The following is a 52,672-nucleotide window of genomic DNA, read 5'->3' as shown; positions in this document are numbered from 1 at the left end:
CCCCCCCCCCCCCCCCCCCCCCCCCCCCCAGGACCGGGTGTCTTGCGTAAAGACTTAGCCGTGGAGCGGCTTTCCTGCCAGCGCGAGGTGGACTTCGCCCAGGGTCTCGTTCTGCGTCGGGTGTGCGTGGATGAACTGTGCCACGTCCTCCGGGTGTGCTTCCCAGTTGACGATCAGCTGTGCTTCGCCGATCTGCTCGCCCATGCGGGAACCGATCATGTGGATACCGACGACGGGGCCGTCCTTCTGGCGGACAACCTTCACGATGCCGCCGGTGCCCAGGATGGAGCTCTTGCCGTTGCCGGCCAGGTTGTATTCCTGGGTCTGGACCTGGTCCTCGCCGAACTTCTCCTTGGCGCCCTTTTCGGTGTAGCCGACGGTGGCGATTTCAGGTTCGCAGAAGGTGACCTTCGGGATGTTCACGTCTTCCACGACTACCGGGTTCAGGCCGGCGATCTCTTCGGCGACGAAGATGCCCTGCTGGTAACCGCGGTGGGCCAGCTGGACGCCCGGGACGATGTCGCCGACGGCGTAGACGTTGCCGACGCCGGTGTGCAGGCGCTCGTTGGTGATGACGAAGCCGCGGTCGATGGTGACGCCTGCCTCTTCGTAGCCGAGGTTGGCGGTGACGGGGCCACGGCCAACGGCAACCAGGAGGAGATCGGCTTCGAAGGTCTGGCCGTCAACCAGGGTGACCTTCACTCCGTTGTCGTCCTGCTCGACGCCCTGGAAGAAGACGCCGGTGCTGAACTTGATGCCGCGCTTCTTGAAAGCGCGCTCAAGGTTCTTCACGATGGCGGTGTCTTCGTTGGGAACGAGGGAGGGGAGGCCTTCGACGATCGTGACGTCGACGCCGAAGGACTTCCACACGGAAGCGAATTCGACGCCGATGACGCCGCCGCCGAGGACGATGACGCTCTTGGGGATGTAGTCCATGGTCAGCGCTTCATCGGACGTGATGACGCGGCCGCCGATTTCCAGGCCGGGCAGGGAACGGGAGTAGGAACCCGTGGCCAGGACGATGTTCTTGCCCTTGTAGGCTGTGCCGTTCACGACGACGGTGTCGGTGCCCTGCAGCTTGCCTTCGCCTTCGATGACCGTGATGCCCTTGGACTTGATGAGTCCCTGCAGGCCCTTGTACTTACCGGCGACGATTCCGTCCTTGTAGGCGTTCACGGCCGTGATGTCGATGCTGTCCAACGTGACGTTGACGCCGTACTTGGCGGAATCGCGTGCGTGGTCGGCCAGTTCGGCCGAGTGCAGCAGGGCCTTGGTGGGGATACAGCCGTTGTGCAGGCAGGTGCCGCCGAGCTTTCCCTTCTCGACGAGGCCAACGGTGAAACCAAGCTGAACGGCACGCAGAGCCGTGGCGTAGCCGCCGCTGCCGCCACCGAGTACCAGGATGTCGAATTCTTGCGCAGTTGCCTGATCGGCCACTAGGACGCTCCCTCGCGTGAGCGATGACACGCGACTACGCGTCATCTGGTCTTGGAACTTGTACTGCCGCGATTATGCCAGCACCGAAGTTCTCTTGCATTTGTGACTACCGTGGTTCACCTTAGCGAACCACTTATCCATGCTCCACCCTGCCGGGGCATTTGTGGAGCGCTTGTGGCCAGACTCACGTCGGGCCGTGGGGCCGGTCATGAACCGGCCCCACTTGGGACTTGCTTAGGCTGTCGCCAGCACGTCTTCGACGTAAGCGAGCAGCGTCCGGACAGTGCAGCCGGTGCCTTGCTTGGGCGTGTAGCCGTAGGGGCTGCCGTTGTTGAAGGAGGGGCCGGCGATGTCGACGTGCGCCCAGGGGATCTGCTTGCCCTCGGCGTCCTTCCCGACGAACTCACGCAGGAACACGGCCGCCGTCATCATTCCACCGTGGCGTTCGCCGATGTTGGCGATGTCCGCCACCTGCGAATCGAGGCTGGCCCGAAGCTCCTCCGGCAGCGGCATCGGCCACACGAGTTCGCCCGCGCGGTCTGCCGCGGACTTGAGCGCGCCCGTGACGGAGTCGGAACCCATGACTCCGGCAGTGCGGTTGCCGAGGGCGATCAGCTGGGCGCCCGTCAGCGTCGCGACGTCGATGATGGCGTCCGGCTGCTCGAGGCTGGCCGCGACGATTCCGTCCGCCATGACCAGGCGTCCCTCGGCGTCGGTGTTGAGGACTTCGACCGTCTTGCCGCCGTACACGGTAAGGACGTCTGCCGGGCGCTGTGCAGCGCCCGAGGGCATGTTCTCGGCGATGCAGAGCCACGCGGTCACCTTGACGGGCAACCCGAGCCCCGCGACGGCCAGGACAGTATTAAGTACGACGGCGGCGCCCGCCATGTCGCTCTTCATGTCGCCCATGCCGAGGGCCGGCTTGATGGAAATGCCGCCGGTGTCAAAGGTGATGCCCTTACCGACCAGGGCGATCTTCTTGGTGGCCTTGGCCGGGGCGTACTCCACCTTGACGAGGCGCGGCTGGCGGGTCGAACCTTTTCCAACGCCCAGGATTCCGCCGAACCCGTCCTTTTCGAGGCGTTTTTCGTCCCACACGGTGACCTTGACCGGCAGCCCCTTGGAGAGTTCCTTGGCAGCTTCGGCAAAGGACTCCGGGTAGAGGTGGCTCGGAGGCTCGTTGACCAGCGTGCGGGTGGCGTTGACCGCGCGTCCCACGAGCAAGGCCCGATCGAGCGCGGGCTGGACGTCCTTGCCGTCAAACGCCGTGTGGATCAGGACCTTGCCGACCGGGTCCTTGAGGCCGTCCTTGCTGGAGCGGTGCTCTGTATAGGAATAGGAACCCAGCACAGCGCCTTCGGCGACGGCTGCGACGTCGGCGAGGGACGCCGTAGGGAGGGCCAGTGTCACGGAGGACAAACCGGCAAGTTGGCGGACGGCGGATCCCGCAGTCCGGCGCAGGGTTTCCTCGGCCAGGAGGGCGTCGTCGGCGACTTTGCCGACACCCGCCAGGACGAGGACGCCCGAACCGGTCTCCGGAAGACCCGGCAGACGGTGTACCTGATCGGCTGCTCCCGTGATGCCGAGGAGGCCCAATGAAGCCGCGAGGGTTTCCGCGGCCTTCGCGCCCAAGGGGTTCCCGAGCAGTACCGGCCCGTCTTCCCCCTGACCGACGGCTATCACGAGTGCGTCGCTGGGCGCCTTCTTCAGGTCCTTGGCGATAGTGCCAAGGGTGATGTCTGTAGTCTTCACCACGAGGATTTGTCCTCATCTCTCTCTGCATGGCTTGGCCGGGCTGCATGTTAGGCGCCCGGCCCTGGTACCCCTCCGTTGTCCGCCTGGGACAACGTCGGTGGTTGCTTGGGTCCGCACACGGCGGCACGTCTCGATCGTAGTCTGTCTGCCGCGCCGGAAAGCAATTAAATGAGAGTTGCGGCACATTGGCCGACAGGAATGCGCGGCCCGTCCGGGGCGTTGTACCAATACATGGAGCGCGGCCGGCCGCCAAGGCATCCGCTGCGGCGTGCAGCCGCCTGCTCCTCCAATGAACTTGAAACTGCGAAAGGAACATGCCGTGTTTGAACGGATTTCCGGCTCACTCCTTGACCCTGAGTCGCTCTACGCGAGCAACATCGAGCTCTTCCACAGCCCGGACACCAGGGGCCTCAACATGCTGATGGGCTTCACGGGATTCGCTGACGCCGGGCACGTGGTCCAGCAGATCAACCGGGAACTGCTGGATACGCTCGAAGTCGAAACGGTGGCTGTGTTCGACGCCGACCAGCTCATCGACTACCGCACGCGCCGTCCCCACATCAGCTTTGTCGAAGACCATCTGGAAGACTACAAAGCCCCTCAATTGGCGCTTTACAAGCTGAATGACGGCTTGGGCGAGCCGTTCCTGTTGCTTGCCGGTTTTGAACCGGACCTCCAGTGGGAGCGTTTCGCGCGCGCCGTCGTCGGGATCGTGGAAAAACTGGACGTCAACCTGGTGACCTGGATTCACTCCATCCCTATGCCGGTTCCGCACACCCGGCCGGTTGGTGTCACGGTGCACGGCAACCGTCCGGAACTCATCGAGGGCATTTCCACGTGGAAGCCGACGGTCGAGGTTCCTGCGGCCATTGGCCACATCCTCGAGTTGCGGCTGGCCGAAGCCGGGCGGAAAGTGGCCGGGTATGTCATCCACGTCCCGCACTACCTTGCGGATGCCGAGTACCCGCCGGCAGCGGTGGCGGGACTCGAATACCTCGGTGCAGCCACGTCCCTGATGCTGCCGACGGACCGCCTTCGCGAGGCCGGCAGGGAAGTGGGCAGGCAGATCGCCGAACAAGTGGAAGCATCCGAGGACGTCCAGCAGGTCGTTTCCAAGCTGGAGTCCCGCTATGACGACAAGGCCGAGGGAACGGTCCGCCGTTCCCTGCTGGCCGACGAGAACGACGAATTGCCCAACGCCGAGGATCTGGGCGCGGCGGTTGAGGCGTATCTCGCACGTAAAGATGCGCGCCCATAAAGCAGCTTTAATGCGGCCCCGGGCATAATGGAAGGGTGAACGCACCCCGCGCCTGGCTCATTTGGACGATCGGGGTGCTTGCCTACCTTGTGGCAGTGGCCCAGCGCACATCCTTTGGTGTGTCCGGGCTGGAGGCTACCGAACGGTTCCATGCCAGCGCGGCGGCCATCTCCTTCTTCACCGTGCTTCAGCTGCTGGTCTACGCAGGCCTCCAAATACCGGTTGGGCTCCTGGTTGACCGCTTCGGCTCGCGCGCCATGATCGCCAGCGGTGCCGTACTCATGGGCCTCGGTCAACTCCAGCTGGCATATGCCGACGCTGTTCCGGCTGGAGTGCTCGGCAGGGTCCTGGTCGGCGCCGGGGACGCCATGACCTTCGTCTCCGTGATCCGCCTCGTGCCGATCTGGTTCGCGCCGGCGAGGGTTCCGCTCGTCACTCAGCTGACGGGAATGTCGGGCCAGCTCGGCCAGCTCATCAGTGTGGTGCCCTTCGCCCTCGTCCTTCATTCGGCAGGCTGGAACACGGCTTTCCTGGCGTTGAGCTCGTTGTCCGCGCTCGCCGTCGTCCTTGTCCTTGCCTTGCTCAGGGACGTTCCGCCGGGCCACCCGCCCAGGGAGAACGCGCAGGGGCTGCGCGCCACGGGCGTGACCCTCGCGCGTGCCTGGAAGCAGCCCGGCACGCGCCTGGGACTCTGGTGCCACTTCACTGTCCAGTTCAGCGGCAACGTCTTCGCCATGTCCTGGGGCTACCCGTTCCTGGTCTCGGCGCAGGGCCTGAACCCGGCCACTGTGTCCGCCCTGATGGGACTGTTCGTCGTCACCAGCATTCTCGTGGGCCCTCTGTTTGGAACCTTCGTGGCCAGGCACCCGATGCGGCGCTCGGCCATGGTGCTCCTGATCACGGCGGCTACGGCACTTGCCTGGGCTGCTGTCCTGCTGTTGCCCAGCAGGGCGCCCCTGTGGTTGCTTGCATTGCTCGTGATTGCCCTGGCGATCGGCGGACCCGGGTCCATGATCGGCTTTGATTTTGCCCGGACATTCAATCCTTCCCACAGGATTGGTACCGCCACGGGCATCGTCAATGTGGGCGGCTTCGTTGCCGCGCTCCTGACGATCTACCTGGTTGGGCTCATCCTCGACATTCTCCACACGAGTGGTTTCTCGGGCGGGGAGCTGTACGGCCTGGCGTCCTTCCGCATCGCATTGAGCGTGCAGTTCCTGTTCCTTCTCGTGGGCACGGTGTTGATCCTCATGACCCGTCGCAAGGTGCGCCGTCAGATGGCCGCCCAAGGCGTCCACGTCCCGCCGCTCCTCGTGTCGTTGGCGAACCAGCGCCGGCGCCGCGTGGAATTGCGCCGCGAACGTCTCGCGAAGCAGCGGAGTTCCACGCCGTAGCCTGTTTTCGCGGTGTTCCTCCACAGGGGTCGACGGACACCTTTGTCCACATAGGGCAATTGAGGCCTGCCGTGGCCCGCCATTGATGCCGATGCTGGATTCATGACAGCAGACAACCGCGTGACCGTCTTCCGGCCCGAGGACATCCTCGGCTTCATTCCCCACGCCTTGGGGCTCTGGCCAAAGGAGAGCCTCGTTGCCATCACGCTGCGGGGGCAGACACTTGGCGCCACACTCCGCGTGGACCTTCCGGGCGAGAGATCCGACCGCGGGCTTGCCGCGTACTCACGGAGGATCGGTGAGTATCTGGAAGCGGACCATGACGCCGACGGCGTGCTCTTGGCATTCTTCAGCGACGACGGTTGGGACGCCGGCGGCGCCGTGCCGCACGGCCTGCCGCTGCTGGAAGCCCTGGTACGCGTCCTGGATCATCGGGGCTTGGTGTTGCGGGATGCATGGTTCATTGGTTCCGACTACTGGCGAAGCGCATTCTGCACCGATGTGGAGTGCTGTCCCCTTCCCGGCCGTCCCGTAGACCAGATCCTGGATAGCCGGCTCAACGCGGAAATGGTGTTCAGGGGGAGCAACGTCTTGGAATCGCCACTGTTGTTGGGGCCTGAGGACGAGCCCGTCCGTGATCCGGAATTCATGTGCACGGAAGACGCCACGCTTGGGGAATTGCTCCGGCTATGGCGGAGCAGGAAGGCATTCGAAGAAATGCTGGATGTGTGGAGCGGGGTCCTCGATTCCAGCCGCCCAGGGGAGTTCGACGGCGAGGCTGCGGCGTTCCTCCGGGCAAGCCTGCGGGTCCCCGCCTGGCGCGACGCCGTGGTGGTCCTGGCGGCTGCCGGGAAAACCGTCGCTTGTGGCGGTGCGGAGGCCTTCGGCTTCTTTGACCAAGACGACGATGAACAGGGTTCCTTGGTCGTTCCGCCCGGTCTCTGTCCCCCTCCACCAGCAGCGGGCAAGCGGACTCCGGCCACGGATGTCAGCGTCTTGCGCTATGGAGACGTGCTCCTGGGCCTCTACCCGGAGAACCCCGACTGGAGACGGTTGACGAGCCTGGACCGGGTTCTGGCGATGCTCTCCCGGCGCAGTGGTGGGGAGGCGCGCGCTGCAACGCTTACGATCCGGGGGTGGATTCAGTGGTGCCGGGGGAGCGGTTCGTTCGCCCGCGAGCTCCTGTCCCAGGCTGACGCTGAACAACGGGGCTATCGACTCGCGGAGTTGCTCGCCGAGGTGGTGAGGCGCGGAACAGTCTGCGGCTGGGCCAAAAGCAAGTCGTCCGCGTGGCGGAAGTTCGGTGGTGCGGTGGCATGACTCCAAGCCCCGGGGTGACTCCAGGAGCGTCACATTGAGTGAAATCCGTGCGGCACGTAATTGTCTGCCCGGTAGCGGATATCGACCCCCGGAACTCAAAACCGTGAGACAATGGTTGCCGAGACCCGGTTGGGTCCGTGTTTCAAGTGCCGTTAACGTCCCCTGAACTCTAGGGAACATTAAGGCGCCGTCGGGAGTTTTACCTAAAGACTCTGCAGTCGGCGATGGCACTTGATGTTGATCACGGACTTGACAGGGTCATAGTGGTGTTGCCCCCATGGTGATTCCACAGACCGCCGCTAGAAAGGTTTTCTGTGACCCCGTCTTCCGCCGAGAAGGAACCCGCCGCCCTGGCCGAACTGTCCGCCGAAGAAAAGAAGGCGGCTACAGCTGCGAAGCGTGCGGCAACGCGTGCTGCCAATGCTTCGACTGCAGGTGCCGACAAGCCGGCACCCAAGAAGCGCGGGCCCAAGCCCGGCGCCAAGGCCGCTGCCGAAGCAGCCAACAAGTCCGCCGGCGCCGACGAGGACTCCGAAGAAGAAGCCGAGGATTTTGACGCCGTCGTTCCCGACGAAGCAGAGCTCACGGAGGAAGTCGAAGAAGGCGAAGAGGGCAAGAAGCCCGCGACCACCGGCTCCGGCTTTGTTTACTCGGATGCCGATGACGATGACGCGCCTGTCCAGCAGGTCATGTCAGCCGGTGCCACGGCCGACCCCGTCAAGGACTACCTGAAGCAGATCGGCAAGGTTGCCCTGTTGAACGCTGAGCAGGAAGTCGACCTTGCGCTCCGCATTGAAGCGGGTCTCTTCGCAGAAGAGAAGATCAACGCCGACGACGGCTCCATGGACCCGAAGCTGAAGCGTGAACTCGAGTTCATCATCCACGACGGCAAGAGGGCCAAGAACCACCTCCTCGAAGCCAACCTGCGCCTCGTGGTCTCGCTGGCCAAGCGCTACACAGGCCGCGGCATGCTCTTCCTGGACCTCATCCAGGAAGGCAACCTGGGCCTGATCCGTGCAGTGGAGAAGTTCGACTACACCAAGGGCTTCAAGTTCTCCACCTACGCCACTTGGTGGATCCGTCAGGCCATCACCCGCGCCATGGCGGACCAGGCCCGTACCATCCGCATCCCGGTGCACATGGTGGAAGTCATCAACAAGCTGGCACGCGTCCAGCGCCAGATGCTGCAGGACCTTGGGCGCGAACCTACGCCTGAGGAACTTGCCCTCGAGCTGGACATGACTCCCGAGAAGGTCGTTGAAGTCCAGAAGTACGGCCGCGAGCCCATCTCGCTGCACACTCCGCTGGGCGAGGACGGCGATTCCGAATTCGGCGACCTCATCGAGGACTCCGAAGCGGTTGTGCCCGCGGACGCCGTAAGCTTCACCCTCCTCCAGGAACAGTTGCACTCAGTGCTCGATACCCTGTCCGAGCGGGAAGCAGGCGTCGTCGCGATGCGCTTCGGCCTTACCGACGGCCAGCCGAAGACTTTAGACGAAATCGGCAAGGTCTATGGAGTCACCCGCGAACGCATCCGTCAGATCGAATCGAAGACGATGTCAAAGCTGCGCCACCCCTCGCGGTCGCAGGTTCTGCGCGACTACCTTGACTAAAGCAACGGACGCCATGCCTTAGCCGGCACCGCCCGTCAAAAGTGGACCCCCGGATTCCCCGGGGGTCCACTTTTGCATCAGCGGCTGTATCTAAGGGCTGTTCCGTTCGAGCGCGTGGCCAAGGATGCGGGCACCTTCCGGGAACGCCGATGGGTTGGGTCCCGCATAGTTGAGCCGGATGAACGGTCCCGCCGGTTCGGCGGGGAACCACTCAGTACCGACCGCGATCATCACCCCGGCACTCTCGCAGTCACGGGTCAGCCCCTCGAGGTCCGTGCCGTCCGGCAGGCGTGCCCAGAGATTCAGCCCTCCCTTGGGGATGAGGCTGAGGTGGGCCTGGGGGGCGTGCTCACGAAGGCTCGTGACAAGGAGGTCGCGGCGCGACTGAAGCTGATGGCGGAGGCTGCGCAGATGCGTCTGCCAGGCCGGCTGCGTGACCACATCGAGTGCCGCAGCCTGGAGGAGCCCGCTGACGTACATCGACTCGGCTGCCCGGTCCGCAAGGATGCGTTCGCGGGCCGGGCCGCGAGCAATGACCGCGGCAACGCGGATGGCGGGTGAAACGCTTTTCGTGAGGGAGCGCAAGTAGACCACATGGCCCGAATCGTCACGTGCGGCGATGGGTACCGGCGTCGACGTGATGCCGAAGTCGTGGGCCCAGTCGTCCTCGACGAGGAAGGCGCCGTACTCCCGGACAACATCCAGGACTTCTTCCCCACGGCGGGCGGACCACTGCGCACCGGTGGGGTTGGCATAGTTCGGTTGGGCGTAGAACAACCGGGCGCCCGTCTCCTCAAAGGCCCTGGCCAATTCTTCGGGCTCGGGCCCCTCGGCTCCGCTGGGCACCGGCACGATGCGGACTCCGGCCTGGGTCGCGGCCAGGATGGCTCCCCAGTAGCTCGGGGATTCCATGAGCAGTGGCTGCCCGTGGCCCACCAATGCCGTGAAGATGGAGCTGAGGCCGCCTTGGCTTCCCGGCAGGACGATGACGTCGCTCGGTGTCGGCGGGGTGAGTCCTGCCGGCGTCGCGGTGCCGAGTTCGTGCGCGAACCAGGACTGCAATTCGGGAAGTCCCGGCGCCGGAGGTCGGGACAGGGCAGCGTCGCCGCGGGCCGCGCGGGCGAGAGCGGCCCGGACAAGCCGTTCCGGCAGGAGTTCCCGGTCCGGGTATCCGGAGTGGAAGGCAATAGTGGCGTTCGAGGTGTCGCGCATCGTGGTGGAGGCTGAGCGGGAAGGCGCCTGCGGCGCACGCAACGCTGCGGTTTGCCAGCCGTAGTCCGAGGGGCGCGCTGTCCGGACGGCCCGGACGAAGGTCCCGACGCCGGGCCGGCTCTCGATCAAGCCCTGCGAAGTGAGCGTCTGCAAGGCCTTCTGCACCGTCACAGGGCTGGCCTGGTACTCGGCAACCAGTGACCGCGTGGACGGCAGCCGGGATCCCGGAGCGGCCCCGGTGATCCATTCCCGCAGTCGCATCGCAATCCTGGAACTGCTATCGTTGTTCATGAAAGATAATAGTAGCGCTACTACAATTATTCGAGAAGTGATACCGTCCCGCTCGATAACGGGCCTCTGGTGGGGCCTCCTCGGAGTAGCGGCGTTTTCCTTCACTGTTCCCTTCACCCGAGTGGCGGTGGGTGGACTATCGCCGCTGTTCATCGGCTCCGGCCGTGCCGTCGTCGCAGCGATACTCGCGGCATCCGCCCTCGCGCTCACCAGGCAGCGCCTTCCGCGAGGCAAACAATGGGCACGGCTCGCGGTGGTCGCCGCCGGGATAGTTGTCGGCTTTCCGCTACTCACCTCATTCGCGCTTACGACGGCGCCGGCCAGCCACGGCGCTGTCGTCATCGCCCTGCTGCCTGCTGCGACGGCAACCGCCGCGGTGCTCCGCGGGCGTGAGCATCCTCCGGCAGCCTTCTGGCTGGTCACGGCCGTAGGGGCCGTTGCGGCCATCGGATTTGCCCTATCGCAGGCCGGTAACCCAGCGCAGTCCGGTGGGTTCGGGCAACTCAACTGGGCAGACGTGCTCCTCCTCGGCGCCGTCGTTTCCGCGGCCATCGGTTACGCGGAAGGTGGCCTGCTCGCCCGCGAACTCGGCGCATGGCAGACCGTATCCTGGGCGCTCGTCCTGGCCCTGCCGTTGATGGCCGGCCTGACAGCACTCTCCGTGTCCCAGCAGCCGCCGTCAGCCTCACCGGTCCAATGGGCCGCTTTTGCATACCTCGGAGTCGTCAGCATGTTCTTCGGCTTCGTCGCCTGGTACCGGGGCCTCGCCGTCGGGCCCATGGCCAAGGTGAGCCAGGTACAACTCATCCAGCCCGTGCTGAGCATTTGCTGGGCAGGGCTGTTGCTGGGCGAATCCCTGGGCTGGACCACGATCGTCGGCGGGCTGGCCGTCATTGCTTGCGCCGGCATGGCGGTCCGGGTCCGTCTCAATCCGCAGCCCGCCGACCAAGGCCGCTGAAGGCCAATAGAACACCGAGACCACCCGCCACAGAAAAGGAAGAATAGAACCCATGTACATCCCAGCGCACTTCGAGGCCGGTCCTGACGTGATCCACGACCTCCTGACGCGGCCAGGTGCAGCCAATCTGGTCACCATGACATCACAGGGCATGCTCGCGACTTTCCTGCCGCTCATCTACGAGCCCTCGATCGGCGAACACGGCGCGCTCCACGGACACCTCGCCCGAACCAACCCGCAATGGTCCGAGCCCTCGATCGGGGAATCACTCGTCATCATCCAGGGCGCGGACGCCTACATCTCGCCTACCTGGTATGCATCGAAGGAAGAGCACGGACGCGTCGTCCCGACGTGGAACTACTCCACGACCCACGTTTACGGCAGGCTTGCCGTCCATGACGACGCCGAGTGGCTCGGGAACCATGTCAGGGGGCTGACCGGGCTCAATGAAGCCCGTTCCGAGCGGCCGTGGTCCGTGGATGACGCCCCGGAGCGCTACGTCTCCGGCCAGTTGCGTGCGATCGTCGGCATCGAGCTGGTGATCAGCCGTATCGAGGCGAAGGCCAAACTGAGCCAGAACCGGCCCGATAAAGACATCATTGGGGTCGTGGCCGGCCTTGGCGCCCAAGGGCACCAGGAGATCGCTGCCGACGTGGCCAGGGCCAGGCAGGATAGGACGCACCGGGACGCGGGCCGCGCCTAGGCAACGTTGCCGCCTGGGCCGGGAGACCCCGGTTAACGAAGCGGCCCCCTCCGTCCGGAGGGGGCCGCTGTCTCTATGAAGTTTTGTCAGCCAGGTGGCCGCGGGGGCCAGCCATTGGGGCTAGTCGGCGAGGACGGGTTCCTTCTCCTGAAGGCGCGCCGTCTCGTCATGCCAGTCCGAAGTCATCGGCCGCAGCGTGGCCTCTACTGCACGTGCGTGGTGGCCGCAGAAGAGCAGCTCACCGCCGGAGGACTCGAGTACAACGCGGACATATGCCTGGGCCCCGCAACGGTCGCACCGGTCGAGTGCATTGAGTGTGCGGTCTGCAACTGCTGTTGTCATGTTCGGCCTCCTTAGTAGTTCTGTGTATCCATATAACCAGCATTCGAAGCAAAACCATGGCAAGGATGGGTCACGTTCGCTGTCCGCGTATCACATGTGCGTAACACCGGGAAGTGGCGTCCAGCACGATTGGGAGTGGCAGCTCTCGTCCGGGCTCCGGGGCAGCTAGCCTAGGAGGAGTGTTTTTTGCCTCTGTTACACCCCCGAAGGAGCGCCCCGCCCGTGGCACCGAGTTCTGAATACAACGCCCGGCACCTTTCAGTTTTGGAAGGACTGGAGGCGGTCCGCAAACGTCCGGGCATGTACATCGGCTCCACCGACTCCCGCGGCCTCATGCACTGCCTGTGGGAGATCATCGACAACTCCGTGGACGAGGCGCTGGCAGGCTTCGGACACGACATCCAGATCATCCTCCATGCGGACAATTCGGTGGAAATCCACGACGACGGCCGCGGCATCCCCGTTGACCTGGAACCCAAGACCGGGCTCACCGGCGTCGAAGTTGTCTTCACCAAACTTCACGCAGGCGGAAAGTTCGGCGGTGGCTCCTACACGGCGTCCGGCGGTCTGCACGGCGTTGGCGCGTCGGTAGTGAACGCGCTCTCCGCCCGTCTGGACGTGCAGGTGGACCGCGGCGGCAAGACCTACCAGATGTCCTTCCGCCGGGGCGAGCCCGGACGATTCAAGGACACCGGCTCGAAGCTCAGCCCGACGTCGGTCTTCGAACCGTTCGTCGAGAACTCGGTGCTCGACGTCGTCGGCAAGGCCAAGCGCGGCGTCACCGGTACCCGCATCCGCTACTGGGCAGACCGGCAGATCTTCACCCCGGACGCGAAGTTCGCCTACGAGGACTTGGCCGCGCGCGCCCGTCAAACGTCTTTCCTTGTTCCGGGCCTCAAGCTCACTGTCCGGGACGAGCGCCGGCTCCCCGGCACCCCCGGCGAGAGCGGGCCGCACCAGGAGGTCTTCCACCACGACGGCGGCATTTCCGAATTCGTCGACTTCCTCGCCGCGGATTCGGGCGTCACGGATATTTGGCGGCTCCATGGTGCGGGCAAGTTCAAGGAAACCGTTCCGGTCCTTGACGAAAACGGGCACAGCAAGATCGCTGAAGTGGAACGCGACTGTGAAGTGGACATCGCGCTGCGCTGGGGGATCGGCTACGAAACCACTATGCGGAGCTTCGTCAACATCATCGCCACGCCCAAGGGCGGCACGCACCAGGCCGGCTTTGAGCAGGCACTCCTGAAGACGTTCCGCAAGGCCGTCGAAACGAACGCACGCAAGCTCAAAGCTGGCAACGACAAGATTGAAAAAGACGACGTCCTGGCTGGCCTCACGGCAGTGCTGACGGTCCGCTTGGCCGAGCCGCAATTCGAGGGCCAGACCAAGGAAATCCTGGGGACATCGGCTGTCAGGGCGATTGTTGCCAAGGTGGTCGAGGATGAGATCACCGCGCGCCTGAACTCGGCGAACCGCAACGACAAGGCCCAGTCCGCCCTGCTGCTCGAGAAAATCGTCAGCGAAATGAAGTCCCGTATCTCGGCCCGCGTCCACAAGGAAACCCAGCGCCGGAAGAATGCGCTGGAAACGTCGTCGATGCCCACCAAGCTGGCAGATTGCCGCACGGACGACGTCGGACGCTCTGAGCTGTTCATCGTGGAAGGTGACTCCGCACTGGGCACCGCAAAGCTGGCGCGGTCCTCGGACTTCCAAGCGCTGTTGCCGATCCGTGGCAAGATCCTGAACGTGCAGAAAGCCTCGGTGGGTGACATGCTCTCCAACGCGGAGTGCGCAGCCCTCATCCAGGTGGTGGGTGCCGGCTCGGGCCGCAGCTTCGACATCGACGCCGCCCGCTACGGCAAGGTGATCCTGATGACCGATGCAGACGTCGACGGCGCGCACATCCGTACGCTGCTGCTCACCTTGTTCTTCCGGTACATGCGTCCGATGATCGACGAGGGCCGGGTATATGCGGCCGTCCCGCCGCTGCACCGTGTGGAAGTCATCAACGCCGGCCAGAAGGCCAACGAGATGATCTATACGTACTCGGAGGCCGAACTGCACGTCCTGCTGGCCAGGCTCGCCAAGGAGGGCAAGCGCTACAAGGAGCCGATCCAGCGCTACAAGGGCCTCGGCGAAATGGACGCCGAACAGCTCGCCGAGACCACGATGGATCCGCGCCACCGCACCCTCCGCAAAGTGGGGATCGAGAACGCGAAGATGGCGGAGGACACCTTCGACCTACTCATGGGATCGGATGTCGCCCCGCGCAAGGACTTCATTATTGCCGGCGCAGCGGACCTGGACCGGGAACGCATCGACGCCTGATCCGGTAGGCCTGCGTAGCCCGGCAGTCTTCTCAGTCCAATCCGGTTCAGCCCAGCAAACCCGGGACAATCAGCAAGCCTGTCGGTACAGCGAGCAACATGGCCGACGCCGCGAGGACCAGGGCGCGCTGGGCTGCCGGAAGCGGTGGCTTGGGTGAGAGCAGCCGGCTGACGCGCGACGCCGTCGTACGCGGTGAATCGGCACCGCCGGTGCCGCTCAAGGTGCTGCCTTCGGGGGAAGCGTCGTCGCTGCTTGTTCCGGGCGGGGCGAATTGCTCCACGGGACGGGCGGAACCGCTGGCCACGATCGCGATCGCTTTGATGAGTGTTCCTTTGCTTTCGGTGCGCAGGGCCACGTCATCGGCGAGCATTTCGATCAGGGAGTTGACCGCAACCTGGGCGAGCCGCGTGGTGGGGAACCAGGGGAGTGCCTGGCGCCACGCCGCGAAGGCCCACAAGAGAAGGTCATGGCGTTGCGAGAGGTGGGCATTCTCGTGGATGAGGACGGCCCGGAGCTCGGCGGGCTCGAGGGCAGCCATCAGGCCGTCGGACAGGACGGTCACCGACCGTGCGCCGCCGGGCAGGCAGTACGCAACGGGGGAGTCGTGGTTGATGACCACGGTGCCGGGGCCGTCGTCGGACGGTGAGGCCAGGAGTGCGAGGAGTTCGCGGTGCCTCCGCCGCTGCCGCTCGATCTTGACGTAGGTGAGCAGCAAGGTGAATACGAGATGGGCGCTCAACAGTGCCGCGGCGGACAAAGCGAACAAGTGCCAGAAGCCCAGTGCCGTGGTGGGCTCGTTGTGGAGCACCATGCCGGCCAGGGAACGCAGGCCCGCAATGAGGTTGTCGCCGATGGGCTCGAGCCCATAGACGAGCATGGCGCCGATCATGGAGAGGCCACCGGCGAGTGCGATGGCCTGCCAGAGGACCATTGCCATGAAGGGTGCGCGTGACGGCCATTCGGCGCGCGACAAAAGGACAGGAACCGGCCAGGCCAGCACCAAAGCAAGGACCGCCAGAAAATATGAGGTCCAGAACATGGGGGTTTAGTTTTTGCCGAGCAGCTTGCGCAGCGTGGCGGCTTCACTTTCGCTTACGGAACCGATGAACCGGGCCAGCACGGCTTCGCGGTCCGGGGCGGAGCCGAGGGCCTCGTGCATGAGGTCCGCCGTGTGGTCCGCGCGGCTCGAAACAGCCTGGTAGCGGTGCGGGCGGGTGCCGCGTTCGCGCTCCACGAGGCCTTTCTTCTCGAGGCGGGACAAGACCGTCAGCACCGTGGTGACTGCGAGGTCCTTGCCCTGGTGTCCTGCAATACCATCCGTGGCGGCGGAATCCTGCGCCAGCAGATCACGGAGTTTGTTGGCTGTCGCAGCCTCCTGGCCCGCCCAAAGGAGATCCATGACCGCCCGTTCCAGTTCGCCAAGACTTGCCATCAACGCATCCCTACTTTCCGCACTTGCCTTGCCCGTTTTCGCGGGCTGTATGGAAGTGCGACGATCCAACATTCCTCCCTCAATCTACCGCTTTTCGGGCGGCGATTCTACGTGAGGTAGAACATGCGGCGCGGCGTGTCCTTGCGGCACTGTGACACCGCTGGAAGAGTGGTGAGCACATCGCAGGGGTTTGTTCTACACTGTGTAGAAGAAGTCGGTTCTACGCAACGTAGAAAATGGACGCCGCCAGCGGGCGGCGGAACAATAAGGACAGCCATGGACGCCTTGGAAATCGCACGCTGGCAATTTGGAATCACCACGGTCTACCACTTCATGATGGTGCCGTTGACCATCGGGCTGGGCCTCGTGGTGGCCGTCATCCAGACCCTCTGGTATCGCACCGGCAAGGTGGAATACCTGCGGATGACCAAGTTCTGGGGCAAGCTCTTCCTCATCAACTTCATCATGGGCGTGGCCACGGGCATCGTGCAGGAATTCCAATTCGGCATGGCGTGGAGCGAATACAGCCGGTTCGTCGGCGACGTGTTCGGTGCGCCCCTGGCCTTGGAAGCGCTTCTGGCGTTCTTCGTGGAATCGACCTTCCTGGGACTCTGGATCTTCGGCTGGAAGCAACTCAAGCGCGGCATCCACCTCGCGTGCCTCTGGATCGCCGTGATCGGCTCGGTCTTCTCGGCCTATTTCATCATCGTGGCCAACTCCTGGATGCAGCACCCCGTCGGCGTCACGATGGTCAACGGGCGTCCCGTCATGACCGACGCCTGGGCGGTCTTCACCAACAACACCGCCATGGTGGCCGTACCCCACACGCTCTTCGGCGCGCTGGCCGTCGCCGGTGCGTTCCTCCTGGGCATTGCCTGGTACCACCTCTGGCGCCGCCGCCACGATGGCATTGACACCGTAGGAGCCGATGGCCGGGCCGTAGCAGGCGAAGCCGTCATTCCCGGACGGGACAAGGCCGACTACAAGGTGTGGATCACCTCCCTGCGGATCGGCGCCGTCGTCGCCATGATCTCGTTCGCCGGCACCGCATTCACGGGCGACTTGCAAGGCAAGCTGATGTTCGAACAACAGCCCATGAAGATGGCCGCGGCCGAGGCCGCCTGCCACGACGGCACCGGATTCTCCGTGCTGAGCGTCGGCAACCTCGGGTCCAAGAGCTGCAACGACATTGTGGCCGTGATCGAGGTCCCCGGCATCCTTTCCTTCCTGGCCAAGGGTGATTTCAACACCGAAGTGAAGGGCGTCAACAGCCTCCTTGACGAATACAAGGCCAAGTACGGCACCCACCTGCCGGACAATCCCCTGTACGGCGATCGGGCAGGCCAAGACATCCAGTACGTACCCGTCATGGAAGTGACCTACTGGGGCTTCCGCATGATGATCGGCTTCGGCGGGATCGCTGCCTTTGCCGCGTTGCTCGCCCTGTGGGTGACCCGCAAGGGCATGGTCCCGCAATCCCGCTGGATCATGCGCCTGGCGGTCTTCGGCATCCTCGCTCCCTTCGGTGCAAACGCCGCCGGTTGGATCTTCACCGAAATGGGCCGGCAGCCGTTCGTCGTCGCGCCCAATCCGGACGCCAGCGGCGTCGACCAAGTGTTCATGTTCACGGCCGCGGCCGTCTCACCCGGCGTCTCCGCCGCCGAGCTCATCACCTCGCTGGTCGTGTTGGCCTCCATCTACGCGGTCCTGCTGGTGGTCGAGGTCCGGCTGCTGGTCAAATACGCCCGGGGCGGAGTGGTGTCCGCCATGCCGGAGCTTGCCGAAGCCCGCCAGGGCGAAAAGAAGGAAAAGAAGGACGACGACGGCGGGACGCCGGGTGCCCCGGGCCAGCCCGGTGACAGCGACGACGTCCTGGCATTCGCCTACTAGGAAGCAAAGGGATCTTTCGAATGGAACTGTTGCCTACCGTCTGGTTCGTGGCCATCGCCGTGCTGTGGACGGGTTACCTCTTCCTGGAGGGCTTCGACCTCGGCGTCGGAATGCTCATGAAGCTCTTCGCCCGGAACAACACCGACCGCCGGGTGCTGCTGAACACGATCGGCCCGGTGTGGGACGGGAACGAAGTGTGGCTGCTGACCGCGGCCGGTGCCACCTTCGCGGCTTTCCCGCTGTGGTACGCCTCGTTGTTTTCGGCGCTCTACTTGCCGCTGCTCATTGTCCTGGTGGCCCTGATCTTCCGGGCTGTGGCCTTCGAGTACCGGGGCAAAGTGGACACCGCGCGTTGGCGGACCGTCTGGGACTGGGCGATCGCCTTGGGCTCGTTCACGGCCGCGTTCGGCATCGGCGCTGCCCTCGCGCTGACCACCACCGGGCTGCCGATCGACTCGAACGGCGACCGCCAGGGCGGCCCCTTTGCCTGGTTCAGCGGATACGCGGTGCTGGGTGGATTCGCCGTGGTCGCGTTCGCCCTGGTGCATGCGCTCGCGTTCCTGGCACTGAAGACCGACGGCGCAGTGCGCCACCGGGCGCGCCGCTGGTTTGTGCGGCTCGCCCCGCTCGCATTGCTGCCGCTGCTGGCATGGATGGTCGCCGTGCAGCTGCTCAGCGGCAAGCCGTTGACGTGGATCCTGGTGGCCCTCGGAGTCCTCGCAGCGGCAGGCGCCTGGGTCCTTGCCCGCCGCGGCGCTGAGGGCAAGGCTTTCGGAGCCCTGGGTGCGTTCCTGGTGTGCGCCACTGCGTCCATCTTCGGCGCGGCGTTCCCCGTGGTCATCCCGTCCACCTTGAACCCTGCCTTCAACCTCACCATTTCCAACGCCTCGTCCTCCGCCTACACCCTGGGGCTGATGAGCATCGTGGCTGCCGTCGGCTTGCCCCTCGTCATCGCCTACCAGGCCTGGACCTATTGGGTGTTCCGCCGCCGCGTGAGCGCTGCACATATTCCCCCCGCGCATGGTTTCCTCCCCGCCATCGCGGCAAAGGTGCTGGTGGGCCATGTGGCGCCGGGCGGACCAGCCGCCAAACACTCACCCCACGACGCCGGCGAGTAGCGGATGAAGCCCCAGCTGCCTGCCGGACCCGCCACCCGATCGGCTTTGTATTTCCTTGGCCTGCTGTCCTCACTCAAGGCCTTGTCCCTGGTACTGATTGCGCAGGCCATCGCGGGGATGCTGTCCGGACTTGCGGCAGGCGGCTTGGGGTGGCGCGAAGGACTCCTTTGGGGCGCCGCGGGCGCTGTCCTGCGCTCGCTGACAGTCTGGGGCCAGGGAGTCGCGGCGCGCCCCGCGGCCCTCGGGGTCAAGGAAGAGCTGCGGTCCCGGCTGCTCGGGCGGGCACTCGGCCCCGGGGCAGCGGGACGGGTCGGCGACGTGAACGACGGCGGCCTTGCCGTGCTTGCGACCCGGAGCCTTGATGCACTGGACAACTACTACACCCAGTTCCTTCCCGCGTTGGTCAATTGTGCCGCTTTGCCCTTGCTCCTCGGCGTACGGATCCTCTTCGCGGACTGGGTCAGCGCCGTGGTGGTGGTGCTGACCCTGCCGCTGGTCCCGCTCTTCATGGTCCTGATCGGCCGCCATACCGAGGACCGGGTGCGCGAAGCCCAATCCACGCTGCGGAGGCTCTCGGGGCACATTCTGGAGTTGGCCAAGGGACTTCCGGTGCTGGTTGGACTGGGTCGCGCGGGAGAACAACGCGCAGCCCTTGAGGACCTCTCCGAGGAATACCGCTCGCGCACCATGGGAACCCTGCGGACTGCCTTCCTGTCGGCCCTCGCCCTGGAACTCATAGCCACCATCTCCGTCGCCGTCGTGGCCGTCTTCATCGGGGTTCGACTCGTGGCCGGCGACATGGGTCTGGAAGCAGGCTTGCTGGCCCTCATCCTGGCCCCCGATTGCTATCTTCCCCTGCGCGAGCTGGGCACGGCCCACCACGCCAGCGACGACGGGCGTGAGGCTTTGGCTGCAGCCACCGCCGTGCTGGAGTCGCCGGCGGGACGCCCGCTGAATGACGGGCACGACGACGGCGCGCACGCCAGCAGCGGGGCGCCAGCCGGCGTCGTGGTCACCGGACTGACGGTGACGTACGCGGGAAGGACGGCTGCCGCCGTCGGGCCCATCGGCTTCAAGGCTCCGGCCGGGCAGATCACCGCCCTTGACGGCCGCAGCGGTTCCGGCAAGAGCACCATCGTAGGTGTCCTCGCCGGCACGATCGGCGACGGTCCGCTGGCAACCATCGAAGGGTCCGTCACCGGACTGGAAGCCGGAGCGGTCGCTTGGGTTCCGCAGCATCCCGTCATGGTCGCCGGCACGGTGCTCGACGAGATCATCCTTTACCTGAACGGCGGCAACCAGGACTTCGCGCCGTCCGGCCCTGGATCCACGCCGGACGCTGATATCGCAAGGGCCATGCGTTGCCTGGAGCAGGCCGCCGCGGAGCACCTCGCGTTCAAACATCCTGCCGAGTTGAGCCCTGGCGAAGTGCGGCGGGTGGCCGTGGCCCGCGGCTTGGCGCGCCTCGACGCCGGTGCCACGGTCCTGCTGCTCGACGAACCCACCGCCCACCTCGACGCCGCGTCCGCGGACGCCATCCGTTCGGCGATCGCGGGGCTGCGGGGGGCCGCGACCGTCATCCTCGTGGCCCACGACGCCGCGACCCGGAAGCTGGCGGACAACGTAGTGAGCGTCGACGGCGGGACGAGCGACCGCGTGGCCGCGCAGGAACACTCCGGTCCCGTGTGCCTGGAATCCGCCGTGTCCGTGCCTCCTCCGCTCCGGGGCGACGCGACTCCGGGAACCACACCGGACGGGGAAATTGAACCCCGCACCGCCATCTCCACGCTCAAGGCCCTCGCGCGGATCCTGGCGCCCGTCCGCTACAAGTTCGCCGGTGCCGTGCTGCTCGCGGCGCTCGCCGCCTTGTTTGCCGTGGCACTGTCCGGGCTGTCCGGCTGGCTCATCATCCGGGCCAGCGAGCAACCGCCCATCCTGTACTTGCTTGGAGCGATCGTGGGCGTCCGGTTCTTCGGGATAGGCCGGGCGGTGCTGAGGTACGCCGAACGGCTGGTCGTCCACGACACGGTCTTCGCCGCCATGACGAGGCTCCGGGGCGCGCTCTGGGCAACTCTCAGCGCCCGGGCGCTGTCCTTGCGGCGGCTCCTGCAGGGCGGCAATGTCCTTGGAGCTGTGGTGGACGACGTCGATACGCTGCGCGACGTTCTGCCGCGCGTCGTGCTTCCCCCGCTGTCAGCGCTCGCCGTCGCGGTGTCGGCGGTGGTCGCCTCGGCGCTGCTGGTTCCCGCCACCGTGCCGGCGGTTGCAGCGACCGCCGTGGTCGGGCTGGTCCTGGCTCCGGTTCTTGCCCTGACAGCGGACCGCAACGCGGCACGCGCCGAGCAGGAACTGCGCTCGCTCGTGCTGCGCGATGTTGCCGCGGCCCTCGACGCCCGCGCGGAGCTCAGCGCCAACGGCGTCGCCGGAGCAGTCCTGTCGTCCTTGACCCGGAAGGACAACGCAGCCACGGTGGCAGCACAGCGTTCCGCGTGGGCTGATGGAATCGGCCAGGGGTTGACCGTGCTTGCCTGCACCCTGGGAGCCCTGGGGGCTGGGATTTTGGCAGCACCTTCAGTGCAGGCCGGAACGGTCGCGCCGGCGGTGCTCGCCGTCGTCGTCCTTGTCCAGCTGGCCCTCGCGGAACCCTACGCGGCGGCAGTGTCCGCCGTGCGGCAGGGTCCGGCATTGGCCGCGGTACTGCGGCGGATTGCCCAGTCAGGTGCCTTCGATACTCCGGAGGTCGACGGCGGTGTGCTGACGCTGCCGGAACGACCCGACGGCTCTTCGGGGCTGCTGCTGGATGGCCTTGAAGCGTCCTGGCCCGGCAGCGCGCCTGTATTCGGAGGGCTCAGCGCCGAAGCGGTGCCCGGACGCTGGCTCGCGGTCACCGGACCTTCAGGCTCGGGGAAATCCACGCTGCTCTCCGTGCTGCTTGGCTTCCTGCCCGCATCATCCGGGAGGGCCTACATCGGCGGGAAGGCCGCGTGGTGTCCCCAGGAGGCCCATCTCTTCGACTCCACGATTCGAGGCAATTTGCTGCTCGCCCGCCCGGCCGGCCGCAAGCCTTCCGAAGTGGATATGGACAAGGCCTTGGGCGCCGTCGGGCTTTCCGGAGTGGTTTCCGGGCTTCCTGGTGGTCTCGATAGCCGCATTGGCCCCTCGGGTTCGTTCTTGAGCGGCGGCGAACGCCAACGGCTGGCCATGGCCCGCACGCTCCTCACTGGAGCAGCTGTGCTGCTCCTGGACGAGCCGACCGCCCGTCTCGACGCCGAGGCCGGGCGGCTCATGATGGCGGAGCTGCGTGCCGGGCTGAAGGACGTCACAGTGGTCCTGGTGACCCACAACCCGGCCGACATCGACGGGGGAGATTCCCGGCTTGATCTCGGCTCGCCGTCGGCGCTCCCGGAGCTGGTGCGCGGGAACTAGCCCGAAGTTACGTTTGTCCGAGCCGCCCGAGGGTAGCGTCCACAGACTCGACGATATTGTCCACGAGTTTCCGGGCGTCGTCCTCCCTGATGAGCGGCGTCGATTGGCCTGCCCACAGCGACATCAGGCCCGGGATTCCCTGTGCCGCCGCGGCGGGCCGGAACTTGCCGGTCAGCCAGTTCTGGATCGGGAACGGGGCATGCACGGAAGGATCGGCGAGCTCCGCGATGATCCTGTTGGGGATGCCGCGAGCCAAACGGCCGCTGAGGGCACGGGTCAGGACCGTGTGGCCGGCGCCGGGTCCGCGCATCGCGGCCAGGTGTGCGGGACTGATGGCTGACTGCCGCGTGGCCAGGAAGGCCGAACCGATCTGGACGGCGTCCGCGCCCAGCGCCAACGCGGCAGCGACTCCACGGCCATCCGAGATACCGCCGGCCGCGATGACCGGAACCGAGACGGCATCCACCACCTGGGGCACCAGTGCCATGGTCCCCACGAGCGAGTCCTCCGGGGCGCGCAGGAAGGAAACCCGGTGTCCGCCGGCCTCCATCCCCGTGGCGACGATGGCGTCCACGCCGCCGGCATCCAAGGCCACCGCTTCGTCAACAGTGGTCGCGGTACCGACCACCACAATGCCGTTCCGCCGGGCCTGTTCAATGACGGCCCCCGATGGAACACCGAATACGAAGCTCAGCACAGCCGGCCGGGCCTCGATGGCCGCTTGGATCTGTTCCTGCAGATCGGGCAGGTAGGCGTCCGGTTGCGCGGGTGGTTCCACGCCCACCAGCTCGAAGTACGGCCGGAGGATGTCCACGTAGGCGGCGAACTGACCGGGGTCCGCGGTTGGCGGCTCCTCGCCCTCGATGGGGAGCCAAAGATTCAGTGCGAACGGTTTCCCGGTGGCCTCCCTGAGGTCGCGGGCCGTGGCCGCAATCCGTTCCGCATCGTAGCCGTAGAGGCCGTACGAACCCAGCCCGCCGGCTTCGCTGACTGTCGCCGCCAGCTCCACCGATGACAGGCCGCCGAATGGTCCGAGGACAATGGGCAGATCAATGGTGAACAGGCGGGTTGCCCTCGTGTCTTTCCACGACATCGCGGCGCCTAGCCGTCCACGTCGTGCAGGTGATGGACGACGTCGTGCAGGAAGTACTGGGCGAACGTCAACACGGTGAATGTCGAGCCGTTGCTGCGCACCCCCGTGCGGGGCCATTCGTCCTCGTGCACGGCAGCGAAGGAGTTGGCAATCTGGGTGCCCTCGGCGGCCAGCTGCCCAGCGACTTCGGCCGGATCCGCATTCGCGTAGTCGCCGTCGATCGCGGCCTTGTCCTGGTCCCAATTGGCGAAGCGGGCGTCGTCCTCCCGCAGCATCAAGTTCAGGCGCTGGTCGAAGAGGCTGAAGACATCCCGCACGTGGCAGGCATACTCCAGCGGTGACCACGTGTGTTCGTCCGGGCGGGTGGAGGCGTCCTCCCGGCGCAAAACGGCCCGCCAACGCGGCAGCATGTTCAGGACTGTCCCCGGGACGGTGGACGGCGTCACAGTGGCGGCGTCGAAGCCGCACTCGGGACAGGGCGTGGACAGGACCCAGGTCCAGTCCTTGTCATCGGGAATGATCGGCATGGCAGTAGTCTAGGGCCCGGATTCCTGATCCGGTCACACCGCACGTGGAGCCCCCTGTTCCAGCCCTGATCAGCCCGATCAGGAGTAAAGTTAGGTGCTGGGGAAGCCTGGAAAGTGAAACTGCCATGCTAAAGGATCTAAACGTCGCCGGCGTGCTCCCTGCCAGCGATATCGCCCGCGCACGCGACTTCTACCGCGACAAGCTAGGCCTCGAACCGGATAACCCGGAAGCCACAGACAACCTGATGTACAAGTGCGCCAACGGCACAGCCTTCCTGCTCTACGAGACGCCCAATGCCGGGACCGCGAAGAACACCCAGTTGGGATTCCAGAGCACGGACCTGGACCAGGACATGGCCGATCTCAGGGAACGCGGAGTGGTCTTCGAAGAGTACGACTTCCCGGGCCTGAAGACCGAAAACGGCGTAGCCACCATGCCGAGCGGAGAACGGGGAGCCTGGTTCCTCGATTCGGAAGGAAACATCCTCAGTATCGCCACGATGTAGCCCAGCGCGGCCGGGACGTAGCCTTCAACGGCTACGTCCCGTCATTTCTCGCCGGCGTTTCCTTCTTCCCAGGCCATGCTCGCACCGATGGCATCCACGGGCTGGGAGAGGGGAACGCCGGAGCCGTCGCGGCGGCCGTGTTCTTGTGGGAGGGCACGTGCAACGCCGGCGCTGGATGACGCCTTCGCCGGACCATGGCCCGCCCACCCGAGCAGGAGTGTGTCTTCACCCTTGAGGAAACGGTGCGCCCGCACGCCTCCGGTCGCCCGGCCCTTGGCCGGGTACTCCTCGAACGGGGTGATCTTCGCCGTGCCCGGAGCGGTTCCCGGCAGCGCGCCGTTGCTGCCCGCAATCGTCACCACGACGGCGGCTGGATCATTGGCGCGCACCGTGCCGAAGTGGATGACGTCGTCGCCGACCCCCAGCTTGATTCCTGCCATGCCGCCGGCGGTACGGCCCTGCGGCCGAACGGCGGAGGCGCTGAAACGCAGGAGCTGCGCAAGCCGGGTCACGAAGACGAGGTCGACGTCGTCGTCCTGGGCGGGCTCCACGCCCACCACAGTGTCCTTGTCCTTGAGGGCAATGATTTCCCAGTCTTCGCGGTTTAGCGGGTAGTCAGGCTGGACGCGCTTGACCACGCCTTGCGCCGTTCCGATGGCCAGCACGGCATCCAGCGGCACGAACGCCACGAGCGATTCGCCCTTGAGCAGGGTGATGAAGTCTTTTGCCGCGACGCCCCCGGCAAGGTTGGGCAGGCCGGACATTGCCGGCAGTGCCGGCATGTCCATGATCTGTACCCGCAGCATGCGGCCCTGCGAGGTGACCGCGCCGATCTCGCCGCGTGCGGTTGTCTTGACCACGGAGCGGTAGACATCATGCTTGCTCCGCGGGCCGGATTCGGCCAACGGCTCCTGATTGGAGGTCCGTGCGATCTGGCCGGAGGCGCTCAGGAGTGCCCAGCAAGGGTCATCGGGGATTTCGAGCGGGAGCGCGGCGGCCTTGCCCTTGCCGGCCGGGATGGCTGCTGCGAGGGCGGCGGCGACGGTGGGGGAGACAGCCTCGGATTCGAGGAGGACCGTGCGTCTCGGGGTACCGTACTTCTCGGCCACTTCGGCCAACTCTCCGGACACCAGCTCGCGCAGGAGCACGTCGGATGCCAGGATCGCCTCGAGCTCGGCGATCTCGTGCCGCAGTTCTTCCTGCTCCTTCTCGAGTTCGATGCGCGAGTACTTGGTTAGTTGGCGCAGGCGGAGTTCCAGGATGTAGTTGGCCTGGATCTCTGACAGGTCGTAGATGGACATCAGCCGTTCGCGGGCAGCCGATGCCTCGTCCGAGGAGCGGATGATCTGGATGACTTCGTCGATGTCGACGATCGCGATCAACAGGCCCTCCACCAGGTGGAGGCGGTCCTTTTTCTTGCCCAAGCGGAAGGCTGTGCGACGGCGGACCACGGACAGGCGGTGGCCGACGTACACCTGGAGGAGCTGGAGCAAGCCCAAGGTCTGCGGCTGGCCATCCACCAAGGTCACGTTGTTGATGCCGAAGGAGTCTTCCATCGGCGTGAACCGGTAGAGCTGCTGCAGCACGGCGTTGGGGTTGAAGCCGTTCTTGATCTCGATCACGAGCCGCAGTCCGTGCTTGCGGTCAGTGAGGTCCATGACGTCGCTGATGCCGCTCAGCTTCTTGGCGTTGACGGCATCCTTGATCTTTTCGATGACCTTCTCCGGACCCACCATGTAGGGGAGCTCGGTCACCACGAGGCCGGTGCGGCGCGCCGTGAGCTGCTCGACCTCCACCTTGGCGCGGGTCTTGAATGAACCGCGTCCCGTGGCGTAGGCGTCGCGGATTCCGTCCAGGCCCACGATCCGGCCGCCGGTGGGCAAATCCGGGCCGGGCACGAACCGCATGACATCTTCCAGCGTGGCATCCGGGTTGGCGATGAGGTGCCGGGCGGCCGCGATGACTTCCACGAGGTTGTGGGGTGCCATGTTGGTGGCCATGCCGACGGCGATGCCCGTAGTGCCGTTGACCAGCAGATTGGGGAAGGCGGCCGGGAGCACGTCCGGCTGGGTGAGCTGGTTGTCGTAGTTGGGGACGAAGTCCACCACGTCTTCGTCGAGGTTCTCGGTCATCGTCATCGCAGCCGCGGCGAGCCGGGCTTCCGTGTAGCGCGGTGCTGCCGGGCCGTCGTCGAGCGAACCGAAGTTTCCGTGCCCGTCGATCAGGGGCAAGCGCAGCGAGAAGTCCTGTGCCATGCGGACCATGGCGTCATAGATGGCCGCATCACCGTGGGGGTGCAGCTTTCCCATGACTTCGCCCACCACGCGGGCACTCTTCACATGGCCGCGGTCCGGGCGCAGGCCCATGTCGCTCATCATGTACAAGATGCGCCGCTGAACGGGTTTGAGGCCGTCGCGCGCATCGGGGAGCGCACGGGAATAGATCACCGAATACGCGTACTCCAGGAAGGAGCCTTCCATTTCGGAAGTGACGTCGATATCGATGATGTTCTCGGTGAAGTCCCCGTCGACAGCGGCCGAGGCCGCGTTTGAGCGGGAGGGACTTTGGCTTCGTGCCATGGAGTCGGTGGATCCTTAAACGTGTACTGCGGAAGACTTGGCTAGGCTAAGCCTATGGTGGATCAGCCCGGCGCCGGCGTATATCCGGAATATTGGGAGGCCGATGTCGTGCTTCGCGACGGCGGAACGGCCCACTTGAGACCAATCTCACCCGAAGATGCCGGCGCCCTCCAAGCCTTCCATACGGCGCAGTCCGAGACGTCCATCTATATGCGGTTCTTCTCGTTCAAGCCGAGGCTCTCCAGCAAGGAACTGCACCGCTTCACGGAGGTGGACCACAAGGACCGGGTGGCGTTTGTCATCACCATCGGCGGAGAGATCGTCGGCGTGGGCCGCTACGATCGGCTCGATGACCCCACGGAGGCCGAAGTGGCCTTCAATATTTCCGATGTCCAGCAGGGCCGGGGCATCGGCTCCATCCTGCTCGAACACTTGGCCGCGGCCGCGCGGGAGAACGGCATCCGCCGCTTCACGGCCGAGGTCCTGCCGGAGAACCGCAAAATGCTGCGGGTCTTCGCCGATGCCGGCTATGAGCTTGCGCGCAAATTCGACGACGGCGTGGTCAGCGTTGAATTCAACATCGACCCCACCGCAAAATCCCTCGCCGTCATGGAATCGCGGGAACACCGCGCCGAGGCCCGCAGCGTGCGGGACTTGCTTGCGCCGTCGTCGATCGCGGTGGTGGGCGCCAGCCGCCGGTGGGGGACCGTCGGGCACCAGTTGCTTGAGCACATCCTGGATGGTGGATTCACCGGTGCGGTCTATGCGGTCAACCCTGAAGCCTTCGAGGTGGGCGGCATGAAGTCGTTCGCCCGGATCGGCGAAGTCCCCGGGCCGGTGCAGCTCGCCATCGTCGCTGTGCCTAACGAGGAAGTGCCGAAGGTCGTGGACGAGTGCGGGGCGGCCGGGGTCAAAGGCCTCGTGGTCGCCACAGCAGGGTACGCGGACGACGGCGAGCGGGGGCTGCGGAGGCAACGTGAGCTCGTGCGCCAGGCGAGGTCCTATGGGATGCGCGTGATCGGCCCCGAGTCCTTGGGGATCGTGAACACGAACCCGGAGGTTTCCCTCAACGCCTCCATGGCCCCGAACCTGCCCCGGCGCGGGGGACTGGGGCTGTTTTCGCAATCTGCGGCCATCGGGGTCTCCGTCTACGCGGCAGCGAGCCGCCGGGGCCTGGGCCTTTCCTCGTTCTTGTCTGCCGGCAACCGCGCCGATGTCTCCGGCAACGACGTCATGCAGTTCTGGGAAGACGATCCCGATACTGTCGCCGTCGGGCTCTATTTGGAGTCGATCGGCAATCCGCGCAAGTTCTCCCGCCTGGCCCGCCGATTGTCGCGGAGCAAGCCGGTCATCGTCGCCAAATCGGATGTGACGGGGCTTCGGCTTCCGCCGGGGCACGTGGTGAGGACCACACTGGCGCCTGCGGCCGCCCTGGACGCGATGATGCGCCAAGCCGGCGTCATCGCCGTCGAAACCATCGAACAGCTCATGGACGTGGCGCAGATCGTGTCCAGCCAGCCCCTGCCCAAGGGCCCGGCGCTCGCCGTCTACAGCAATTCCGCGGCCTTCGGCAAGGTCGTGGCGGACAACGCGGCGCCCCAGGGGCTCGTCGTCGACAGGATCGTCACCGACGTGGATCTGGACGCGGGGATGTCCGCATCGCGGGACGGGCTGCGGCGCAGCCTCCGGAAGAATCTTGCAGACGATTCCGTGCATGCGGTAGTGGCGGCCATGGTGCCGTCCCGCAGCCTCACGATGGAAGCGATCGCGGGAGTGCTCGCTGAATGCGCGGCGGAGGCCGGAAAGCCCGTCGTGGCGGCATTCACCGGGATCCTCGACACTTCCGTGCAACTGGACGGATTACTCGCCCCAAACGGGGAGTCCGGACCTTCCCTTCCTTGCTACTCCAGCGCGGGCAGCGCAGTGGCGGCCTTGGCGGCTGTGGTCCGTTACGCGAAGTGGCTGGACCGGGACCAAGGCATGTTCATCGAGCCTCCTGGTTGCGACCGCGAAGGTACCCGCGAACACATCGAGCGGCTCCTGTCTGCTGTCGCGGGGGAGCAATTGGTACGGCTCGACGGCGGCGAATCGGCCGCGCTTCTGTCCCGCTACGGAATCCCCGTGGTGCCGTCGGCTGTGTTCGAGAGCGACGACGAAGCGGTAGACGCCGCCGAACGGCTCGGCTGGCCCGTGGTGCTCAAGACCACGGATCCCGCCCTCCGGCACCGCCTGGACCTGGGAGGCGTGCGTCTCGACATCGAGGATGCGGACTCGCTTCGGCGCAACATCGCGCAGATGCGTCGCGCACTAGAGCCCTACGGTTCATCGGCCATAGAGGTGCAGGCCATGGTTCCAGTGGGACAGGCGTGCACCTTCCGGGCCATCGAGGATCCGCTCCTGGGGCCCGTGGTCTCTTTCGGTTTGGCGGGAGACGCCGTGAACCTCCTGGACGATTGGGCGCACCGGGTACCTCCCTTGTCCACGACTGATCTCCACGACTTCATCAGGGCACCCCGGGCTTCCCTGAAACTGTTCGGCTACCAAGGGCTGCCGGCCGTGGACGTGGCCGCCCTCGAAGACCTCGGAGCACGGCTGGTCCGGCTCAAGGATGAACACCCCGAAATCGCGCTCGTGGAGTTCAATCCCGTCCTGGCCGGGACCCGGGGCGCGAAAATCCTTGCCGCCGAGGTGTGGATCGGGAACGCCGCACAGCGCACAGACAGTGCCCGCCGTGCGATGCTCAGCTGAGCCGGCAGTTGACCGCCGGAGGGCCGGACGGTTATGAAGTCCCCAGCCGATCTGTGAAAATGGGGGAATGAGCTCGAAGTCCCCGACGCCTCCGTCCGGTCCGGCTACCACCGGGCACCATGCAACACACAACCACAGCTCGCAGGGGCAGAGCCTGGACCAGGCACTTCAACGGGCAGGCTTCTATCCTGTCCTGGTTGCCGATGTTGTGGCCGACGCCTTGGACGGGCGCGACTGCCTTGCGCATCTGGTGCATTTGGAAACACATTTCGACCGTGCCGAGGTCCGGCGGCACATCACGGTCCTCGTCCTCACCGAGGACATGCTGGTGATCACCCACGTCGACGACCAGCAGCTCGACGAAGCCGGGGAGCAGATCGTCGCCCAGATTTCCACCGAGTCCGTCCCCGTGGCACAGATCCGCTCGGTCGTCCTCAGCTACATGTATGCGCAGCCGCAGAACTACACTCCCAGCGACCCCGTCAGGGAGCTGACCCTCTCCATTGCCTGGTCCGGAGGCCAGCGGCTGGACGTGGGACCCGCCAGCTGCGGCGATCCCCAGTGCGAAGCCGACCACGGATACACGGGCACCATCTCCCAGGAGGACATCGTGCTGCGGATCAGCTCCGAGGCTGACGGACCCCGGGCCGTTCAGGACGCGAAGGTCTTTGCCCGCGCGCTGCGGGCCGTGAATACGGGCGCTCCCGGGCCCTCGGTTCACGCAAGTACCATCTCCGGTCCGCGACTCCGCTCCGGCGTCTTCGGCAACAGGCTGAGCCGCGGGCACCAGCGCTGATGGCGACGTCGGAACCCGTCGCCCAGGACACCGTCCCCGTTACCGGCGCCATCCCCGAGCTTCCCGGCGCGCCGCTGTATGGCAGCAAATCGATCGCCGAGGTTTTCACGAGCGCCGCGGCGAGCATGGGCCTGCCCGGCTTCGACAACAAACTGCACTTGCCCGCATCGCAACGCGTGTGCGTTGTTCTCGCCGATGGCCTGGGGCGCAATCTCCTGAAACAGAGGGCCGCGCACACCCCGTTTCTGAGGTCGATTGCGAATTCGGGACAGGGTGCCGTCCCGGTGTGGCTTGATTCGGCTTTTCCTTCCACCACGGCATCGTCCTTGGCCAGCCTTGGAACCGGCCGCACGCCCGGTGAACACGGCATGGTGGGCTATGACGTCCTGGATCCTGTCCAGGACAAGGTAGTCAACTTGCTCGGCAATTGGGACGCTGGTGTCGACCCCTTGCGTTGGCAGCCGTTCCCGACAATTTTCGAACGGGTGGCCGCTGACGCCGACGTCGTCACCGTGAGCCTGCCCCAGTTCGGGGCGTCGCCGATGACCCGCGCGGCGCTCCGGGGAAGCCGGTTCGTGGGCGGCACCTCGCTCCATGCCCGGACGGCAATGGCGGGGGAGGAAATGGCTGCGGGAACCCCCTCCCTCATGTACTTCTACGTCAACGAGCTGGACAAAGCCGGACACCGCTACGGCTGTCAGTCCGATCGCTGGGAGCACCAGCTCGAGGAAATCGATTCGACGGTCAAGAGGCTCTCTGCCTCACTGCCGGCGGGGACAACCATCCTGCTCACGGGCGACCATGGAATGCTCGACGTTCCCGAGTCTCAGCGCATCGACTATTCCGCCGATCCTGCCCTTATCGCAGGGGTGCGGCACACAGCGGGCGAGCCACGCATGGTCCACCTGTACCTCGAACCCGACGCCCGGGAGCTTGACCGGGACGCCCTGCTGGATGCTTGGCGCGCCCGCTTCGGCGACCGGATTTGGGCCTTCACGCGCGGGCAGGCCCTTGAAGCAGGACTCTTCGGGGTCCTTCGGCCGGAGGTTTCCCCCCGGATCGGGGATGTCATGATCGCGGCCCGGGACACCTTGGCGCTCTACGACGTCCGCCGCGTCCGTCCGACTGCCTTGGAGGTGGTGGGGCAACATGGTTCGCTGACCAAGGCGGAGCGTGAAGTTCCCTTGCTGTGCTTCCAAGCCGGAGGTCCCAAGGGCCGCCGTGGCTGAACTCATTTTCTTCTCCGGAACCATGGACTGCGGCAAGTCCACCCTTGCCTTGCAGATGGATTACAACCACCGTGCCCGCGGCCGGGGCGGGGTCCGCTTCAGTTGCAACGACCGCGCCGGCGGATCCGTCATCTCCAGCCGTCTCGGGCTCCAGACGGACGCCGTGGAAGTCATTGACACCACCGATTTCTGGGACGAAGTTGTCCGACGCCGGACCACGGGCCTCAAGGTGGACTACCTGATCTGTGACGAAGCCCAGTTCTACTCACCCGTGCAAGTGGAACAGCTGGCGCGCGTGGTTGACGAGATGGGCGTAGACGTGTTCGCTTTCGGAATCACGTCCGACTTCCGCACCCGGCTGTTCCCCGGATCCCAGCGTTTCGTCGAGCTCGCGGACAGGGTCCAAGTCCTGCAAGTGGAAGCGCTTTGCTGGTGCGGCCGCCGGGCGACACACAATGCGCGGACCGTGGACGGCATCATGGTGGTTGAAGGCGAGCAAGTCGTGGTGGGAGACGTTGCCAGGGAGGCCGGACAAGCGGAGGTCACCCCGGAGCAAATCGACGCGTCGCAGCCGGTTGTCGGGTACGAGACCCTATGCCGAAGGCACTACATGCGCCGGGTCACCGCTCATGGAGCCAATCTCATGGCGAGCCGGGATCAGTTGCTGCCGTTCGACGTCGACGCTTGCCTTTGGCACGGCGCAGGCTGAAGCCGCAACGAATTGAACGCTGCCTAGTCTCCGCGCGTCCCGAAGACGATTTCATCCCAGCTCGGAATGCTGGAGCGCTTGGGCCGTGACGGCTGGCGCTCGGCCGCTCCCGCGTCGGAAGTTTCTTCATCCTTCTGCCCGGAACGGGTGGGCTTCGGCTCTTCGCGTTCCCGCCGGGGAGCGCCGCCGAGCAATTCGTCCAAGCCCGCCCGCGGCGATGCTGCTCCCGGGGTTCGCGCCTCGTCCTGGCCGGTCTGACCGTCGTGATCGTTCCTGCCGCGCAACATGGTCACGGGGCGCAGCGGACCGGGGATCACCGTGATTTCACGGGTGTCCGTGCTGACGCCGTCGTGAAGGTGGAGGGAATCGTCTTCCTTGTCGTCATGCTTCGGGGCCAGGCTCAGCCGCGACAGCATGGATGCACGCGCGTCACGGCGGCTGGGGGCCGGCCCGGATTCAGGCTGCTGGTCCGTTTCCGTATCGACCGGCTCTTTGTCAGCTGCGTCGCTGTCCGCACGTTCGTCGTCGACGTCACCAGGACGTGGATGCGCAGCCGGAACGCCGCTGCTCAGAAGCAGCGCCAACGCGTCGTCACTGTCTTCGTCAAGTCCCAGCCTCTGTCCGCGACGCGAGCGCAACATGTCAAGGAGCCCATCGGCTTCCTTCGTGGCAGCGGCGGCAGCCGCGCGTGCGGCGGTCCCGGCATCGGCCTCAAAGTCAAAGGGCCGGTCGGAGACGGCCGCGAGCCGCCGCGCCGGTACGGGCCCATCAAGGGGTTCCAGTTCGCTGAGCTGCTGGGCCCAGCGGTTGGCGTTCTGGATGGATTTGCGGGCGGGATGGAACGTCCACATCGCAGGCGGTTCTTCGCCGATGCTCTCCAGGCTGCCTGGCTTGGTTTCGAAGCGTGCGACGACGGTCCACGTGCCATCGGTCCGGCGCCAGGAATCCCATTCCACGCTAGAGGAATCGATTCCGTGGGCCGTGAGCCGGTGTGCGACCATTTCGCCCAGGCTTGCGGGTTCATCGCCGAACGCTGCGCGGTAGGCGTCCTGGCCGGGGGCAGGGGCAGCGACTTCGACTTTGCGTGCCTGCTGGGCGATGTACTCGCGCTCTGCAAGCACAGGGCCCTCATACCGCTGCACGTTGGCGAGCGGCATCCCGGACAGCTCCGCCACTTCCGCGGCCGTAGCGCCGCTGCGGATGCGTGACTGAATGTCACGGGGGGACATGGCGACGGGCGTGATCGAGGAACGTGCGGCCACCTGGGCAGGTGTCCGGCTCGCTGCAACCCGCAACGCCTCATCAATCGGAAGCTGGAACATCTCGCCGCCGGTACCGCTCAACAGGAGATGTCCGCCGTCGTCGTGGACGCCAACCAGCCGTAGATCCCGCATAAAATCCTCCACCATGGCCTATCTGACATTCGAAACTCTGCCACCCGGTACGGCCTTTTCCTACTAGGAGAAAGGGCGCGCCGCGATATTCCGCGATTTCCGGCATTCCGTGCGCAGGCGATCGGCACCGGGGTATGGACATTCGAGACATCCGGGAGGACAATCTGCCCGATATCGGGCACAAAAATGCGGCCCGCTGCGTTACATCCTTAGACCGGGCGAGGTTCCGGTCGACAGGATCGCAAGCCCTGCGTGACGTGCACGGGAGAACGAAGAAGGGACCATGGCAACGGACTACGACGCCCCTCGGAAGACCGAAGAAGACACCGAGGACTCGATCGAGGAACTCAAGTCGCATCGCACCGAGAAACAGTCGTCATCGGCTGTTGACATCGATGAGACTGACCTCGCGGACGCCTACGAGCTCCCCGGGGCGGACTTGTCCGGCGAAGAGCTGCTGGTCCGCGTCCTGCCTCCGCAACCGGACGAATTTACGTGCTTCAATTGCTTCCTCGTCAAACACCGCTCCCAGATTGCGCGGGAGAAGGACGGGCACCTTTATTGCAAGGAATGCGAAAGCTAGCCTCGCGAAGACTGCGTGGACAGCGCTGCCAGAAGTTCTTCGGGGCGGCGCGTGGACGTCAACCAGTACGGGGTGCGGTCCGCCGGGTCGGTGATTTCAATACGCACCACGGGATCGATCCAGCCCCGGAGGCACAGGAACGCCAGTCCGTGGAGACGGGTTCCGCGCTCCGCGGTGGCCTCGTCCTTGCGGTACGCGGTGACGGCGCCGACAAACTCGCGCTGGATAGTAGCGCGTCCCACTTGGACGGTGTCCCGGTCCACCACAATCGCCGGGGTGGACAACACCAGCATGGTGGTCATGATCGCAAAGAGGACCAGCGCGGCGATAATCCCCGCGGTGATGCTGATCGGCGCGAACATCAAGATGCCCGCGGCGGACAAGCCGACCACCACAATCCAAATCCAGGGGGAGGGCCAGAGCTTTTCCGTAAACAGGACGCCCGTTCCACTCGAGGAATGGTGCGGCGCGGGTACGGAAGCAGTCGATTCAGGCATACCACCAGCTTATCGGGACTGTGCCCCCGGGAATTAACGCCCCTCATGCCCTGCGGCCGGCGTGCAGCCGCAACCGGGGAAGCACTCCGTGGGCGATAGAATGTGTGACTGTGAGCCACGAGACAGCAGTAGCCAGCCCAGCAGACACCTCCGCCGAATACGGCGCGCCGACCCTTCAGGTCCAACTGAAAATGCTCGACGCCGGATTGGAAGCGCCGTCCTACGCCCACCCCGGTGACGCCGGGGCGGACCTTCGGGCCCGCGCGGACGTATCGCTCGCGCCGGGTGAGCGGAAGCTTGTTCCCACGGGCGTCTCAATCGCACTGCCGAACGGCTTTGTCGCGCTGATCCACCCCCGGTCAGGGCTGGCAACCAAGCACGGACTCACGGTGGTGAACGCTCCCGGGACGGTTGATGCCGGCTACCGAGGTGAAATTTCCGTGACGCTTTTGAATACCGACCAAAACCACGCAATCGAACTCAAGCGCGGCGATAGAATTGCTCAAATGGTGATCCAGCGCGTCGAGTATGCGCAGTTCGTATCCGTGGAGGAGTTGTCCGACACCTCGCGCGGCACCGGTGGCTTTGGATCCACCGGAGGCTTCGCGCCGGCCGTGAGCTAGCAACAACCCTCGACAATCGGCGCCGCACGGAGCTGATTGCCATGCTGCCCGCGAGTTGATGGGCAGTCTGCGGTTTACTGGGGATAGACCACTACTAAGGAGACAACCCGATGCTTTTTGGGCGCGGAAAGAAGTCCAAGGCTGAGCAGCCGAAAGACAACGGTACTGAGCAGGCCAATGCCGCGACGACGCAGCAGGACGCCGGCACGGTAGCCAGTGGAGCCGCCAAGGGCGACTTCCGCCTGTCCAAGGGGCCATTGGATGCCAGCGAAATAGATAGCCAGGAAGGCTACGTGGATCTTGGCGCCTTGCTGATCGAGCCTTCCGAGGGCCTTCAATTGCGCCTCGAAGTCGAAGAAGCAACCCAGCGGGTAGTGGCCGTCACCATGGACCTCGATGGCTCGAGCCTCCAGCTCCAAGCATTTGCCGCGCCACGCTCCGAAGGGCTGTGGGACGAGATCCGCGAACAAATCGGCCAGTCCGTATCCAGCCAGGGAGGCGAAGTCGAGGAGATCGTCGGCACCTTCGGCACGGAACTCATCGCCAAGCTTCCCACCGAATCCGCCGACGGCGGCCGTGGCTTCCGGGCCGCCCGGTTCATGGGCGTGGACGGACCCCGCTGGTTCCTCCGTGGCGTCATCGGCGGCAACGCGGCCTTGGACAGGAAAGCGGCCGAAGGACTGGAGAACCTCTTCCGCAAGGTTGTGGTCATTCGCGGAGACAACCCCATGCCGCCCCGCGAGCTGCTTCAGCTGAAGCTTCCCAAGGATGCTGTGGCCTCCGGCCAGCACGGCGCTCCCCATGAAACGCCGGAGCTTCAGCGGCCGGAACGCGGCCCGGAGATCACCCAGATTGGCTGACAAAGCGGCGCGTGCCGCTGCCGCCCATGGCAGCTCGGCGTCCCTGCCCCTCACTGAACTCCCTGTCCGGGGCAGGGTCGACTGCACGGGTTTCATCGAGTCGGTCACCTACCAGCCCGCCAATGAGCAAGCACACTTCTCGGCTATCGTCGTCGACCGGATTGCGCATAGGGGCGACACCGGTCCGTTGACCCGGCTCCGCGTCATCTGGCTCGGGCGCCGCAAGGTGCCCGGTATTGAACCAGGGACGGTCCTGCGGCTCGAGGGCATGGTCACGCCGAAAGACGGGATGCCCACAATGTTCAATCCGCGCTACGAAATCCTCTCCCGGCAGGAGCACCAATGACCGTCGCCAATGGATCCGGCCCCCACGAAAAACCAGCGGAGGAGGAGCCCGGCTCGGCCGAGGAGGCCAGGCAGGGCGCCCAGGGGCCGAGCATTGCGGACATTGCCGCCGGCTATGCCGAGAAAGCCGGACTCCAACGCAACAGCCACGGGCACGTGGATATCCTCAAATCCGCCGGGGGTGTCCAGGGCATAGCCGAGAGCATCGTGCCAGGCCTCGTCTTCCTGATCGCTTTCATGGTCACCCGCGACCTTCCGGCGTCCCTGATCGCCTCCCTCGCGGCGGCAGCCGTCTTCACCGTAGTCCGGCTTGTCCAACGGCGCCCGTTGACCCAGGCGCTTGCGGGGATCGCCGGCGTCGCCATCTCCGCTTGGCTCGCGAACACCACCGGCAAGGCCGAGGATTTCTACGTCCTGGGCTTCTATACGAATATCGCCTACATCGCCGGAATGGTGCTGTCGATCCTGCTCAAGTGGCCGATCGCCGGCCTGCTTTTCGGATTCGTCCGCAACGAGGGCTTCGAATGGCGGAAGAACCCGGAGCGCCTGCGGGCCTACGCCATCGGCACGTGGGTAGTCATTGCCGTCCTGGCACTACGGCTGGTGGTCCAGGTGCCCCTGTATTTCATGGGCGAACCCGGCCTTGCCGCGCTCGCTACCATGCGGCTGATCATGGGCGCTCCGCTATACATCCTCGGGCTCTGGATTGCCTGGCTTCTGACCCGGCCGGTGCCGGGCCAGAAGCCGGATCGTGATCCTCAGCCGTCGAAGCCGTCGTCGTCGGACTGATCCGAAAACTCTTCTTCGACGTCAACTGAGCCGTGGTCCGCGGCGGACGGGGAAAGCAGCCCCCTGAGGCCGTCCTCAGCCGCAATGGTGGTCACGAAGAACAGCTCGTCGCCGCCGTCGATCACGTCGTCGCGGCTCGGTGTGATGGGCGCATGGTCCCGAAGGATCGCCACCAGGGTGGCGTCTTCGGGCCATTCGATGCCGCCCACGGTGCTGCCGATGATGTGCGAGTCGTGGGGAACGGTGAATTCCACGAGTGAGGAGACGCCCGTCTGCAAGGTCAGCAAACGGACGAGGTCACCGATTTCCACGGCTTCTTCCACGAGCGCCGTCATGAGCTGCGGGGTGTTGACTGCGACGTCGACGCCCCAGGAATCGTTGAACATCCAGTCGTTCTTGGGATTGTTGACCCGGCCAACCGTGCGGCCCACACCGAATTCGGTCTTGGCCAGCAAGGACACCACGAGGTTGACTTTGTCGTCGCCGGTCGCGGACACGACGACGTCGGCCCCTTCCAGCTTCGCTTCCTGCAGCGTGCTCAATTCGCACGCGTCGCCCACGAGCCAGCGCGCCCCGCGGAGCCCGCTGCGACCGATGACCTCCGGTTTGAGGTCGATCAGCATGATCTCGTGTTTGTGGGCGAGCAATTCACGCGCGATCGATGAACCGACGCTGCCCGCGCCGACAATAACGACTTTCACTCAGACTCCTTGGCAGGTGCGCTGGAAAGGATGCGCGCCACCTCGGCGCTGCGGTCCAGATTCAACATGGCGTGCACGGTGTCGCCCTCCTGGTACGCCGTTCCGGCCTGGGGCAGGACGCCCTCTCCAAAACGGGTGAGGAAAGCGACACGGATTCCGGATGCTGCTTCGATGGCAGTCAGCGGGTGCCCGATCCAGCCTTGGTCGAGGTCCACTTCGGACAAAACCAACCGGCCCGAGGGTTCGCGGTAGTCGCCCGCCAAGTGTTGCTCGGGCAGGATCCGGCGCAGGACCTGGTCCGCGCTCCAGCGCACGGCGGCTACCGTGGGGATGCCCAGGCGCTGGTAGATTTCGGCGCGCCCGGGATCGTAGATGCGGGCTACAACATGCGAAACATGGAAAGTCTCACGGGCTACCCGGGTGGCGAGGATATTGGAGTTGTCACCGCTGGAGACGGCGGCGAAAGCGTACGCTTCCTCGCAACCTGCCTGCTTGAGGGTGTCCCGGTCGAAGCCGACGCCGGTGACTTTCCTGCCGGTGAACCCGCTGCGCAGGCGGCGGAAAGCACGGTCGTCCTGGTCGATGATTGCCACCGAATGGCCGGCGTCTTCCAAGGTGTGCGCCAACGTTGCGCCAACTCGTCCGCAACCCATGATCACAAAGTGAGCCACGGTTTCTCCTTCACTCTTATGCATGCCGCTCGGTAAGACTCTACCGGGGCAAGTCGCGGAAGCCAGTCCGCCGTCATGACATCGCGTTCGATTCAGAGTAGCTTTGCGGAGTGCTGACAATTCTCAACGCCGCGAAGCGGGTGTTGGTGGGGCGGCCGTTCCGGAACGACCGCCTGGCCCACACCCTGCTTCCCAAGCGCATTGCCCTGCCGATTTTCGCCTCGGACGCCCTGTCCTCCGTGGCGTACGCCCCTGACGAAATCCTGCTGACGCTGGCCCTCGCGGGCGTGAGTGCCGTGGCTATTTCGCCGCTCGTAGGCCTCGCGGTCATGGTGGTCTTGCTCACGGTTGTAGCCTCGTACCGGCAGAACGTCCACGCATACCCTTCCGGTGGCGGCGACTACGAAATCGCCAACGTCAACCTGGGGAAGTTCGCTGGCCTGACCGTCGCCGCCGCGTTGTTGGTGGACTACGTCCTCACCGTCGCAGTGTCGATGTCCTCCGCCGCGGCGTACCTGACCACGGCGATCCCCTCGCTGCACGGGCAGCAGGCGCTCATCGCCACAGTCGGCGTCATCGTCCTGGCACTCGTCAACCTGCGCGGAATCAAGGAAGCGGGCAGTGTCTTCGCGGTTCCCACCTATATCTTCATGTTCTCCATCCTGGGCATGACGGCCGTCGGTATCTTCCAGGCGGCCACGGGCCAACTCGGCCAGGCTCCCTCGGCAGCCTTCACGATCGTCCCGCAAGAGGGATTCGACCAGGGGCTCGTGGGCCTGGCAGGCGCGTTCCTGCTGCTGCGGGCCTTCTCCTCCGGCGCAGCGGCCCTGACTGGTGTGGAGGCCATCAGCAACGGTGTGCCGAACTTCAAGAAGCCCAAGAGCAAGAACGCCGCCACTACGCTCTTGCTGCTCGGCGTCATCGCCTCGGCCATGCTCGCGGGCATCATCTACCTCGCCAACGCCACCAAGGTCCACATCGTGCTGGATCCGGCCAAGGAATTCCTCCTGCATGGCCAGCCGCTCCCGGACGACTACATCCAGAACCCTGCCATCAGCCAGATTGCACAGACGATCTTCGGCGCCGGGTCCATCCCGTTCTACGTTGTTGTCGCCGCGACGGGCGTCATCCTCGTCTTCGCCTCCAACACGGCGTTCAACGGATTCCCGGTCCTGGGGTCCATCCTCGCCCAGGACGGCTACCTTCCCCGCCAGCTTCGGACCCGCGGAGACCGCCTGGCCTTCAGCAACGGCGTCCTCGCCCTTGCTGCCGGCGCCTTGGTCCTCATCATTTCCTTCAACGCCGATGTCACCAAGCTCATCCAGCTGTACATCGTGGGCGTCTTCATTTCCTTCACGATGAGCCAGTTGGGCATGGTGCGTCACTGGGGCAGGGAACTCAAACTTGCGCAGGACAAAGCCGTCCGCCTCAGGATCGTGAAGTCGCGCACCATCAACATGCTCGGCTTCGCCATGACGGCGCTGGTGCTGACCATCGTGCTGATCACCAAGTTCGAACAGGGTGCCTGGATCGCCCTTCTCGCGATGTTCGTCCTGTTCCTCATCATGTGGAGCATCCGCGCCCACTATGACAACGTGGCCAAGGAACTGGCCGTTGACGAGGATTCTTCCCCGCGTGCATTGCCTACCCGGGTCCATGCCGTGCTCCTGGTGTCCCACGTCCGCAAACCGGTGCTGCGCGCCCTCGCCTACGCGCGGGCGTCGAGGCCGTCCCGGCTTGACGCCATCATCGTCGACATCGACCACGAGGAAACCGCGCACACCGTCGAGGCCTGGGACAAGCTGGACATCCCTGTGCCGCTGACCGTTTTGGCGAGCCCGTACCGCGAAACCGTCACGCCGATCCTGGACTACGTCAAGAACATGCGCCGTGATTCCCCGCGCGACCTGATCGTCGTCTACATCCCGGAGTACGTCGTCGGCAAGTGGTGGGAACAGCTCGTCCACAACCAGACCGCCTTGCGCATCAAGGCCAGGCTCCACTTTGAACCTGGCGTCATGGTGGCCAGCGTCCCCTGGCAATTGAAATCCTCCGAAGAAGCAAAGGCATTGCAGGATACCTGATGACCCACCCGATCAACACCGAGTCCAGCTCGCCCACGGCCCAGGACGGAGCTGCCACGGAGCTGGTGGTGGACGTCGGCCCCATCGCCCATGGCGGCCACTTTGTCGCCCGGCACGAGGGCCGGGTTATTTTTGTCCGGCACGGCATCCCGGGGGAGAAGGTCCGGGTCCGGCTGACCGACGCAGGAGAGTCTTCCCGTTTCTGGCGTGCCGACGTCGTCGACGTCCTGGAAGCGTCAGACGATCGGACGCGCCATTTCTGGCCGCTCGCCGACTCTCTTGCCGCCTGGCGCAAGGGCGGTCCGCCCGTGGGCGGCGCGGAACTCGGGCACGTAACACTGGAACGGCAACGGCTGCTCAAATCCGAAGTCCTCGCCGAACAGTTGAAGCGGCTCGCCGGCGTCGAACTCGATGTCGAAGTGGAGCCGGCGGCCGCCGGTGACGCGGCCCCCGGCGGTGTTGCGGCATCCGACGGCGATACCGGGCTCGGCTGGCGGACCCGTGCCAGCTTTGCCGTCACCCACGGTGGCCGGCTGGGGATGCATGCCCACCGCTCCGACGTCGTGATTCCTGTCCATGAGATGCCTTTGGCACTGCCGGGCATCAACGAGTTGCGGCTCTGGGACATCGATCTGCGGGGGATCTCGCGGGTGGAGGTGGCCGCGCCCGCCAACGGATCGCGTCCCCTCGTCCTTCTCGCCCCGGAGGAGGGTACTGACGCCCGGCGCCTCAACCGGATCCTGGGCCAGCTCCCGCAGGAAGTCTCAGTGGCGAGCTTCGACCCCGTGGGTGGAGATGTCGTGCAGTTGCGCGGCAGGACGTGGGTCCAGGAATCGGCTGCCGGCCACGAATACCGGGTGACGGGAGAAGGGTTCTGGCAGATCCACAAGGACGCGCCCGGGACCCTGGTGGGGGCGGTGACGGGATTCCTGCACGACGGCGGCTACCTCCTTCCGGGATCGGCCGTCGCCGATCTTTACGCGGGAGCCGGATTGTTTACGGCGCCCTTGGCGGATGCCGTGGGGATCACCGGTTCGGTGCTGTCCGTCGAAGGATCGCCCGGGACCAGCCGCGATGCCCGCAAGAACCTGCACGGAGAGACCCAGGTGGAAATTGTCCAGGGCAGGGTGGAACGTGTCCTCCGGCAGCGCCCCCGGAGCTTCGACGCCTTGGTGATCGACCCGCCGCGGGCCGGCGCCGGCAAGGCCGTGGTCAGCCAGCTCATCGAGTCCGGGCCCCGCGCAATCGCCTATGTGTCGTGTGATCCGGCCTCCTTCGCGCGTGATCTGGGGTACTTCCGGAACAGCGGATGGCGCCTCGAATCCCTCCGGGCATTTGACTTGTATCCGCACACACACCACCTGGAGACCGTTGCGTTGCTGGTGCCCGCGGCATAGGCGCCACTACGATGGGGGAGAAGTCCTACGTCGCGCTTCACTTCTCCACCGGCCGGCAGTCGCTCAGATTAGGTTTGCCTAACTAGCTAGCGGTCAACCACGCGACAAAGATGAAAGCTGTTGCGAGAGGAGTCCTGCCATGAGCACTGTGGACAGCTTCGGTTCCAAAGGCGTACTGAATGTAGCCGGCACCGATTATGAAATTTTCCGGTTGAACTCCGTTGAGGGCGCAGACAGCCTTCCGTTCAGCCTTAAGGTATTGCTTGAAAACCTCCTGCGGACGGAAGATGGCGCCAATATCACGGCCGACCACGTCCGCGCCTTGGCCGGCTGGGACCCGGATGCCCAGCCAGACACCGAGATCCAGTTCACCCCGGCCCGAGTCATCATGCAGGACTTCACCGGGGTTCCCTGTGTGGTTGACCTTGCCACCATGCGTGAAGCCATCAAGGACCTCGGCGGCGACCCCAAGCGCGTCAACCCGCTGGCTCCGGCTGAGATGGTCATCGACCACTCCGTGCAGATCGATGCCTTCGGCAACTCCGGCGCGCTTGAGCGCAACATGGAGATCGAATACCAGCGCAACGGCGAGCGTTACCAGTTCCTGCGTTGGGGCCAGACTGCTTTCGACGACTTCAAGGTTGTCCCCCCGGGAACCGGCATCGTCCACCAGGTCAACATCGAATACCTGGCACGCACCGTCATGACCCGCGAGGTTGACGGCGTCCTCCGCGCTTACCCGGACACCTGCGTCGGCACGGACTCCCACACCACCATGGTCAACGGCCTGGGCGTGCTCGGCTGGGGCGTTGGCGGCATCGAAGCCGAGGCCGCCATGCTTGGCCAGCCCGTTTCCATGTTGATCCCGCGCGTTGTCGGCTTCAAGCTCACCGGCTCCATCCCCGCCGGCGCCACCGCCACGGACGTCGTCCTGACCATCACCGAGCAGCTGCGCAACCACGGCGTGGTCGGCAAGTTCGTGGAATTCTACGGCGAAGGCGTTGCGGCCGTGCCGTTGGCCAACCGCGCCACCATCGGCAATATGAGCCCGGAGTTCGGCTCAACGGCAGCGATGTTCCCGATCGACGACGTCACCCTCGAGTACTTGCGCCTCACCGGCCGCTCCGAGCAGAACGTCGCCCTGGTCGAGGCCTACGCGAAGGAACAGGGCCTCTGGCACGATCCCTCGCACGAGATCAAGTTCTCCGAGTACCTCGAGCTCGACCTGTCCACGGTTGTTCCCTCGATCTCGGGCCCGAAGCGTCCCCAGGACCGGATCATCCTCACCGAGTCCAAGGCGCAGTTCCGCGAGGACCTGCGCAACTACGTGAAGGAAGACCTGGCCGACGGAAGCCTGGACGAAGCGATCGACGAGAGCTTCCCGGCCTCCGATTCGCCGTCGTTCACCGCCACCGCGACGCACCTGTCCGACGTCGCGCCGCACGGACACGGCCCGAAGTCCAACGGTCGTCCGTCGAACAAGGTGAGCGTCACAACAGCTGACGGCCGCGAATTCGAACTGGACCACGGTGCCGTTTCGATCGCGTCGATCACGTCCTGCACCAACACGTCAAACCCGTCGGTGATGCTTGCTGCCGCGCTGCTCGCCCGCAACGCCGTCGACAAGGGCCTCACGTCCAAGCCGTGGGTCAAGACTTCGGTTGCTCCCGGCTCCAAAGTTGTCACCGACTACTACGAGAAGTCCGGCCTGACCCCCTACCTGGAGAAGCTCGGCTTCTACATCGTGGGCTACGGCTGCGCCACCTGCATCGGCAACTCTGGACCGCTCGACGCCGAAATCTCCGAGGCCATCCAGGCCAACGACCTTTCCGTCTCGGCTGTCCTCTCCGGCAACCGCAACTTCGAAGGCCGCATCAACCCGGACGTCAAGATGAACTACCTGGCCTCCCCGCCGCTGGTCATCGCCTACGCCCTGGCCGGAACCATGGACTTCGACTTCGACGCCGATCCGCTAGGCCAGGACCAGGACGGCAACGATGTCTTCTTGAAGGACATCTGGCCGAACCCGGTCGAGGTCCAGAAGGTCATCGATTCCTCGATCGACAAGGAAATGTTCGCCCGCGGCTACGAGGGCGTCTTCGACGGCGACGATCGCTGGAAGGCACTCGACACTCCGGCAGGCGACACCTTCGCCTGGGACGCCAAGTCCACCTACGTGCGGAAGCCCCCGTACTTCGAAGGCATGAAGGCGCAGCCGGAACCGGTAACGGACATCGCCGGAGCCCGCGTGCTGCTGAAGCTCGGCGACTCCGTCACCACCGACCACATCTCCCCGGCCGGTTCTTTCAAGTCGGACACCCCGGCAGGCCAGTACCTTCTGGCCAACGGCGTGGAGCGCAAGGACTTCAACTCCTACGGTTCGCGCCGTGGCAACCACGAGGTCATGATCCGCGGAACCTTCGCGAACATCCGCATCAAGAACCAGCTGCTCGCTGACTTCAACGACGGTGCGGGCGTCGAGGGTGGCTTCACCCGCGACTTCACCCAGGCGGACGGCCCCCAGGCCTACGTCTACGACGCTGCCCAGAACTACCAGGCAGCCGGCACCCCGCTGGTGGTCCTGGCCGGCAAGGAGTACGGCTCCGGCTCGTCCCGTGACTGGGCTGCCAAGGGAACCGCGCTGCTGGGCGTCAAGGCTGTCATCGCCGAAAGCTACGAGCGCATCCACCGCTCCAACCTCATCGGCATGGGCGTCCTCCCGCTGCAGTACCCGGCCGGCGAATCGGCTGCGTCGCTCGGCCTGGTCGGAACGGAAACGTTCTCCGTGGAGGGCGTCACCGAGCTGAACAACGGCACCACGCCGCGGACGCTCAAGGTCACGGCAACGGCCGAGGACGGCAGCACCAAGTCCTTCGACGCCGTGTTGCGTATCGATACGCCGGGCGAAGCGGACTACTACCGCAACGGCGGCATCCTGCAGTACGTTCTGCGCCAAATCTCGGCCCACTAGCCGATACCGGCGCGGGCTCCGCCTGCGCCAAAGGCAAAAGCTACAGCCCCGGCTGGTCATCGACCGGCCGGGGCTGTAGCCTTTCCTGCGGCTTGGTTCCGGCCAAGGCGTTAGAGTTGTATAGCACGTCAACCACCCTAAGGAGGGGCCGTTGGGACTCTTGGAGACAATCCGGAACCCGCAGGACCTGAGCAAGCTCACCGGTCAGCAGCTGGAGCAGCTTGCAGGCGAGATCAGGACTTTCCTCATCACCAACGTCGCCCAAACGGGTGGTCACCTTGGACCGAACCTTGGCGTGGTGGAACTCACCATGGCCATCCATAAGGTCTTCGATTCGCCGCGCGACAGCATCGTTTTCGACACCGGCCATCAGTCCTACGTCCACAAATTGCTGACCGGCAGGCAGGATTTCAGCACCCTCCGGCAGCAAGGTGGCATGTCCGGCTACCCCGATCGTGCCGAGTCCGAGCACGACATCGTGGAAAGCTCCCACGCGTCCTCCTCTTTGTCCTGGGCCGACGGTATCTCCCGTGCCCGCCAGTTGACCGGCGAGGGCGACCGCTGCGTTGTCGCCGTCGTCGGAGACGGTGCGCTGACGGGCGGCATGGCCTGGGAGGCAATCAACAACATCGCCGCCGACAAGCGGCGACGCGTGGTGATCGTCGTCAACGACAATGGCCGCTCCTATGCCCCGACGGTCGGCGGTCTTGCCGACTACCTCGCTTCGCTGCGCCCCACGATCGATTCCTTCCGGGCAGCCCCCACCTATGAAGTGGTGTTGGACTGGTGGAAGAAGAAACTCCAAAGCGGCGGCCCGATCGGCCAGTTCACCTACAGGAGCCTGCATGCCATGAAGAAGGGCATCAAGGACTGGTGGGCTCCGCAAGGCATGTTCGAAGACCTCGGCATGAAGTACATCGGCCCTGTCGACGGCCACAACATGCGTGCCCTTGAGCACGCGCTGACTACCGCCCGTAATTACGGCGGCCCGGTGATCGTCCACGCCATGACTGAAAAGGGGCACGGCTACGCGCCTGCCCTCGCCAACGAGGCGGACCAGTTCCACGCCGTCGGGATCATCGATCCCGAAACCGGCGAACCCACCGAAGCGGGTGGAGCCCGCTCGTGGACATCCGTGTTCGCTGAGGAAATCGCGGACATCGCCGATGAGCGCGAAGACATTGTCGGTATCACCGGGGCCATGCTGATCCCCGTCGGGTTGCACAAGTTCGCGGAACGGCACCCGGAAAGAGTGATCGACGTCGGGATCGCCGAACAGCACGCCCTCACCTCGGCCGCAGGCATGGCCTTCGGTGGACTGCACCCCGTCGTCGCCGTTTACGCGACGTTCCTGAACCGTGCCTTCGACCAGCTCCTCATGGACGTCGCCCTGCACAAAGCCGGAGTGACGGTCGTGTTGGACCGCGCCGGCGTGACGGGCCCGGACGGGGCCAGCCACCACGGCATGTGGGACATGGCGATGGTCCAGATCGTTCCAGGGCTGCACCTCGCGGCTCCGCGGGATGCCAGCCGCCTGCGGGAAGAACTTCGCGAAGCGGTTGCCATCGCCGACGCGCCCAGCGTGGTGCGCTTCTCCAAGGGCAGCGTGGGAAGCGAGATCGAAGCGATCGAACGGCTTTCCGACGGCGTCGACGTGCTCGCGCGCCGCCCCGAAGGCTCTACCGAGAACGATGTCCTGGTTGTCAGCGTAGGCGCAATGTCCGAACTCGCCCTCGACGTCGCGTCCCGGCTCGGATCCCAAGGCATCAGTTCCACCGTGGTGGATCCGCGGTGGGTCCTGCCTGTACGCAAGTCCATCATCGCCCTCGCTGCCCGGCACCGTTTGGTGATCTGCATCGAAGACGGCGTCCGGGCAGGCGGCGTCGGCTCCCGGATCCGCCAGGAGATGCGCGCGGCCGGCGTGGACACGGCCCTCAACGAAGTGGGGCTTCCGGTCGAATTCCTCGACCATGGAACCAGAAGCCAAGTCCTTGAGCGCGTGGGCCTTACCGCCCAACAGATAACGCACGACGTCGTCGCGCAGGTCCTGGGGACAAAGGTGCCTTTCGCGCGGCCCCTGCCAGGACAAGAACACCCCAGCACAGGCAGTCTCCCCAAACTGTGAACCGCCTGTTCAGCGCAGTATCCAACAAACAGGCACCCTTCGACGGCACAGGTCCGAACAGCACCTGCCCGGAGTGGTTCAGAAAAGGACAGGCATGAGCGGCATCATCCGCACCTATAAGCGCGACGACGAAGCGGTCCTGCATTTCCGGGAAGCCTGGTATGACGACGAATTCAAGCAGTTCGTCATCAACCACGGGGTCGTAGGACACCAGAGCAGCACTGACGAAACCGACGTCGACGACGAATCCGCCGTCGAAGGCCTCATGACGGCCTTTGCCGCGCAATGCGAAGAGGATGGCTACGCGGAGATTCCCGAGACCGAGCAGTTTTGGGTGGTCGCTCAGATCGCGCTCAAGACGAAGGACGGCACCGACCGCGACCGCTATCTTGAACGCAAGGCGAAGGCCGCCCTGACGAGCGAACTGGCCTGGCGCGGTTTGGGTACCGTGGATCGATCCGATATCAGCGACTCGAAGCTCAACATTTTCTGCCTGTGCCCGGATGTCAACAAGGCCGTCAACGCCATCAAGGTGTGCATCAGGGGAGAAGACCTGGACTTCACCAAGCTGAGCATCGCGGCGGCGCCCCATGCCGAACCCACCGCATTCAAAGTAAAACACTCGCCGAAAACGGGCGCGGGCTTTACCCTCTAAGGACCACATCACCGCTTCGAAGGGACACGCATGGCGCCCAAGAGCAACTGGCCCGGACACACTCCGCTGCCCAAGGGCTTGTCCGCTCCCGCACGAAGGGCACTCGCCCACGAAGGTCTGGAAACCCTGGAACAACTCGCCGAGTTCGGCGAGGGACGGGTCGCGGCCCTGCACGGCATGGGACCCAAGGTCATGGCCCAGTTGCACGATGCGATGGAAGAAGCGGGAATCGCCTTCGGATCCTGAGCGGCGGACCCGCCCCCGCGGTCGTTGTAGGGTGAAACCATGACTGAATATCGCCGTCTTGGAAATTCCGGATTGACCGTCTCAGTAGTCGGTTTGGGGTGCAACAATCTCGGGCGGGCCAATACGGCCACTGAATCGCAGGAGGGTACCAACGCGGTAGTGCACGCCGCCTTGGACGCCGGAGTGACGCTTTTCGATGTTGCAGACGTCTACGGCCGGGAGCCCGGCCTCAGCGAGACCATGCTGGGCGTCGCCCTGAAAGGTCGCAGGGACGACGCCGTCGTGGCCACGAAATTCGGCATGGATATGCACGGCGCCAACGGCAACGATTTCGGCGCCCGGGGATCGCGCCGCTACATCATCCAAGCAGCCGAGGCATCGCTGCGCCGCCTCGGCACGGACTGGATTGACCTGTACCAGTACCACACCCCGGACCCCCTCACCCCGGTTGACGAGACCCTCGCAGCCCTCGATGACCTCGTCACAAGCGGCAAGGTCCGGTACCTCGGCCATTCCAACCGTGCTGGGTGGCAGATCGCCGAAGCCGAATACGTCGCACGGATACAGGGCGGTGCACGGTTCATTTCGACGCAGAACCACTACAACCTTCTGGACCGCCGCGCGGAACTCGAAGTCCTTCCGGCCGCCCAGGCTTTCGGGCTCGGTGTCCTGCCGTATTTCCCCCTAGCGAACGGGCTCCTGACGGGCAAGTATGCTCCAGGCAGCGCCCCGGAAGGATCGCGCCTCAGCCACACGCGGACCAACATGGTCCACGACGCCGACTGGGTCCAGTTGGGCAGGTTCAGCCAATTCGCCAAGGAGCGGGACCTGAACGAACTGCAGCTGGCCTTCTCCTGGCTGGCCGCCCAGCCCGCAGTCAGCAGCGTCATTGCGGGAGCCACCCGCCCGGAGCAGATCGCAGAAAACGCGAAAGCCGTGCGCTGGGTGCCCACGGCGGAAGAACGTGCCGAAATGGACGACATCTTCCCGCGCACGCCCAAGGTAGCCCTTTTCTAAGGAGCGTTCCATGAGCGGGGAGCAGGCAGCGGCTGCAGGCCGGCGCGAATCCGTGAGCTTGCTGGTGGACTGCGACACAGGAATCGACGATGCCCTCGCCATCGCCTACCTGTGCAGCCAGCCGCAGGTGGAACTCGTCGCAGTGAGCAGCACTCCGGGCAACGTCGGGGCGGAGCAGGTGGCACGCAACAACCTGTCCCTGCTCGAGTTGTGTGGCCGCCCTGACGTGCCCGTTGCCATCGGGGCCCGGGCTCCGCTGCGGATCCCGCTGACCACCACGCCGGAAACCCACGGTCCCCAAGGCGTGGGCTACGCCGAGCTACCGGAACCGCGCGGACAACTGAACGGCGTCGACGCCGTCGAGCTTTGGGTCGAAGCGGCCCGGTCACGGCCGGGGGAGCTGACCGCCCTGTTGACGGCGCCCCTCACCAACTTTGCCCTCGCCCTGCGGGCCGAGCCGCGGCTGCCGGAGCTGCTGCGCGGCGTCGTGATCATGGGTGGCAGCTACTACTACCAGGGCAACACGACGCCCACCGCCGAGTGGAACACCCACGTTGATCCGCACGCAGCCGCCGAGGTGTTTGCGGCCTTCTCCGGACTTCCCGAGGAGTGCCTTCCGGTGGTGTGCGCCTTGGAGACCACGGAACGGATCGAACTGACACCCGGGCACGTGGCGGCCTTGGCTGCCGAGGCGGGTTGCACGGAGCCGGAACTTGTCCTCCCGGAGCAGCCGGAGGGACGGCGCAGTACTGCGTCCAACGAACTCGTGCGGCACCTCAGCGATATGCTGCGCTTCTATTTCGAGTTCCACCGAAAGTACGGCCAAGGCTACGTGGCGCACATCCACGACTACTTCGCGGCGTCCGTCGCCGCACGCACTGCCAGGTACAGCACCCGCACGGCCACAGTGCACGTCGAGACGGCGGCCCCCAAGCTCATCGGAACCACCGTGGCGGACTTCCGCGGACTGTGGGGCGAGCCTCCCAACGCGCGCATCGTCTCGGAAAACCACCCAAGCGAAGCCTTCGCCGAACTGGTGCGCGCATTGGGCGGCCTTGCCCGGAGCCTGCCGGGTTCTTGACGCCGGAACGCTACCCGGCGGCCGGCTTCGACGCGATCCCGGGAGCCAGGAAGCGTTTGCCGTTGACACGCTCGGAGGCGCCCACCCGATCCAGATACGGTGTGATGCCGCCCAGGAACATCGGCCAGCCGGCGCCGAGGATGACACAGAGGTCAATGTCTTCAGGCCCGGCCACCACGCCTTCGGACAGCATGAGTCCGATTTCCTCGGCGAGGGCGTCCTGCGTGCGACGAAGGACCTCCTCGGAAGTGGACGGCGTGGTGCCGAAGGACATGAGTGCCAACGTGTCGGCCGGGATGACCGGCTGTCCGTCAGGACCCGGAGCCCAGAGTGACTTCACGCCGTTGTCAACCAACTTCTGCAGGTTCTGGGATACCGCAAAACGCTCGCCGAAGGCAGCGTGCAGCGATTCCTGGACGTGCTGGGCGACCGGAAGGCCTACCATCGCGCTGAGGGTGAACGGACTCATCGGCAGGCCCATGGGGCGAAGCGCCGAATCGGCGACGTCCGCCGGCGTCCCTTCGTCGAACGCGGCAATGACTTCGCCCATGAGCCGCAGCAGGATCCGGTTGACAACGAAAGCGGCGGCGTCCTTGACCAGCACGGCTGTCTTCTTCAATCCCTTGGCGAGCTCGAACGCGGTGGCCAGCACGGCGTCGTCGGTCTTCGGGGCACGCACGATCTCCAGGAGCGGCATGACGGCGACGGGGTTGAAGAAGTGGAACCCGACCAGGCGTTCCGGGTGCTGCAGATCCTCAGCCATCGCCGTCACGGACAGCGAGGACGTGTTGGTAGCGAGGATGCACTCGGGGGAGACAATGGCCTCCACTTCGGCGAAGACCTGCTTCTTGACGTTGAGTTCTTCGAAAACTGCTTCAATGACGAAGTCCGCGTCGGCGAATGCCTCTTTGGAGACGGAGCCGCTGACGAGGGCCTTGGTCCTGTTCGCGGCGTCGGAACTGATCCGCTTCTTGCCGAGCAGCTTGTCCACCTCCGCATGGACGTAAGCAACTCCCTTGTCCACGCGCTCCTGGTCGATGTCCGTCAGGACCACGGGTACTTTGAGCTGGCGTGCGAACAGCAGGGCGAGCTGGCTCGCCATCAGGCCGGCACCGACGACGCCGATCTTCGTTACCGGGCGCGCGAGCTTGCGGTCGGGCGCACCGGCAGGCCGCTTGGAGCGCTTCTGCACGAGGTCCAGGAAGGCGTAGACGGTGGAACGGAACTCATCCGTCTGCATCAAATCAGCGAGTGTCTCGCATTCCAGGGCCGCGGAATCCGCCTTGCCCATGGTCCGGTTGGCCTCGAGGATATCCAGCACCTTGGCCGGAGCCGGTGATGCGTTTGACGTTTTGGCTTCCACGAACGCACGGCCCGCCGCCACGGCGCCGGCCCAGCGTTCGACAACCGAGGGGTCCTCCGGGTCCACGGAGTTGCTCCGATCCGGGACGGCCTCGCCCGCAATCACTTTCGCGGCCCAGGCAATGGACTGCTCCACGAAATCCGCGGGTTCGAAGATCGCGTCGGCAATGCCCAGCTGGAAAGCCTGGGGACCGGTGAGCGTGCGGTTGTTGCTCAGCGGATTCTCGATCATGACCTTGACGGCGTTTTCCGGGCCGATGAGTCGCGGCAGGATGTAGACGCCGCCCCAACCAGGGACGAGTCCGATGAAGGCTTCGGGCAAAGCGAGGGCACCGGCGCCCGTCGAGACCGTGCGGTACGTGGACTGGAGGGCGATTTCGAGGCCGCCTCCGAGCGCGAGGCCGTTGATGAAGGCGAAGCTGGGAACACCCAGATCGGCGAGCGTCGCGTAGACATCGTGGCCCAGTTGCGCCATCCACAGGCCGTGTTCCCGCTCTTCGAGTCGCTTGACCGCAGAGAGGTCCGCGCCGGCCACCAGGAAGTATGGCTTGCCTGTGACGCCGACGCCGACGATCTCGCCGCGCGCAGCGCGATCCTTGAGGCC

At 65.3% G+C, this 52,672-nt stretch carries 42 protein-coding genes (1 of these 42 cut by a window edge); 28 read left to right on the top strand and 14 right to left on the bottom strand.

The window, feature by feature from the left end:
- Positions 1-54: 54 nt before the first annotated feature.
- Positions 55-1,437 (bottom strand): dihydrolipoyl dehydrogenase, encoded by a 1,383-nt coding sequence (lpdA, locus tag VLA65_RS16705; protein WP_059389120.1) that lies wholly within the window; start codon positions 1,435-1,437, stop codon positions 55-57.
- Between the two features lie 234 nt (positions 1,438-1,671).
- On the bottom strand, positions 1,672-3,192 hold the full coding sequence (locus VLA65_RS16700) for a leucyl aminopeptidase (protein ID WP_284990741.1): 1,521 nt from the start codon (positions 3,190-3,192) through the stop codon (positions 1,672-1,674).
- A gap of 319 nt (positions 3,193-3,511) precedes the next feature.
- Between VLA65_RS16700 and VLA65_RS16695 the strand changes: the two genes are divergently transcribed.
- From VLA65_RS16695 to VLA65_RS16680, 4 genes are all read left to right on the top strand, one after another.
- Entirely contained in the window at positions 3,512-4,450 is a 939-nt protein-coding gene (locus VLA65_RS16695; protein WP_284990739.1) for a proteasome assembly chaperone family protein, read from the top strand.
- 35 nt (positions 4,451-4,485) lie between these two features.
- Positions 4,486-5,844 carry an MFS transporter gene (locus tag VLA65_RS16690; RefSeq protein ID WP_284990738.1) on the top strand — a complete coding sequence of 453 codons (1,359 nt, stop codon included), beginning with the start codon at positions 4,486-4,488 and terminating at the stop codon, positions 5,842-5,844.
- Between the two features lie 102 nt (positions 5,845-5,946).
- Positions 5,947-7,164: a DUF4192 domain-containing protein gene (locus VLA65_RS16685; RefSeq protein ID WP_332603126.1), complete on the top strand. Its 1,218-nt coding sequence runs from the start codon at positions 5,947-5,949 to the stop codon at positions 7,162-7,164.
- Between the two features lie 314 nt (positions 7,165-7,478).
- Positions 7,479-8,777, top strand: a complete 1,299-nt coding sequence (locus VLA65_RS16680) for an RNA polymerase sigma factor (protein WP_059389116.1) — start codon at positions 7,479-7,481, stop codon at positions 8,775-8,777.
- Positions 8,778-8,867: 90 nt separating this feature from the next.
- Here VLA65_RS16680 and VLA65_RS16675 read toward each other — a convergent pair whose 3' ends face one another.
- Complete coding sequence (locus VLA65_RS16675) at positions 8,868-10,280, bottom strand: aminotransferase-like domain-containing protein (protein ID WP_332603125.1); 1,413 nt, start codon at positions 10,278-10,280, stop codon at positions 8,868-8,870.
- Here VLA65_RS16675 and VLA65_RS16670 point away from each other — a divergent pair.
- Both VLA65_RS16670 and VLA65_RS16665 read left to right on the top strand, forming a co-directional pair.
- A complete protein-coding gene (locus tag VLA65_RS16670) occupies positions 10,279-11,238 on the top strand; it encodes a DMT family transporter (protein WP_332603124.1) in 960 nt (319 codons plus the stop codon). The genes VLA65_RS16675 and VLA65_RS16670 overlap by 2 nt on opposite strands.
- Positions 11,239-11,290: 52 nt before the next feature.
- Entirely contained in the window at positions 11,291-11,941 is a 651-nt protein-coding gene (locus VLA65_RS16665; RefSeq protein ID WP_332603123.1) for an FMN-binding negative transcriptional regulator, read from the top strand.
- A 120-nt stretch (positions 11,942-12,061) separates the two neighbouring features.
- Here VLA65_RS16665 and VLA65_RS16660 read toward each other — a convergent pair whose 3' ends face one another.
- Positions 12,062-12,283 carry a DUF7455 domain-containing protein gene (locus VLA65_RS16660; RefSeq protein WP_059389114.1) on the bottom strand — a complete coding sequence of 74 codons (222 nt, stop codon included), beginning with the start codon at positions 12,281-12,283 and terminating at the stop codon, positions 12,062-12,064.
- 222 nt (positions 12,284-12,505) lie between these two features.
- Here VLA65_RS16660 and VLA65_RS16655 point away from each other — a divergent pair, with 222 nt between their 5' ends.
- Entirely contained in the window at positions 12,506-14,614 is a 2,109-nt protein-coding gene (locus VLA65_RS16655) for a DNA gyrase/topoisomerase IV subunit B (protein ID WP_284990733.1), read from the top strand.
- A gap of 46 nt (positions 14,615-14,660) precedes the next feature.
- Here the strand turns inward: VLA65_RS16655 and VLA65_RS16650 are convergent, their stop codons facing one another.
- Both VLA65_RS16650 and VLA65_RS16645 read right to left on the bottom strand, forming a co-directional pair.
- Positions 14,661-15,653: a M56 family metallopeptidase gene (locus VLA65_RS16650; RefSeq protein WP_306962502.1), complete on the bottom strand. Its 993-nt coding sequence runs from the start codon at positions 15,651-15,653 to the stop codon at positions 14,661-14,663.
- A gap of 6 nt (positions 15,654-15,659) precedes the next feature.
- Positions 15,660-16,046 carry a BlaI/MecI/CopY family transcriptional regulator gene (locus VLA65_RS16645; protein WP_078105520.1) on the bottom strand — a complete coding sequence of 129 codons (387 nt, stop codon included), beginning with the start codon at positions 16,044-16,046 and terminating at the stop codon, positions 15,660-15,662.
- Positions 16,047-16,322: 276 nt separating this feature from the next.
- Here VLA65_RS16645 and VLA65_RS16640 point away from each other — a divergent pair, with 276 nt between their 5' ends.
- From VLA65_RS16640 to cydD, 3 genes are read left to right on the top strand one after another with little or no spacing between them, the layout of a single operon-like run.
- Positions 16,323-17,936, top strand: coding sequence for a cytochrome ubiquinol oxidase subunit I (locus VLA65_RS16640; RefSeq protein ID WP_332603122.1), 1,614 nt, complete (start codon positions 16,323-16,325; stop codon positions 17,934-17,936).
- A gap of 20 nt (positions 17,937-17,956) precedes the next feature.
- Positions 17,957-19,054, top strand: coding sequence for a cytochrome d ubiquinol oxidase subunit II (cydB, locus tag VLA65_RS16635; protein ID WP_332603121.1), 1,098 nt, complete (start codon positions 17,957-17,959; stop codon positions 19,052-19,054).
- A 3-nt stretch (positions 19,055-19,057) separates the two neighbouring features.
- Positions 19,058-22,480 (top strand): thiol reductant ABC exporter subunit CydD, encoded by a 3,423-nt coding sequence (gene cydD / locus VLA65_RS16630; protein ID WP_332603120.1) that lies wholly within the window; start codon positions 19,058-19,060, stop codon positions 22,478-22,480.
- A 7-nt stretch (positions 22,481-22,487) separates the two neighbouring features.
- Here the strand turns inward: cydD and VLA65_RS16625 are convergent, their stop codons facing one another.
- Both VLA65_RS16625 and VLA65_RS16620 read right to left on the bottom strand, forming a co-directional pair.
- Positions 22,488-23,573, bottom strand: a complete 1,086-nt coding sequence (locus VLA65_RS16625; RefSeq protein ID WP_332603119.1) for an NAD(P)H-dependent flavin oxidoreductase — start codon at positions 23,571-23,573, stop codon at positions 22,488-22,490.
- Positions 23,574-23,581: 8 nt separating this feature from the next.
- On the bottom strand, positions 23,582-24,100 hold the full coding sequence (locus VLA65_RS16620) for a DinB family protein (protein ID WP_059389112.1): 519 nt from the start codon (positions 24,098-24,100) through the stop codon (positions 23,582-23,584).
- 125 nt (positions 24,101-24,225) lie between these two features.
- Here VLA65_RS16620 and VLA65_RS16615 point away from each other — a divergent pair, with 125 nt between their 5' ends.
- The gene (locus VLA65_RS16615) at positions 24,226-24,606 is read left to right on the top strand and encodes a VOC family protein (RefSeq protein ID WP_059389111.1); all 381 of its coding nucleotides are present in this window, start codon (positions 24,226-24,228) and stop codon (positions 24,604-24,606) included.
- 41 nt (positions 24,607-24,647) lie between these two features.
- Here the strand turns inward: VLA65_RS16615 and VLA65_RS16610 are convergent, their stop codons facing one another.
- On the bottom strand, positions 24,648-27,185 hold the full coding sequence (locus tag VLA65_RS16610; protein ID WP_332603118.1) for a DNA gyrase/topoisomerase IV subunit A: 2,538 nt from the start codon (positions 27,183-27,185) through the stop codon (positions 24,648-24,650).
- Positions 27,186-27,239: 54 nt separating this feature from the next.
- Here VLA65_RS16610 and VLA65_RS16605 point away from each other — a divergent pair, with 54 nt between their 5' ends.
- The 4 genes from VLA65_RS16605 (at position 27,240) to VLA65_RS16590 (ending at position 32,667) form a co-directional block, all read left to right on the top strand.
- Positions 27,240-29,933: a bifunctional acetate--CoA ligase family protein/GNAT family N-acetyltransferase gene (locus tag VLA65_RS16605; RefSeq protein WP_332603117.1), complete on the top strand. Its 2,694-nt coding sequence runs from the start codon at positions 27,240-27,242 to the stop codon at positions 29,931-29,933.
- A 67-nt stretch (positions 29,934-30,000) separates the two neighbouring features.
- Complete coding sequence (locus tag VLA65_RS16600; protein ID WP_307055134.1) at positions 30,001-30,729, top strand: DUF5998 family protein; 729 nt, start codon at positions 30,001-30,003, stop codon at positions 30,727-30,729.
- The gene (locus VLA65_RS16595) at positions 30,729-31,958 is read left to right on the top strand and encodes an alkaline phosphatase family protein (protein ID WP_332603116.1); all 1,230 of its coding nucleotides are present in this window, start codon (positions 30,729-30,731) and stop codon (positions 31,956-31,958) included. The genes VLA65_RS16600 and VLA65_RS16595 overlap by 1 nt, the downstream gene beginning before the upstream one ends.
- Positions 31,951-32,667: a thymidine kinase gene (locus VLA65_RS16590; RefSeq protein WP_284990721.1), complete on the top strand. Its 717-nt coding sequence runs from the start codon at positions 31,951-31,953 to the stop codon at positions 32,665-32,667. The genes VLA65_RS16595 and VLA65_RS16590 overlap by 8 nt, the downstream gene beginning before the upstream one ends.
- Before the next feature lie 23 nt (positions 32,668-32,690).
- On the opposite strand, the gene sepH is transcribed toward VLA65_RS16590, so the two are convergent.
- On the bottom strand, positions 32,691-34,076 hold the full coding sequence (gene sepH, locus VLA65_RS16585) for a septation protein SepH (protein WP_442880318.1): 1,386 nt from the start codon (positions 34,074-34,076) through the stop codon (positions 32,691-32,693).
- A gap of 268 nt (positions 34,077-34,344) precedes the next feature.
- Here sepH and VLA65_RS16580 point away from each other — a divergent pair, with 268 nt between their 5' ends.
- Complete coding sequence (locus tag VLA65_RS16580) at positions 34,345-34,644, top strand: DUF4193 domain-containing protein (RefSeq protein WP_059389107.1); 300 nt, start codon at positions 34,345-34,347, stop codon at positions 34,642-34,644.
- On the opposite strand, the gene VLA65_RS16575 is transcribed toward VLA65_RS16580, so the two are convergent.
- Positions 34,641-35,141 carry a DUF3093 domain-containing protein gene (locus VLA65_RS16575; RefSeq protein WP_059389106.1) on the bottom strand — a complete coding sequence of 167 codons (501 nt, stop codon included), beginning with the start codon at positions 35,139-35,141 and terminating at the stop codon, positions 34,641-34,643. The genes VLA65_RS16580 and VLA65_RS16575 overlap by 4 nt on opposite strands.
- Before the next feature lie 110 nt (positions 35,142-35,251).
- Between VLA65_RS16575 and dut the strand changes: the two genes are divergently transcribed.
- The 4 genes from dut (at position 35,252) to VLA65_RS16555 (ending at position 37,758) form a co-directional block, all read left to right on the top strand.
- Positions 35,252-35,764 (top strand): dUTP diphosphatase, encoded by a 513-nt coding sequence (gene dut / locus VLA65_RS16570; RefSeq protein WP_059389105.1) that lies wholly within the window; start codon positions 35,252-35,254, stop codon positions 35,762-35,764.
- A 110-nt stretch (positions 35,765-35,874) separates the two neighbouring features.
- Positions 35,875-36,624: a DUF3710 domain-containing protein gene (locus VLA65_RS16565; RefSeq protein ID WP_332603115.1), complete on the top strand. Its 750-nt coding sequence runs from the start codon at positions 35,875-35,877 to the stop codon at positions 36,622-36,624.
- Positions 36,617-36,970: a hypothetical protein gene (locus tag VLA65_RS16560; RefSeq protein ID WP_059389104.1), complete on the top strand. Its 354-nt coding sequence runs from the start codon at positions 36,617-36,619 to the stop codon at positions 36,968-36,970. Before VLA65_RS16565 ends, VLA65_RS16560 begins: the two co-directional genes overlap by 8 nt.
- Positions 36,967-37,758 (top strand): DUF3159 domain-containing protein, encoded by a 792-nt coding sequence (locus VLA65_RS16555; RefSeq protein ID WP_284990715.1) that lies wholly within the window; start codon positions 36,967-36,969, stop codon positions 37,756-37,758. Before VLA65_RS16560 ends, VLA65_RS16555 begins: the two co-directional genes overlap by 4 nt.
- Here VLA65_RS16555 and VLA65_RS16550 read toward each other — a convergent pair.
- The gene (locus tag VLA65_RS16550; RefSeq protein ID WP_284990714.1) at positions 37,728-38,459 is read right to left on the bottom strand and encodes a potassium channel family protein; all 732 of its coding nucleotides are present in this window, start codon (positions 38,457-38,459) and stop codon (positions 37,728-37,730) included. The two genes, VLA65_RS16555 and VLA65_RS16550, sit on opposite strands and share 31 nt — an antisense overlap.
- Entirely contained in the window at positions 38,456-39,130 is a 675-nt protein-coding gene (locus VLA65_RS16545) for a potassium channel family protein (RefSeq protein WP_059389103.1), read from the bottom strand. The genes VLA65_RS16550 and VLA65_RS16545 overlap by 4 nt, the downstream gene beginning before the upstream one ends.
- A 110-nt stretch (positions 39,131-39,240) precedes the next feature.
- On the opposite strand from VLA65_RS16545, the gene VLA65_RS16540 reads away from it, so the two are divergent.
- The 8 genes from VLA65_RS16540 to VLA65_RS16505 all read left to right on the top strand — a co-directional run bounded on the left by VLA65_RS16540 (position 39,241) and on the right by VLA65_RS16505 (position 50,706).
- A complete protein-coding gene (locus VLA65_RS16540) occupies positions 39,241-41,214 on the top strand; it encodes an APC family permease (protein ID WP_332603114.1) in 1,974 nt (657 codons plus the stop codon).
- Positions 41,214-42,611 carry a class I SAM-dependent RNA methyltransferase gene (locus VLA65_RS16535; RefSeq protein WP_332603113.1) on the top strand — a complete coding sequence of 466 codons (1,398 nt, stop codon included), beginning with the start codon at positions 41,214-41,216 and terminating at the stop codon, positions 42,609-42,611. The genes VLA65_RS16540 and VLA65_RS16535 overlap by 1 nt, the downstream gene beginning before the upstream one ends.
- A gap of 139 nt (positions 42,612-42,750) precedes the next feature.
- Positions 42,751-45,582, top strand: a complete 2,832-nt coding sequence (locus VLA65_RS16530) for an aconitate hydratase (RefSeq protein ID WP_306962474.1) — start codon at positions 42,751-42,753, stop codon at positions 45,580-45,582.
- 151 nt (positions 45,583-45,733) lie between these two features.
- A complete protein-coding gene (dxs, locus tag VLA65_RS16525; protein WP_306962472.1) occupies positions 45,734-47,707 on the top strand; it encodes a 1-deoxy-D-xylulose-5-phosphate synthase in 1,974 nt (657 codons plus the stop codon).
- A gap of 94 nt (positions 47,708-47,801) precedes the next feature.
- Positions 47,802-48,362: a hypothetical protein gene (locus VLA65_RS16520; protein ID WP_059389101.1), complete on the top strand. Its 561-nt coding sequence runs from the start codon at positions 47,802-47,804 to the stop codon at positions 48,360-48,362.
- Between the two features lie 30 nt (positions 48,363-48,392).
- Positions 48,393-48,608: a hypothetical protein gene (locus VLA65_RS16515; RefSeq protein WP_028266791.1), complete on the top strand. Its 216-nt coding sequence runs from the start codon at positions 48,393-48,395 to the stop codon at positions 48,606-48,608.
- A gap of 39 nt (positions 48,609-48,647) precedes the next feature.
- Positions 48,648-49,625: an aldo/keto reductase gene (locus VLA65_RS16510; protein WP_284990709.1), complete on the top strand. Its 978-nt coding sequence runs from the start codon at positions 48,648-48,650 to the stop codon at positions 49,623-49,625.
- A gap of 10 nt (positions 49,626-49,635) precedes the next feature.
- A complete protein-coding gene (locus VLA65_RS16505; protein WP_332603112.1) occupies positions 49,636-50,706 on the top strand; it encodes a nucleoside hydrolase in 1,071 nt (356 codons plus the stop codon).
- A 10-nt stretch (positions 50,707-50,716) separates the two neighbouring features.
- On the opposite strand, the gene VLA65_RS16500 is transcribed toward VLA65_RS16505, so the two are convergent.
- Positions 50,717-52,672 carry the 3' portion of a 3-hydroxyacyl-CoA dehydrogenase NAD-binding domain-containing protein gene (locus tag VLA65_RS16500; RefSeq protein WP_332603111.1) on the bottom strand. Its footprint extends 195 nt past the window's final position, so 1,956 of the gene's 2,151 nt are visible here — the last part of the coding sequence; its start codon lies beyond the right edge, outside the window; it ends in the stop codon at positions 50,717-50,719.

It is taken from the genome of Arthrobacter sp. S2(2024) (assembly GCF_036662515.1).
Taxonomy (GTDB): domain Bacteria; phylum Actinomycetota; class Actinomycetes; order Actinomycetales; family Micrococcaceae; genus Arthrobacter.
This window is presented reverse-complemented; position numbering and strand designations above follow the sequence as displayed.

Coding starts and splice junctions, on each gene's coding strand:
- VLA65_RS16595 (WP_332603116.1), top strand. CDS start 30,729: ATGGCGACGTCGGAACCCGTCGCCCAGGACACCGTCCCCGTTACCGGC.
- VLA65_RS16640 (WP_332603122.1), top strand. CDS start 16,323: ATGGACGCCTTGGAAATCGCACGCTGGCAATTTGGAATCACCACGGTC.
- sepH (WP_442880318.1), bottom strand. CDS start 34,076: ATGGTGGAGGATTTTATGCGGGATCTACGGCTGGTTGGCGTCCACGAC.
- VLA65_RS16675 (WP_332603125.1), bottom strand. CDS start 10,280: ATGAACAACGATAGCAGTTCCAGGATTGCGATGCGACTGCGGGAATGG.
- VLA65_RS16565 (WP_332603115.1), top strand. CDS start 35,875: ATGCTTTTTGGGCGCGGAAAGAAGTCCAAGGCTGAGCAGCCGAAAGAC.
- VLA65_RS16605 (WP_332603117.1), top strand. CDS start 27,240: ATGGTGGATCAGCCCGGCGCCGGCGTATATCCGGAATATTGGGAGGCC.
- VLA65_RS16660 (WP_059389114.1), bottom strand. CDS start 12,283: ATGACAACAGCAGTTGCAGACCGCACACTCAATGCACTCGACCGGTGC.
- VLA65_RS16600 (WP_307055134.1), top strand. CDS start 30,001: ATGAGCTCGAAGTCCCCGACGCCTCCGTCCGGTCCGGCTACCACCGGG.
- VLA65_RS16505 (WP_332603112.1), top strand. CDS start 49,636: ATGAGCGGGGAGCAGGCAGCGGCTGCAGGCCGGCGCGAATCCGTGAGC.
- VLA65_RS16610 (WP_332603118.1), bottom strand. CDS start 27,185: ATGGCACGAAGCCAAAGTCCCTCCCGCTCAAACGCGGCCTCGGCCGCT.
- VLA65_RS16580 (WP_059389107.1), top strand. CDS start 34,345: ATGGCAACGGACTACGACGCCCCTCGGAAGACCGAAGAAGACACCGAG.
- VLA65_RS16510 (WP_284990709.1), top strand. CDS start 48,648: ATGACTGAATATCGCCGTCTTGGAAATTCCGGATTGACCGTCTCAGTA.
- VLA65_RS16670 (WP_332603124.1), top strand. CDS start 10,279: ATGAAAGATAATAGTAGCGCTACTACAATTATTCGAGAAGTGATACCG.
- VLA65_RS16575 (WP_059389106.1), bottom strand. CDS start 35,141: ATGCCTGAATCGACTGCTTCCGTACCCGCGCCGCACCATTCCTCGAGT.
- VLA65_RS16515 (WP_028266791.1), top strand. CDS start 48,393: ATGGCGCCCAAGAGCAACTGGCCCGGACACACTCCGCTGCCCAAGGGC.
- cydD (WP_332603120.1), top strand. CDS start 19,058: ATGAAGCCCCAGCTGCCTGCCGGACCCGCCACCCGATCGGCTTTGTAT.
- VLA65_RS16530 (WP_306962474.1), top strand. CDS start 42,751: ATGAGCACTGTGGACAGCTTCGGTTCCAAAGGCGTACTGAATGTAGCC.
- VLA65_RS16625 (WP_332603119.1), bottom strand. CDS start 23,573: ATGTCGTGGAAAGACACGAGGGCAACCCGCCTGTTCACCATTGATCTG.
- VLA65_RS16520 (WP_059389101.1), top strand. CDS start 47,802: ATGAGCGGCATCATCCGCACCTATAAGCGCGACGACGAAGCGGTCCTG.
- VLA65_RS16685 (WP_332603126.1), top strand. CDS start 5,947: ATGACAGCAGACAACCGCGTGACCGTCTTCCGGCCCGAGGACATCCTC.
- VLA65_RS16535 (WP_332603113.1), top strand. CDS start 41,214: ATGACCCACCCGATCAACACCGAGTCCAGCTCGCCCACGGCCCAGGAC.
- VLA65_RS16620 (WP_059389112.1), bottom strand. CDS start 24,100: ATGCCGATCATTCCCGATGACAAGGACTGGACCTGGGTCCTGTCCACG.
- VLA65_RS16615 (WP_059389111.1), top strand. CDS start 24,226: ATGCTAAAGGATCTAAACGTCGCCGGCGTGCTCCCTGCCAGCGATATC.
- cydB (WP_332603121.1), top strand. CDS start 17,957: ATGGAACTGTTGCCTACCGTCTGGTTCGTGGCCATCGCCGTGCTGTGG.
- VLA65_RS16555 (WP_284990715.1), top strand. CDS start 36,967: ATGACCGTCGCCAATGGATCCGGCCCCCACGAAAAACCAGCGGAGGAG.
- VLA65_RS16665 (WP_332603123.1), top strand. CDS start 11,291: ATGTACATCCCAGCGCACTTCGAGGCCGGTCCTGACGTGATCCACGAC.
- VLA65_RS16645 (WP_078105520.1), bottom strand. CDS start 16,046: ATGGCAAGTCTTGGCGAACTGGAACGGGCGGTCATGGATCTCCTTTGG.
- VLA65_RS16650 (WP_306962502.1), bottom strand. CDS start 15,653: ATGTTCTGGACCTCATATTTTCTGGCGGTCCTTGCTTTGGTGCTGGCC.